This window comes from Mesorhizobium sp. M0292, assembly GCF_040321695.1.
In the GTDB taxonomy this organism is placed as follows: domain Bacteria; phylum Pseudomonadota; class Alphaproteobacteria; order Rhizobiales; family Rhizobiaceae; genus Mesorhizobium.
The window spans coordinates 162152-217661 of sequence record NZ_JAMYSB010000007.1; the positions used below are offsets into that span (position 1 = coordinate 162152).

The window sequence follows — 55510 nt, forward strand, 5'->3', positions numbered from 1 at the left end:
GACGATGCCGCGCGATTGATCGAGGCGCTTGGCGCCGGACCGGCCTATGTGTTCGGCACCAGCGGCGGCGCCCAGATCGGGCTCAACCTCGCCGCCCGCCATCCCGGCCGGGTTCGTGCACTGGTGGCGCATGAGCCGCCCAGCATGATGCTGCTCCACGACCCGTCGCCGTCACTGGCCGGCATGCGCGACCTGCACGACACCTATCGCAGCCAGGGTGTCGAGGCGGCGATGCAGAAATTCTTCAGCGAGAACAGCCTGTCGGAAGGGCCGGGTCAGGATGAAGCCGGGCCGCAGGACGGACCGCCTTCGTTCGAACCGTCGCCCGAGGAGGCCGAGACCTTTGCCAGGGTCAGCGGCAATTTCGAATACTGGCTGGCGCATGGCGTCATGCCGCTGTCGCTCTACCGTCCTGATATCGAGGCGCTGCGCGGCCGCCCGGTCGTGGTCGGCATCGGCGAAGAGTCCATCGGCCAGCCGATCGACGGCATGGGCAAGGCGCTGGCCGACAGGCTCGGCAGCAAGCGCGCCGCCTTCCCCGGCGACCATATGGGCTTTGCGCCCTATCCCGATCGCTTCGCCGAGACCTTGCACCTGACGCTCAGAGGCGCGTGAGATCGTCAGTCCAATAGGAAAGGAGCGTCCGCATGCACAATGCCCTTCTCCCATGAAATTACCGGCTAAGATTGGTGTATCAGACGGCCTCCCAGCCTTCCTTGGCACCGGCGCGGAAGATGGCGTCGATGACCTTCTGGTTGAGTACGGACTCCTCCAGCGTGAAGATACGCTCCTTGCCGCCCTGTGCCGCCCTGGCAAACGTCTCGACCTCGCGCCGGTACTGTTGCGTGCCGGGAAAGCGGAACACCTGCGCCTCGGTGTGGTTCTGGTTGTGCAATTCGATGCGGTGATGGTCGTAGAGCCCGGCATTGAACGGCGAGAACACCTCGATGAAACCCTTCTCGCCGTGGAACACCATCACCTGCCGCGCCGCCATCTGCGTCGACAGATAGAAGGACAGTTCGAAATCGCCGAAATCGGCGCGGATCGAGGAATAGATGTCGGTGCCGAATTTCTTGTCGCGCTCGATCGTCGCCTGCACGCGCAGCGGCTCCTTGCCGCTCGAAAACCGCGTCGACACCGTCGGATAGACGCCGATATCAGGCAGCGCGCCGCCGCCGAGATCGAGCTGGTTGCGCATGTTGGTGGGATCGACATTGTAATAGGAGAAGGCGCCCTGCACATGGCGCAGCCGGCCGATGGCGCCATCGGCGATGAGATCGCGCACCTTGATCCATTGCGGGTGGTAGATGACCATGAAGGCCTCGCAGACCAGCACCTTCTTGCTGTCGCGCAGCTTGATCAGCGGCGCGATGTCCTTGGCGTCGAGCGCCAGCGGCTTCTCCACCAGCACATGTTTTCCCGCTTCGATGGCCTTGGCCGTCCATTCGACATGCTGCGAGGTCGGCAGCGGGATGTAGACGCCGTCGACGTCTTTCGAAGCGAGCAGCTCCTCATACGAACCAAAGGCATGCCTGGCGCCGAACCGCTCGCCCAGGGCCTCGGCCTTCGACAGGTCGCGGCTGGCGATCGCGGACAAAACGCCATTCTCGGCCTCGACGATTGCCGGCAACAATTGCTCGCGGCCGATCTTGGCTGTCGACAAAACACCCCATCGGAACATCAGGCTTCTCCTATCGATTTACAGGCGAAGAGGTTTGCCCGAAATTGCGGGAAAAGCCAATGCGGATCGCTGGTCCTGCTAGCCTCGCTTGCCCGTCAGCGTCATGTCGAAATCGACAATATTCGAATAGATCGGCGTGCCGACATCCATGCCGTAGCGGGAGCGCAGCACCTTGCCGGTGACGTGGAATTTAATGACGCCACCCTTCAGCCCGCCGAGCTCGGCAGTGAACTTTTCCGCAAACGTCTTGCCGCGCGCCGTCAGCCGGCCGCTGACCAGCGCCGTGGTGTCGCTGGTTCGGGTTACGCTGGTCGAGCGGAACTGGATTTCGGGGCTGTTGGCCACGTCGAACACCGCATCGGAGCGCAGGAAGGCGTCGATGCGGCCCTGGCCGGTGCCGACGCTTTCGGGATAGATGGTGAAGTTGACCGCGGAACGGCCGACATCGCTGTTGTCGATGCGGATAGAGCCCTTGAAGCGGCCAAAGGCGCCGTCGAGGCCGCCGCCACCGACCTTGCCGATGGAGAAGCGAATGCTGGAGCTGGCCGGGTTGACCGTGTAGCTGCCGGCGGCGTCGCCGAGGTCCACAGCGGCGGAGACAGGCATGGCAAGGCAAGCGGCAACAGCCGCCAATCCGAAGATGCGCGCATACATGGGTTTTGTCCTTCTGGGGCAAGCGAAGTGTTGCGCCCTCACCCCAATGAACGAATGCGCGGCGCGCCCTATTCCATGTCCTGATCTGACGAAGGCGTGATCATGCGCGTGAGCACGCTGTCGCGCAGCCAGAAATGATGCCGCAGCGCCGCCAGCGCATGCAGCGCGACCAAGGCAATGCCGGCATAGGCGAGATACCAGTGTGCTACCGCCCAGAAGTTTTCCGCCGCATCGGACACGCCGAGCGGCAGGTTCGGCATCACGAAAAGGTTGAACGGCATGCTGGGGATCTCCAGCATCGACACCGAAACCAGTGCCCAGCCGGACAGCGGCACCGCGAGCTGGAAGCCATAAAGTGCCAGATGCGCCAGCGGCGCCGTCCGACGCTCCAGCCCTCCGACCGAGGCCGGCAAGGCCGGGGCCGCATTGCCGAGCCGCCAGGCAATGCGCAGGATGAGGAGGCCGAGCAGCAGGAAGCCGAAGGATTTGTGCAGCTGGATCAGCTCGAAGGCGGTGCGCTGGCTGGTCAACCGCACCATGATGAAGCCGAGCATGAACTGGCCGATGAACAGGATGCCGATCAGCCAGTGGAGGACGATCGCCGCCCAGCCGTAGCGGGTTGAGTTGTTGGTGATGAATGCCGGCATGGTTGGTGAACGAATGGCAGCTGGGCTTTCTTCCACCCTCCCCCTTGTGGGGAGGGTCGGCGCGAAGCGACGGGGTGGGGGGTAGCGCCCTACGAAGATCCCACCCCGATCCGCTACGCGGATCGACCCTCCCCACAAGGGGGAGGTGGCTAAGCACCGACCTTGAAGAAATCCACAAACGCCCGCAGCGCCGGGCGCATCTGGCGGCGGCTGGGGTAGTAGACGAAGAAACCGTCGAAGGGCGGACACCAGTCTTCCAGCACGCGGATCAAGCGACCGTCGGCGAGCGGCGCGCGCACATAATCGTCGAAGACGAAGGCGAGCCCAGCGCCGTCGACCGCCGCCTGGGCGATCAGATGGTCTTCGTCGAGGATCAGCGGCCCTTGCGCCGCGATCTCGATCTCTTCGCCATCCTTCTCGAATTCCCAGCGGTAAAGAATGCCGCTGGAAAAACGGAAGCGGATGCAGCGGTGGTCGGCAAGATCGCGCGGATGGCGGGGTCTTGGCATGGTCGCGAAATAGCATGGCGCGCCGACCACGGCGCCGCGAAGGTCCGGTCCGATGCGCACCGCGATCATGTCGCGCTGCAGGCTCTCACCGAGCCGCACGCCGGCATCGAAGCCGCCTTCGACGACGTCGGTGAAGCGATCCTCGATGACGATTTCCAGCACGATGTCAGGATAGGCCGCGGCAAAGCCGCCGAGCCTGGGCGTCAATGCCAGGTGGGCCGCGGTGCGCGGCACGGTCAGCCGCAGGTTCCCGGCCGGCCGGTCGCGCGCCTCGATCGCCGTTTCCAGCGCCAGATCGATCTCGGACAGCGCCGGCCGCAGCCGTTCGAGCAACTGCGCGCCCTCTTCCGTTGGCGCTACGCTGCGGGTGCTGCGCGCCAAAAGCCGCACGCCGAGCCGCGCCTCCAGGCTGGACACGGCATGGCTCACTGCCGAGGGCGCTATGGCCAGTTCGCGCGCCGCGCCACGAAAACTGCCGCATTGGGCGACTGTTGCCAGTACAGCGAGTTGAGAAAGATGCGCTCGGTTCATTGCTCTATTTTATAGAACAGCCCGTGCGAATGACAGCCAATTATCGAACGTAAAGCCAAGCGCTATCTCTCTTTCATCGCAACAAGGAGACGCGCCATGAAAACCCGCAAACTTGGTACTGAACTCGAAGTCTTCCCCGTCGGCCTCGGCTGCATGGGCATGAGCTTCGCCTATGGCGGTCAGGCCGAGGCGGACGCAATCGCCACGCTGCGCCGCGCTGTCGAGATCGGCGTGACGTTTTTCGACACCGCCGAAGTCTATGGTCCCTTTGAGAACGAGATCCTTCTCGGCAAGGCGTTGAAGCCGGTGCGCGACAGGGTGACGATCGCCACCAAATTCGGCTTCAAGATTTCCGAGGAAGGCTCAGGCCTCGAACGTATGGTTGGCGTCGATAGCCGCCCGGAGCACGTCAAGGCAGTGGCGGAAGCCTCGCTGAAACGGCTCGATACCGATGTCATCGACCTCTACTACCAGCACCGCGTCGATCCCGGCGTGCCGATAGAGGACACGGTCGGCGCCATGGCGGAACTGGTGCGCGACGGCAAGGTGCGGGCGCTGGGCCTGTCGGAGGTCAGTGCCACCACCATCCGCCGGGCGCACGCCGTGCATCCGATCGCTGCCGTGCAGAGTGAATATTCGCTCTGGAGCCGCGACCCCGAAGACGAAGTGTTCGATGTCTGCCGCGAACTCGGCATCGGCTTCGTCCCCTACAGCCCGCTCGGTCGCGGCCTGCTCACCGGCACCATCGCCAAGCCCGAGGCCCTCAGCGACGACGACTGGCGCCGGACCTTGCCGCGTTTCCAGGCCGACGCCATGGCCGCTAATACCAAGGTCGTTGCGACGCTGGAAAAGCTGGCGGTGGAAAAAGGCGTCACCTCGGCCCAGCTGGCGCTGGCCTGGGTGCTGCACCAGGGCGACTTCATCGTGCCGATCCCCGGCGCAAGAAAGATACGCCATCTCGAGCAGAACACGGCGGCGGTCGGGATCGAGCTGAGCGCGGCTGAGGTCGCGGCGATCGGCGATGCGCTGTCGCCGGACAAGGTGGTTGGCAAGCGCTATACGGAGGAGCTGTTGGCGCTGGTGAATGGGTGAGTGCCTTTACCCTCCCCCTTGTGGGGAGGGTCGATCCGCGAAGCGGATCGGGGTGGGGGTCCTCGTGAGGCGCACCCCCACCCCGTCTCTCTGTCTCCGCCTCGCTGCGACAGCGAGCCGACCCTCCCCACAACGGGGAGGGTAAGTCTCACCACGGCACCACCGTAATCTCCGGCCAGCACGCCTTCGCCCTCGCCCCCTTGGCCTCATGCGTGCGCCTGTTATCCATCAGCCGGTTGGGCGTGATGCGAAACGCGAAGAGGTCATCCAGCCCGAACGGCGCCACGACCTCAAGCTGCCCATGGGCATCGTATCGCACCCCGACCGCATGCGTCTTCGAAGCAAAATAGCTCACCGACTCGCTGGAACTCGTATAGCGCGGGCAGGGCTGGCCGAATTTCTGCGGATACCACAGATGCACCCGTGCCTGGTTGCGCACCTCGGCCGGCAGAGCCAGCCCCTCGAAATGCTGCGCGGCTCGACGGATGACCGCGTCCTCGGCCTCGTAGGACAGGTCGCTGTCATCGAAGTAGAAGAGATCGACATCCTTGATGCCGTAGCCCGGCGCCTTGCCGGTCAGGTGGTTCCAGACGCTGTTGTAGAGCGCCGGACACCACCAGCCAGTCCGGCAACGCCAGCGTGCGGGCCCGCTCCAGCGCGTCGCTGACGAGCGCATCCGCCAACACCATGGCGAGAAACGCTTCGCGCTGGGCTTCGAACGGCAGACCGGAATAGCGCAGATGGTCCATCGCCCTTTGGAGAGCGATTCGCAACTGCCGGCAATCCTCAGAAGCAATTCCAGGAAAAGTGTGTAGCGGTTTTACTGGGAAAGCGCGCCGCGCTTTCCCTAAGACGCGCTTTCCCTAAGAATTGCGTGAAGTCGAAATACGTAGGGCGGCGTTAGCCGCTCTACGTTCTCAGCATGCCGCCCGTTTGCTTGCCAACATTGTCGACGATGCGCTTGGCAAGCGCCTCGAAATCCTCGTCGGTGAGCGTCTTTTCAACCGGCTGGATAGATACTTCGATGGCAATCGACTTCTTGGCGGTCCCGAGAGATGCCCCCTCGAACACATCGAACACCGAAACGCCGGTGACCAGCTTCTTGTCGGCGGCGAGCGCCGCGCGCACCAGCGCGCCGGCCTCCACCGTCTTGTCGACGACGAAAGCAAAGTCGCGCTTCACCGCCTGGAAGGCGGACAGCTCCAGCTTTGGCTTGGTTTTCGTCGGCTTGGCCTTCGGCTCGGGCACGGCGTCGATATAGACCTCGAAACCGCAGATCGGTCCGGAAACGTCCAACCCCTCCAGCGTCTTCGGGTGGAACTCGCCGAAGGTGCCGAGCACTGTCTTCGGGCCGAGCTTGATCGTGCCGGAGCGGCCGGGATGATACCAGGCCGGACCGCCTGGCTCGATCTGCAGCCTGTCGACCGGCGCGCCGCAGGCTTCCAGCGCTGCAATCGCGTCGGCTTTGGCGTCGAACACGCCGACCGGACCGGAATTGCCGGCCCAACTGCGGCCGGAACCGTCGAGCTTGGCGGTGCCGCGGCGCACACCGGCGGCAACGCGCCGCTGCTGGTCGGGGCCGTCGCCCTCATAGGTACCGGAGACCTCGAACAGCGCGACATCGCCGATGCCCTTGTCGGCATTGCGCTGCGCGGCGACGATCAGGCCGGGCAACAACGAGGGCCGCATATCGGACATGTCGGCTGCAATCGGATTAGCGAGCTTCAGCGCCGTCTGGCCGCCGCCGAACAGTTCGGCGTGTTTGGCCGGGATGAACGACCAGGTGAGAACCTCCAGCATGCCCCGCACGGCGAGCGAGCGCTTGGCAGTGCGGGTGCGAACCTGCAGCGTCGTCAGTATCTTGGAGTTGACCGCGTCATGCGCGCCGAGCGGCTGCGGCGCGATGTTGTCGACGCCGTGGATGCGCATCACTTCCTCGACCAGGTCGGCCTTGCCGTCGACGTCAGGACGCCAGGACGGCACAGCGACATCGACGACGTCGCCCGAGCCTGACGGCTTGAAGCCGAGGCGGGTCAGGATGTCGAGGCTTTCCGCCTTCGGCACCTCGATGCCGGTCAGCCGCTTCACTTCCGAGATCGGGAAGGAAACGATCTTCGGCTTGTAGCCGGCATAGCCGACCACCTCCGTCTCGGTCGGCTCTCCGCCGCAGAACTCCAGCACCAGCTTTGTCGCCAGCTCGACGCCGGGCACAATGAATTCCGGGTCGACGCCACGCTCGAAACGGTAACGGGCATCGGTGATGATGCCGAGCGTACGGCCGGTGCGGGCCGTGGTGATCGGATCCCAAAGAGCGGATTCGATCAGCACGTCCGTGGTGTTCTCGTCGCAGCCGGAATGCTCGCCGCCCATGACACCGGCGATCGATTCGACGCCATTGTCGTCGGCGATCACGCACATCTGCGGCGTCAGCGTGTATTCGCGCCCGTCAAGCGCCAGCACCTTCTCGCCGTCGCGTGCGCGGCGCACGACGAGATTGCCGGCGACCTTCTTGGCATCGAACACATGCAGCGGCCGGCCACGGTCGAAGGTGACGTAGTTGGTGATGTCGACCAGCGCGCTGATCGGGCGCAAGCCGATGGCGATCAGCCTTTGCTGCAGCCATTTCGGCGACGGCCCGTTCTTCACGCCTTTCACCAGGCGCAGCGCGAAACCGGGGCAGAGCTCCGGCGCCTCGATGGTCACCTTGACCGGCGTTTCACCTTTGCCAAGGACCGCTTCGACCGGCGCGGTCTTGAGCCGGCCAAGCCCGCTTGCCGCCAGGTCCCGGGCGACGCCGTAAATGCTGGTCGCATCCGGCCGGTTCGGCGTCAGATTGATCTCGATCACCGGATCGTCGAGATGCGCGTAAGCCGCGAAGCTGGTGCCGACAGGCGCATCGGCCGGCAGGTCGATAATGCCATTGTGCTCATCCGACAGCTCCAGCTCGCGCTCGGAACACATCATGCCATGGCTCTCGACGCCCCGGATCTTGCCGACGGTCAGCGTCACGTCGATACCGGGCACATAGGCGCCGGGCGCGGCGAAGGCGCCGATCAAGCCGGCGCGGGCATTCGGCGCACCGCACACCACCTGGACAGGGGCTGCGCCATTGCCGGTGTCGACGGTCAGCACCCGCAGCCGGTCGGCGTCGGGATGCTGCACCGCCGTCAGCACCTTGGCGATGACGAACGGCTTCAGGCCGGCCTTGTCGTCGACATGCTCAACTTCGAGGCCGATCGAGGTCAGCCTCTCGACGATCTCGTCGAGCGTGGCGTCGGTGTCGAGATGATCCTTGAGCCAGGAAAGGGTGAGTTTCATCACTATGTTCCGTTTTGTCTGTACCCGCCCGGACCTTGTCCATCGGGTCTGGGTACGCTTGTCTTCAAATGGCGCGGCAAGTCGTCGGGCATATGCACGAAGGGCAGCTGCTCGCGCACATAGGCATGGTGCGTCGGCCGGAAATAGGCCGGCATGTCCATGGCGCCCAGCATGAAATAGATGTGGTCTTCCAGCCGCTCGTCGACATAGGCGATAGGCGAGCCGCAAATGCCGCAGAACGAGCGCGTCACCGGCCCGTTCTCGTACATCTTCAGCGCCTTGCCGGTGAAAGCCACCTGCTCGGTCAGGAAGCCGACAAAGGCCGACACCGGCGCGCCGCTGGCGCGCCGGCAATCGCCGCAATGGCAATAGCTGATATGGTGCGGTTCGACTGATGCCTCGAACCGTACCGCGCCGCAGCGGCAGCCACCCGTGTGCGGCGCCGTCATGCGGAAAGACCTCCGAACAGCGTCGGCATGTCGAGCGGCCTGAAACCGTAATGCGACAGCCAGCGCACATCGGCGTCGAAGAAGGCGCGCAGGTCCGGCATGCCGTATTTCAGCATGGCGATGCGGTCGATGCCCATGCCCCAGGCAAAGCCCTGATATTCGTCGGGATCGAGCCCGCCGGCGCGCAGCACATTGGGGTGGACCATGCCGCAGCCGAGGATCTCCATCCAGTCGGAGCCTTCGCCGAATCGCACTTCGCCGGGCCGCGAGCGGTCGCACTGGATGTCGACCTCGAGGCTGGGCTCGGTGAACGGGAAAAAGGACGGCCGGAAGCGCATCTTGACCTGCGGCACCTCGAAGAAAGCCTTGCAGAATTCTTCCAGCACCCACTTCATGTTGGCGACATTGGCCGATTTGTCGATCACCAGCCCCTCGACCTGATGGAACATCGGCGAGTGGGTAGCGTCGGAATCCTGCCGGTAGGTCTTGCCGGGAATGACGATGCGGATCGGCGGCTTCTGCTTCTCCATGGTGCGGATCTGTACCGGCGAGGTGTGCGTGCGCAACAGCTTGCGCTCGCCCTTTTCGTCCGGCTGGAAAAAGAAGGTATCGTGCATCTCGCGCGCCGGATGCCCTTCGGGGAAATTCAGCGCGGTGAAATTGTAATAGTCGCTCTCGACATCGGGACCTTCTGCGATGGCAAAGCCGAGATCGCCGAAGATCGCCGCGATCTCGTCGATGACCTGGCTGATCGGATGGATGCGGCCGCGCTCGGCCGGCGATTGCCGCACCGGCAGCGTCACGTCGACCGTCTCGGCGGCAAGGCGCGCCGTGACCGCCACATCCTTCAGCTCGACCTTGCGTGTCGTCAGCGCTTCGGTGACGCGGTTCTTCAGGCCGTTGATCGCGGGGCCCTTGACCTGGCGCTCCTCGGCGCTCATCGCGCCCAGTGTCTTCAGCAATTCCGAGATCGACCCCTTTTTGCCGAGAGCCGCGACGCGCACGGCTTCGATAGCAGCCTCATCGGCGGCCGACGCGACGTCGGCCATCAGGGAGTTTTCGAGAGTATCCAAGCCGGTAGCTATGTCGTTCACGGTCAAACTCGCTGTGTTGGGAGTCAACTTTGAGGTGAAAGTCACTTTCAAGTTGAAAGTTCAGCCATAAGAAAAACCCGCGCCAGCCGTGCCAGCGCGGGTTCCCCAATCAGAATTGCGAATGCTGGGAAGCGCTGGGCTCGGAGCCCGATCCCGAAAAGTTGCAGACTTTTCGGAAAGATCGCGCTCCTCGCTAAATTTCCCTGAGCATGATGTTGTCCAAAAAGTCAGCAACTTTTTGGCATCATGCTCTAGGCGACAGCGCTTTCAAAAGCATTCGGGGTGGTGTTCTTCAGATATTCGAGCGCGACCTTGGCCTTGGCCACGAGTGCGGCGAACGCCTGCGGTTCATGGATGGCCATGTCGGACAGGATCTTGCGATCGATCTCGATACCGGACTTGTTGAGGCCGTCGATGAAGCGGCCATAGGTCAGGCCATGCTCGTGCGTCGCGGCGTTGATGCGCTGGATCCACAGCGCGCGGAACGAGCGCTTGCGGTTCTTGCGGTCGCGATACGCATACTGCATCGACTTTTCGACCGCCTGCTTGGCGATGCGAATGGTGTTCTTGCGGCGGCCGTAGAAGCCTTTCGCGGCTTTCAGGACCTTCTTGTGCTTGGCGTGCGAGGTGACGCCTCTTTTTACGCGTGCCATGTCATGATCTCCTTAAACGCTGTTCCTGAAACCGAATGCTCAGAGGCCGTTCGGCAGAAAATTCTTGATGACCTTCTTGCCATCCGGTTCAGCCAGAACCATCGTGCCGCGGGCATTTCGAATGAACTTGTTGGAACGCTTGATCATGCCGTGACGCTTGCCGGCCGCAGCCGACAGGACTTTACCCGTACCTGTGATCTTGAACCGCTTCTTGGCGGCCGATTTGGTCTTCATCTTGGGCATTTTGCTACTCCGTATTGGTGGCGCACAATCGCGCTTCTTGTTCGCTTCGGGCGGACCAAAAGCCCGAAAAGCAAATGAAACCGCCACGGCATGCCCTGCCGGGCGGTTTTCTTGGAACGGCGGTCCTATACTTCAAAGCGGGCTGGCGCGCAACACCCGAGCGGCTGCGACGCTCTGTCCGCGATCAGGGCAGCCTGAACAGCACCGGCAGAATGCCCGATTGCTGGGCGCCATCGATGGTCTCGAACACCGGCAACGCCACCAGAAACACCAGCCCGTCGAGCAAGGTGGTCAGCAAGAGGCGCGGCTTGAAGCTGCCGGTGTCGCCTTCCTGGTAGAGCGACAGCTTGGGGAAGAAACGCGGCACCCGCGCCAGATAGGCTGTGTAGGGCGCGCCGAGAACCTCCTTGAGATACCGTTCCTCGCGCAGGATGACGATGTGGAAGGCGCCGGCGCACAAAAGCGCAAACAGGACGATGCCGGAGAACGAGCCGATCTGCGCCCCGACGCCGGCGGCGGCAACGGTCGAGAACACGTAGAGAGGATTGCGGGTGATCGAATAGGGTCCGCCGGTGACCACTTCGGAGGATTTGCGCCCCCCGATATAGAGTGTCGACCACAAGCGGCCGACGACGCCAAGGAAGATCAGCAGCACGCCGACCATCTCGATCGTTTCATGCACCGGGGTATCGGGCGGGAAGGTCGACTGGCCGAACAGCAGTGCCGCAAACAGCACCACCACCAGCACCGCAAGCACCATCCGGCGCATGTGCTGGTAGCCGCCCAGCTCCTTGATGGGCGCAGGGTTGATTTCATTGGCCATGTCGGGAATCCGATCGTCGAGAAGCTTTGCCGGCGATCGCGGCGTCTGGACAGGAGAATCGGCGTCCCGCCGATCGCCGGGACGCCATGAGACAGGATTCAGGCGGATTTAGAGCGCAACGCCCGAACTGATCTAGCGCGGGGCCAGCACCATCATCATCTGGCGGCCTTCCAGCTTCGGCTCGGCTTCGACCTTGGCGATGGTAGCCGTCTCCTCGCGCACCTTGTTCAGGAGCTGCATGCCGAGTTCCATATGCGCCATCTCGCGGCCGCGGAAGCGCAGCGTCAGCTTGACCTTGTCACCTTCCTCGAAGAAGCGCCGCACGGCCTTCATCTTGGTTTCGTAGTCATGGCTGTCGATGTTCGGGCGCATCTTGATCTCCTTGATCTCGATGACCTTCTGGTTCTTGCGCGCCTCGGCCGCCTTCTTCTGGTTGGCGTATTTCAATTTGCCGAGATCGAGAATTTTGACGACAGGCGGCACCGCATTGGGCGAGATCTCGACCAGATCGAGCCCTGCCTCTTCGGCGAGCAGCAATGCGTCGTTGATGGAAATATCGCCGCGGTTCTGGCCATCGGCGTCGATCAGCTGGACCCGGGGAACCCGGATATCACGGTTGGAGCGCGGGCCATCTTTGGTGGGCGCCGCTGCTTTGAAAGGTCTGCGAATGGTCGTGGTCTCCTTGGCCGTTTCGTTCAGGGTTTCAATCTAGAAATGTTCAGGACGCGCCAATGTGGTGAGCGCGCGGGCGGAGTCAATAGCACAGCGCTGACAGAAAATCACCCTGATCGCAGGCCTGCACCAAACAAAGGATGTCGCGAGCACTTTCCGCCTCGCCTGTGCCTGTGTCAAAAGACCGGCGAGTAAAAATCAGGCTCCCACAATCAGGCCCCCAGAACCAGGATTGATCCACAGCCATGACCGCGACCGCCCTAACCCTGCTGGATGTCGACGGCATCGATATCGCGGTTCGCCATTCCTCGGGCGCAACGCCCGGCGTCGTCTGGCTCGGCGGCTACAAATCCGACATGCTGGGCACGAAGGCGCAGACGCTGTCGGATTGGGCGGCCAGGGAAGGCCGCGCATATCTGCGCCACGACTATTCCGGCCATGGCGAATCCGGCGGCGCCTTTGCCGACGGTACCATTTCGAAATGGCTTGGCGAGAGCCTCGCCGCCTTCCGGCATTTCACCGAGGGCAAGCAAATCCTGGTCGGCTCGTCGATGGGCGCCTGGATCGCGCTGCGCATGGTGCAGGAGCTGCGTAAGACGGGCGACAGCAATGTGGTTGGCCTGGTGCTGCTCGCGCCGGCGCCGGATTTCACCGCCGAGCTGGTCGAGCCGGCTCTGACGGAGGAACAGAGGCGCGACCTCCGGGAGAAAGGCTTTTTCGAAGAACCTTCGGACTATTCCGCCGAGCCTTACATCTACACAAGCGCGCTGATCGAGGACGGCAGGGCGAACCGGGTCATGACCGGGCCGATCGATACCCATTGCCCCGTCCACATCCTGCAGGGTCTGGCCGACGCCGACGTGCCGGCAAGCCATGCGCTGAAGCTGGTCTCGCTGCTGCCGGCCGACGACGTCACCTTGTCGCTCATTCCCGACGGCGACCACCGCCTGTCGCGGCCGCAGGATCTCGACATGCTGCTGAGGGCGGTGGGCGACATGGTTCAGCGGGCGGGGTAGGCGAGAATGCGCATTTCCATCCCGATATCCGCCTTTGTCGCGGCAATCGTCGGCTTCGGCGGCACGCTGGCCGTCGTCATTGCCGCCGCCAAGGCGGTTGGCGCCACGCAAGCCGAGACCGCGAGCTGGGTGACGGCAGTGTGCGTGGCGATGGCGATCGAATGCTTGTGGCTGTCCTGGCGCACGAAAATACCCATCATCACCGCCTGGTCGACACCGGGCCTGGCGCTGATGGCGGCATCGAGCGGGTTTACCATGGCTGATGCGGTCGGCGCCTTCATCGTCACCAGCTTGATGTTGATCGCCACCGGCCTGTTCAAGCCGCTGACCCAGCTGATATCAAGGATACCGGCGTCAGTCGCGTCCGGCATGCTGGCGGGCATCGTCGTCACCTTCGCGCTCAATGCCGTCAAGACCATTCCGGTCGACCCCTGGCTGATCCTGCCGCTGATCGCGGCCTTCTTCGTCATTCGCCTGTTCAACCCGGCGCTGTCGGTGCTGGCGGTGCTGATCGGCGGCGGCATCGCCGCATTCCTGACAGGCCGTGTCGGCGGACTGCCGGCGCCGGAACTGTCGACGCTGACGCTGATTGCCCCGCATTTCAGCGCCGCAGCTGTCATCGGCCTGGCGCTGCCGCTCTACCTCGTCACCATGGCGTCGCAGAACCTGTCGGGTCTCGCCGTCTTGCGCGCCGCCGGCTATCACCCCGAACCCGGCCCGCTGATCGGCGTCACCGGCCTGTTCTCGCTGCTGTCGGCGCCGTTTGGCGGCTCGACCACCAATCTGGCCGCGATCTCTGCGGCGATCTGCACCGGGCCGGACGTCCATCCCGACCCGGCCGAGCGCTGGAAGACCGGACCCTTCTATGCACTTGCCTATCTGATTTTCGCGGTTTTCGGCGCCTCGCTGGTGGCGATCTTCGCAGTGCTGCCGCAGAGCCTGATCGTTCTGGTCGCCGGCCTGGCGCTGATGGGATCGCTCGCCAACGCGCTGTCGATCGCGCTCAAGGACGAGGACCAGCGCATGGCGGCTACTGTCACCTTCGTTGTCACCGCGTCGGGGCTGACTTTGTTCGGCGTTGGCGCCGCCTTCTGGGGCCTGGTCGCCGGCCTCCTTGTGCTTTTCCTCGAAGCGCTCAAAAAGCGATAATCATTTCAGGCTGTTGTCCGGTTTTGGCGGGCGTTGTCTTGAATCGCCGTTTTTCTCATCCCATTTCGAATCCACGCAGCCGCTCTTGGCTGTCTCCAACCGAAGGAATGGGAGAAAATGAACACATCCGCATTGATCCGCCCGGCCTGGACGCCGGCGACCATCGCGTTGATGGTGATCGGCTTCATGGTGTTCTGGCCGCTTGGCTTCGCCATGCTCGTCTACATCATCTGGGGCGACCGGCTTGACGGCTTCAAGCGCGACGTCAACCGCGCCACGGACGGCATCTTCGCCGGCTGCCGCCGCGGTTCCGACAAGGCCGCGCGCTGGGGCCACGGTTCGGCCCGCACCGGCAATGTCGCTTTCGACGACTGGCGCGAGAAGGAACTCGAACGCCTCGCCGAAGAGCGTCGCAAGCTCGACGAGATGCTGAGCGAGTTCGACGAGTACGCCCGCGAATTGCGCCGCGCCAAGGACCAGGACGAGTTCGACCGCTTCATGGCCAACCGCAACAAGTCGACAGCGCCTGCGAAGACAGGCTCGGCCGAAACGGCCAAGCCCGCGACGCCCAAGCGCAAGGGCCCGAACCTGCTTGACGACTGAGGCTGCGCGCATGACCCCGAAAATCGAAACCGATTTTCGGAAAGGTTCATGCGCCGAATTAGAGTGCTACAGCGTCCTTTGCGCGTCAGAGACGCGCGGCGCTCTAAGACAGGCCTTGGCATGATGGACGGCGTCGCGCGAGCGGCGCCGTTTCTTTTTTGTTCTGGTCGTTTTCCTCGAATCGCGTATCGTTCAGCCATGTCCTTCGGCTTTTTCCGCAACCTGACCAAACCAAAACCCTCGCCTGTCGAAGAGCGAGAGCACGTCGTTGCCGGCCGCACACTGCCGCTCAGGATCGTCGAGAGCGCCCGCGCACGGCGGCTGACGCTGCGCATCGATTCGGGCGGCCAGGGGCTGCGCATCACCGTGCCGCCGGGCCTGCGCCGCGGCGAGGTGGAGAAATTCCTTCACCGCCATCAGGGCTGGCTGGAGCAGCGTCTGGCCAAGGTACCGACACGGCCGCAAGTGCGCCCCGGCATCAAGATCCCGATACGCGGCGTCGCGCATCGCATCGTCCACGAACCGTCGAAACGCGGCACCGTCACCGTGTCGCGCGACGAGCGCGGTCCGCTGCTGATCGTCCATGGCGAGCGCATACATTTGCCGCGCCGCATCGCCGATTTCCTCAGGCGCGAGGCCAAGAAGGACATCGAGAAGCTGGTGGTCAAGCATACCGAGGCCATCGGCAAGCGCGCCAAGGCTATCCGCTTCAAGGACACGTCGAGCCGCTGGGGCTCCTGCACTTCCGACGGCAATTTGTCCTTCTCATGGCGCATCATGATGGCGCCGACGCCGGTGATAAACTACTTGGTCGCGCATGAGGTGGCGCATCTCAAGGAGATGAACCACGGCCCGAAATTCTGGAAACTGTGCGAGCAGCTCTGCCCCGACACCGACCGCTGCAAGGACTGGCTGAAGCGGAATGGTGGGGCATTGCAGGCGATTGTGTTCGATTAGCCTTCGCCGGCGGCGCGCTCAATCATCATTGGCCGCATTAAGCTCTTCAGGCCGCAGCCCTTCGTCGCCATGGCGCGGCCATGGCAGGAAATTCTGCTCGAACGCATCGCTGCCGAAATAATCCAGGACCCGGTGCGCTTCCGCCCCGTCGAAGGCGGCCTTTTGCATCAGATGGGCGATGACGTCGCGCGCTTGCGCGATCTTCTGCCTGAGTTCGGCTATGCTCTGGTCGGCCATTCGTCTGCTCCGCCTTGCTTCTCCCATCAATAGGTAGCGCCTTTGGCGTTGCCGGCAAACAGCATGCTTTTTCTCGACTCTTGGCCGGTTTCGTGCCAAGCCCCGCGCCATGGCGCTCGATATCAAGATCTGTGGATTGAAGACCGATGAGGCAATGGCCGCGGCCCTGGCCGGCGGCGCCAGCCATGTCGGCTTCATCTTCTTTGCTAAAAGCCCGCGCTATGTCGAGCCTGCGGCAGCCGGCCGCCTGCGCGAGGCGGCAATCGGCAAGGCCAGGGCGGTCGCCGTGACGGTCGATGCCGATGACGCGTTCCTGGATGAGATCGTCGCAAAGATGCGCCCCGACATGCTGCAGTTGCACGGCACGGAGACGCCCGAGCGGGTGGCCGAGGTGAAAGCTCGCTACGGCCTGCCTGTCATGAAGGTGTTCTCCGTCAGTGAGGTAGCCGATCTCGAGCGGCTAAAGCCGTTCATCGGCGTTGCCGATCGCTTCATGTTCGATGCCAAGCCACCAAAGGGCTCGCAACTTCCGGGCGGCAATGGCGTCGCCTTTGACTGGCGCATCCTGGCCGGCCTTGACGCCGGGCTCGATTACATGCTTTCCGGTGGGCTCAACGCCGCCAATATCGGCGACGCCCTGATATCAGCCAATCCGCCCGCGATAGACATTTCGTCGGGGGTGGAAAGCGGCCCGGGCGTCAAGGATCCGGCGCTGATCGAGCAGTTCTTCCGGGCCGTCAGGGCCGCGCGCGACGACCGCGCTGCCTGAGGCACTTCTTTCGAACCCGAGCATGTTCCGGAGAAGTGGGAACCGGTTTTCCGATAAGACATGCTCAGAACCAAGACCAGGAGATCGGCGATGAACAAGCCGGCGACACCCAATTCCTTCCGCACGGGACCCGACGAACAGGGCATGTTCGGCATCTTCGGGGGCCGCTTCGTGGCCGAGACGCTGATGCCGCTGATCCTCGACCTCGAACGGCACTGGAACGAGGTCAAGAACGATCCGGACTTCAAGGCCGAACTGACCGACCTGTCGACCCATTATGCCGGTCGGCCATCAAAGCTGTATTTCGCCGAAGGGCTCACAAAACACCTTCGTGAGGTTTCCTCGGCGAAGGGCCTCGGGGGCGGCGCCAAAGTCTACTTCAAGCGCGAGGATTTGAACCACACCGGTTCGCACAAGATCAACAACTGCCTCGGCCAGATCCTGCTGGCCAAGCGCATGGGCAAGAAGCGCATCATCGCCGAGACGGGCGCTGGTCAGCACGGCGTTGCCGCGGCCACGGTCGCGGCGCGCTTCGGCTTTCCCTGCGTCGTTTATATGGGCGCCACCGATGTCGCCCGCCAAAGCCCCAACGTCTTCCGCATGAAGCTGCTCGGCGCCGAAGTGCGGCCGGTGACCGCCGGTCACGGCACGCTGAAGGACGCCATGAACGAAGCGTTGCGCGACTGGGTCACCAATGTCGAGGACACTTATTACCTGATCGGCACTGCCGCCGGCCCGCATCCCTATCCGGAGCTGGTGCGCGACTTCCAGTCGGTGATCGGCATCGAGGCGCGCGCCCAGATCCTCGAACAGGAAGGCCGGCTACCCGACACCATCATCGCGGCTGTCGGCGGCGGCTCGAACGCCATCGGCCTGTTCCATCCGTTCCTGGATGACAAAGAAGTCCGCATCATCGGCATCGAAGCCGGCGGCCGCGGCCTTGACGGCATCGAGCATTGCGCCTCGATGAATGCCGGCGCGCCCGGCGTGCTGCACGGCAACCGCACCTATCTCTTGCAGAACGCCGACGGCCAGATCCTCGACGGCCATTCGATCTCAGCCGGCCTCGACTATCCCGGCGTCGGCCCCGAACATTCCTGGCTGCGCGATTCCGGCCGCGTCGAATATGTGCCGATCCTCGACGACGAGGCGCTGGAAGCCTTCAAGCTGACGACGCGCGTCGAAGGCATCATCCCGGCGCTGGAATCCGCCCACGCCATCGCGCATGCGGTGAAGATCGTGCCTGATATGGACAAGGACCAGATCGTCATCGTCAACCTGTCGGGACGCGGCGACAAGGATGTGCACACAGTGGCCTCGATGCTGGGCATGGAGATCTGATCATGGTGACCCGCATCGACCGCCGCATGGCAAAACTGAAAGCCGAGGGCCGCCCGGCGCTCGTCACCTATTTCATGAGCGGCGACCCCGACTATGACACCGCTTTGTCGATCATGAAGGCGCTGCCCAAGGCCGGCGCCGACATCATTGAAATGGGCATGCCGTTTTCCGATCCGATGGCCGATGGACCGGCGATCCAGGCCGCTGGCCTGCGGGCGCTGAAAGGTGGCCAGACCCTGGTCAAGACGCTGAAGACGGCGGCTGATTTCCGCGCCACCGACAATGAAACGCCGATCGTGCTGATGGGCTACTACAACCCGATCTACATCTACGGTGTCGATCGCTTCCTCAAGGACGCCATCGCCAGCGGCATTGACGGGCTGATCGTCGTCGACCTGCCACCGGAGATGGACGAAGAACTCTGCATTCCGGCGCTGAAGGCCGGCATCAACTTCATCCGCTTGGCAACGCCGACCACCGACGACAAGCGCCTGCCCAAGGTGCTGCAGAATACGTCGGGCTTCGTCTATTACGTGTCGATGACCGGCATCACCGGCTCGGCTTTGGCCGACACCGGCAAGGTTGCCGCCGCGGTCAAGCGCATCAAGGGCCACACCAATCTGCCGGTCTGCGTCGGCTTCGGCGTCAAGACCGCCGAGCAGGCGCGCATTATCGGCGCCAATGCCGATGGCGTCGTCGTCGGCACCGCGATCGTCAACGCGGTCGCCAATGTGTTGGGACCGAAGGGCGAGAAGACCGCCGACCCGGCCGAGGCCGTCGCCACCCTGGTCAGCGGACTGTCTCAGGGCGTGCGTTCGGCCCGCCTTGCTGCTGCCGAATAGTTTCCCTACTTAGGCCTTGTGCAAGTCGTTATCCCAAAACCGGTTCCCACTTTTGGGCGACATGCACGAGCCAACTCTTCGTCAGGACAGGAGCCGAAGCGATGAACTGGATCACCAATTACGTTCGCCCGAGGATCAATTCGATGCTCGGTCGGCGCACCGACATGCCCGAGAATCTCTGGATCAAGGATCCCGAGACCGGCGAGATGGTGTTTCACAAGGACCTGGAATCCAACCAGTTCGTCATCCCGTCATCGGGCCATCACATGAAGATTTCGGCCAAGGAACGGCTGAAATTCTTCCTCGACGACGGCAAATACGAGCAGCTTGAGAACCCCAAGGTCATGCAGGACCCGCTCAAGTTCCGCGACGAGAAGCGCTACACGGACCGGCTGAAGGACGCCAAGGCCAAGACCGGCCTGGAAGACGCCATCATCAACGCGCTGGGCACGGTCAAAGGCCTGCCGGTTGTGGTGACGGTGCAGGATTTCGCCTTCATGGGCGGCTCGCTCGGCATGGCCGCGGGTGACGCCATTGTGCACGGTTTCGAGGTCGCCTTGCAGCGCAAGCGGCCGCTGATCCTGTTTGCCGCCTCCGGTGGCGCGCGCATGCAGGAAGGCATTCTGTCCCTGATGCAGTTACCGCGCACCACGATCGGCGTCGACCGGCTGAAGGAAGCCGGCCTGCCATACATCGTCGTCTTGACCAACCCGACCACCGGCGGCGTTACCGCCTCCTACGCCATGCTGGGAGACGTCCACATTGCCGAGCCCGGCGCGCTGATCGGCTTTGCCGGCCCGCGCGTCATCGAGCAGACCATCCGGGAGAAACTGCCGGACGGTTTCCAGCGCTCCGAATATCTGATGGAGCACGGCATGGTCGATATGGTGGTGTCGCGGCTGGAACTGCGCGAGACGATTTCACGGCTGTTGAAAATCCTGCTCAAACTGCCGCAGGAGCAAAAGCCGCTGGAGCCGGAAATCCTGCCGCCGTCGGTCATCCCGACGGAAGCCCGCCCGCAAGCCTGACGCGACATTTCTGGCCGCAAACCGCGATTGCGTGCACCTGCGCGCATGCGTAGGATTCGCTCATGACAACGCTTGCCGCAGATCGTGAAATCGAAGCCCTGATGGCGCTGCATCCGAAAGGCTTCGACCTTTCGCTCGACCGCATCACAAGGCTGCTCGAACGCCTCGGCAATCCGCAGGAGCGGCTGCCGCCGGTCATCCATATCGCCGGCACCAACGGTAAGGGCTCGTGCGCGGCCTTTTCGCGCGCGCTGCTCGAAGCCGGCGGCCACCTTGTCCATGTCCACACTTCGCCGCATCTGGTGAACTGGGCCGAGCGCTACCGGCTGGCGGCCGAGGGCGGCGGCCGGCTGGTCGACGACGAGACCTTCGCCGAGGCCATCGCCCGCGTCGCCCGGGCCAATGCCGGCCAGAAGATCACCGTCTTCGAAATCCTAACCGCCGTCACCTTCATCCTGTTTTCCGAGCATCCGGCTGCCGCCGCCATCATCGAGGTCGGCCTTGGCGGCCGCTTCGACGCCACCAATGTCGTTGCCCGGCCGGCGGTGTCGGTGATCATGCCGGTGTCGATGGATCACGAAGCCTATCTCGGCGACCGGGTCGAACTGATCGCCGCCGAAAAGGCCGGCATCATGAAGCGCGGCTGCCCGGTGGTCATCGGCGCGCAGGAGAGCGAGACGGCGCTGCAAGTGCTGATCGAAACCGCCGAGCGGCTGGATTGCCCGACCTTCGTCTACGGCCAGGATTTTCTCGCCTTCGAGGAAAACGGCCGCATGGTCTATCAGGATGAGGACGGGCTGATGGACCTGCCGCCACCGCGCCTGCCCGGGCGCCACCAGTTCGCCAATGCGGCGGCAGCGATTGCCGCCGTCAAGGCCACCGGTTTCGAAATCAGTCATCGCGCCACTGAGAAGGCGATGGCGAGCGTCGCATGGCCGGGCCGCATGCAGAAACTGGTACAGGGCCGGCTGATGGAGCTGGCGCCCAAGGGCGCCGACATCTGGCTCGACGGCGGCCACAATCCGGGCGCCGGCATGGTCATTGCCGAGGCGCTGGCCGAGCAGGAGGAAAAGAACCCGCGGCCGCTGTTTCTGATCTCCGGCATGATCAACACCAAGGACCAGAGCGGCTACTTCCACGCCTTCAAGGGCCTGGCTCGGCACGTCTACACCGTGCCGGTGAGCATGAGCGATGCCGGCGTGCCGAATGACGAGCTGGCGGTGCGGGCGACCGAAGCCGGCCTCACGGCCGAACCGGTCAGTTCCGTCGCCAGTGCGCTGATGCTGCTGCGCGACACCTGGGACGGCCCGGCGCCGCGCATCCTGATCGGTGGTTCGCTGTATCTCGCCGGTGCGGTGCTGGCCGAAAACGGCACGCCACCGACCTGAATCCACACTTTCGCGAGGGAGCCGGTGATGATCAAGGTGAAGCAACTCGCCCATGTCTGCATCTTCGCGCATGATCTGGAAGCGACGCGGGCCTTCTACCGCGACGTGCTCGGCCTCGACACGCAGTTCAACTTCCTGCGCGACGGCAAGATCTTCGGCTTCTACCTCAATTGCGGCGATCGCAGCCATGTCGAGGTGTTCCAGAAGGACGGCACCAGCCATAGCGAGCTCAACCAGATCAACCATTTCTGCCTTGAGGTGGAAAACATTGATGCGGCGATCGCCCACATCAAGTCGAAAGGCATTGATATCACGGCCAAGAAGCATGCCTGCGACGACACGTTTCAGGCCTGGATCCGCGACCCCAACGGCGTGAAGATCGAGCTGTTCGAATACACCGCAAAAAGCGCGCAATTCACCGGCGGGGATCGCATCGCCGACTGGTAGTATTTTGGCCCGGGGAATCTATCGGGCGGTTGCCCCTCGGGCAGAAGCCCCGATATGCTTGGCCAAGCATGGAGGCAAGCTCGAATGGTTGTGAAGTGTCTTGTTACCGTCGACAACGACCCGCCGGAGGAGCTGATATTTGAATATGCTCCGCGGGTCGGCGATCATGTGATGTTACCGGGAGCCATCGAGCCACCGCACCCAATTGTTCGAGTGGCCCACAGACCGACGCGCCCCAATGATGCATCCGGCCAGCCCAGTGTCGCGTATTTCGTAAGCCGAGAGACGTTTCTCTATCGTGTGTATACGGGCGCTATAGAGGGATATGGGCAGGTCCTGAAGCCCGCGACCGGACGGAAGCCCGGCAAGCCTAGGCAGGCCAAAAAAACCGTGGCTCAAACTAAATAGACATCGGCGGCCGCGGCACCAGCCTGAGGCCTATTTCAGCTCGATCTCGATGAAGGCGTATTCGCCGTCATTGGCGCTGATGACGTCGTGCTCGACGCCTTCCTTGCGGAAGTAGGGCGCGCCCTTCTTCATTTCAGCAAAACTCTCGCCGTCCTTGGTCACCAGCTTCACCTTGCCGTCCATCAGCGGCACCACGACGTAGTCATGGCCATGCCGGTGCCAGCCGGTGTTGTCGCCGGGCTGGAAGCGGTATTCGGTGACGATGACGCGCTCATTGTCGATGAAGACGGTGGCCTTGGCGGATCCGGTCATTCTGTTTCTCCTGTCCAGCCTCAGCAGAAGACATGGAGGCTTCAGGCGCGAGTGCCAGAGAGGTCAGGCGATAACGCCAAAGAAAAGCCCGGCGCGAGGGCCGGGCTTAACGTCTGAAATTTCTACAGGATCAGGCGAGGCTGCCATTGATCCAATGCGACAGCGCGGTCTTCGGGGCGGCGCCGACCTTCATGTCGGCGACTTCGCCGCCCTTGAAGATCATCAGCGTCGGGATCGAGCGCACGCCGAACTGGGCGGCAAGCTCGGGGTTCTCGTCGATGTTCAGCTTGGCGATCTTGATCTTGTCGCCGAGTTCGTTGGCGATCTCTTCCAGCGACGGACCGATCATCTTGCAGGGGCCGCACCATTCGGCCCAGAAATCCACGACGACGGGCTGCGAGGCGTTGAGCACATCGGCCTGGAAATTGCTCTTGTCGACCTTGACGGTGGCCATGCGAAATCCTTTCGAAATTTATCTCGCACCAAATGTGGTGGTTGAGCAGCCCTTCTTCAAGCAGAACTTGTGTCACGCTCCCGTGAGTCGGGCAAGGGCGTCATCCATCGCCTGCGCCGGCAGTTCGATAAGCCTCGGTGCCTCGGTGAACAGCAGTGCTGCCGTCACCGCGCGGCCGGGGTAAAGCGGCTGGAGCAGCGCGCGGTAGAGCGCCAGCTGCAGTATATAGGCCGGCGGCACCTGGGCCAGGCCTGCGGGCGCCGGCCGGTTGGTCTTGTAGTCGACGATCGATACGCGCCCGGGCGTCACCGCCAGCCGGTCGATCTTGCCGGAGATCGAGCGCAGCCTGCCCTTGACCTCGATACTGCCCATGACGGCCACTTCGGCGCGGGACGACGGCGAAAACAGCCCGGCAAAACGCGAATCTCTGAGGATCGCCATCACCGAAGCCAGCGCCTTGTTGCGCTCGGCCTCCGGCCAGTCGGCGCCGGCTCGAATGAGATACTGCGCCGCCGCGCCTTGCCGTTCGTCTTCGGCAAAACCGGGCAGCATCTGCAGCAGCTTGTGCAGCGCCAGCCCGCGCATCACGGCAAAACCGGGCTCCGCTTCGCTGTCCAGCACCGGCGAACGCGTATCGACGACCGCCTCCTTGCCCTCGTCGATCAGCGCCGAAGCGCCGGAAGGCGATAGCGGGCGCGGCAGTTCTTCATAAGGCGGCAAAGGGCGAAACAGGTTTGCCGGCAAGAACGGCAAAAGCGGTTGCGGCAGCCGCGCCTCGTCGGCGGCTGCCAGCGCCACCGGCGGCAGCTTGGTGATGACGAAGCGATGCACCGGCTCGCCGCTGGCGGGATGATGGCGCTCCGTGCTTTCCGGCGCTGCCAGCAGCGCGCGGCTGACGATCGAATGCCAGGTGCCGGTGCTGGGCTGACGCTTGCCGTGATAGCCGCAGACGATCAGCCGGTCCTCGGCGCGTGTCATGCCGACATAGAGCAGCCGGCGGTATTCGTCGTCGGCAAGCTCCCGCGCCCTGGCCGAGGCTGCCTTTGAGAAGCCGTTGGCGACATCGGCGGCTGAGCGCCAGAGATAGCCCTTGCCGTCGAAATTGCGGCCCGAAGCGTCGAACGGCATGAGCCGCGGCAGATGCTGGTCGCTGAACGGCGCCGAACCGCCATCGACCAGGAAGACAACAGGCGCTTCCAGGCCCTTGGCGGCATGCACGGTCATGACGCGGACCTCGTCGCGCAACTGGTCCATCTCGCGCTTGATCTCCGGACCGGTGTTCTCCAGCGTCGCCAGAAAGGCTTCCAGCCCCGGCAGGCCAGTGCGTTCTTCGGCCAGGCAGAAGCTCAGGAATTCGTCGAGGATGTCGCCGGCTTCCGGTCCAAGCCGGGCGATCATCTTCTTGCGCAGGCCGTCGCGCGCCAGCACCCCGGCGTAGAATTCGAACACCGGCCGGAACGCCGCCTCGTTGGCCCAGCCGTCGAGCCGGGCAACGACATCGGTCAGCGCGGTATTGTCGCCAGCATGCTGGCGTAGTGAGGCGATCAGCGATGTTCCGGCTGGCCGTCCGGCGCCAAGCGTAAAAAGCGTCTCCTCCGACACGTCGAAAACCGGGCTGCGCAGCACGGCGGCGAGCGACAGGTCATCCTGCGGCTGGATGAGGAAATGGCCGAGTGCGATCAGGTCCTTGACCGCGATGTGGCCGGGCAGGCTCAGCCGGTCGGCGCCGGCGACGGGAATATCGCGGTCCTTCAGCGCGCGCGACAGCGCATGGACGAAGCGGTCGCGCTTGCGCACCAGCACAAGAATGTCGCCGGCCCTCAGCCTGCGTCCCTTGCCCTCGATGATCTCGCGGTCCTTGAGCCAGGTCTGGATGGTCGCAGCCACATGCTCGGCCACCCGCACAGCCGGCGCGCTGGCATGATTGACCGGCAACGTCCAGTCGTCGGGCTCCTCGACGGCGTCAGCGCCGAGCGACGGCCAGACCTCGACATAGCCAGGCGCGTCGTTGCGGATCGCCTTGTGGTCGAGCGGATCGGGGTCATGGCTGATGCCGCGCCGCACGCCCGGATCGGCAAAGACGCGGTCGACGGCGGCAAGCACGTCGTCGGCCGACCGGAACGACCAGGTCAGTTTCAGGTCGGCAAACGAAGCATTGGCGGCGTTCACGCGTCCGGAAAACAAGAGCCGGCTGTCGGCGAAGGAATCCGGCGCGGCACCCTGAAAGGAATAGATCGACTGCTTTTCGTCGCCGACGGCGAACACCGTGCGATTGGTCGTGCCGCGCTGGCCGTGGCCGGCAAAGAACTCCTCCGCCAGCCGCTTCACCACCTCCCATTGGTCGGGGCTGGTGTCCTGCGCCTCGTCCAGCAGGATGTGGTCGATACCCTGGTCGAGCTTGTACTGCACCCAGGGTCCGGCATCCGGCCGCGCCAGAAGGTTGACGGTGCGGGTGATGAGGTCGTTGAAGTCGAGAAAGCCGCGGCTGCGCTTCAGGCGCTCGTACCGCACGATCAGCCAGTCGGCTATGGTCAACGCCGCGACCGTGCCTTCCAGCATCCGGAACAGCGCCAGCCGGTCGGAGACCTCTGTTATCGCCTTGACGGCCGCCAGATAGCGCTCGGGAAGGTCGGGCAGCCGGCCGAGCAGCGCCTTCTTGAACAACTTTGAGGGATCATAGGGGTCGCCATCGGCCTTGAGAAAGGCTTTGCCGAGCATCTGCAGCCGGCGGGTCGGGTCCGTCTCGGCAAAGGCCAAGCGGGCATAGGGCAAGAGATTGTTGAGCACGGTGCGGGCGTCGGTGGCCTCGGCGGCACTGGCGAACACTGCAAAGAAGTCCGGCAGGAAACCCGGCAGCGGCCATACCGATGCCGCTATGTCTTCGGCGCTCTGCTCGGGGCGAAAATGGAATTCGTCGAACAGGGCCTGAAAGCCGCCGCCGTCGCGCCGGACCGCATCGATGAAGCCGCGTAAGCCGTCGCGCTTGCGCACGATTTCGGCGAGCAGCGCATCGAGTCCGTGTTCGCCGCCGCGCTCCAGCACGGTGGCAAAGGCCTCGGCCAGTCCGGCGTCTCCGGCTGACGTGCCCGAAATCATGTCGCGGCGGGCGCCGGCAAACAGCGAGGCCTCCATCTGCGGATCGAGCATTTCGAAATGCGCCGGGATGTTGGCCTCCAGCGGGAACTGGTGCAGCACCGATTCGCAGAAGGCGTGGATGGTCTGGATTTTCAGCCCGCCCGGCGTTTCCAGCGCTTCGGCAAACAGCCGGCGCGCCCGCCGCATCGTGTCGCGGTCGGGCCGGCGGCCGTCCACCGCCTCAATCTTTGTGGCAAGCTCGGCATCGCCGAGCGCCGTCCATTCCGACAGGGTCGAGAACACGCGGTTCGACATGTTGGCGGCGGCCGCCCGCGTATAGGTCAGGCACAGGATCTTCGACGGATCGGTGCCGTTGAGCAGCAGCCGGATGACGCGCTGGGCCAGCACATGCGTCTTGCCCGAGCCGGCATTGGCGGACACCCAGGCCGAGTTCTTCGGGTCGGAGGCGCGCGCCTGGCTGGCGGCGGTTTCGCTGGGGATGGGATAGGCTTTTTTCATGCCTCCCCCGCCTCGTCATCGCTGTCGCCGCCGGCCGACCATTCGAGCACGCGCGCCAGATGGTCGTAATCGCCATCGCTCTCGCCCTCGCGAAAAGGCAGCGCCCGCGACAGATAGCCGGTCGTCGGATCGGCATAGTGGACCAGCAGCTTTTCCAACCGCGCCCAAGCCTCCTCGGCGAGGTCTTCGGCGGTCCGAGGCTGGCGGTTGTAGTCGAGGATGGATTCCTCGAACACTTCGCCATTCGGCTTCAGCCGCACGAATGCGAGCTGGGAGGGCTCGCGCGCGCCAAGCCCCTTGAAGGCGCCGCGCCGGAGCAGCGCCCCTTCGAGCGCCAGCTGTGGCGCCAGCAGCGTGTGGGCCTGCGCCTTGGACGGGGACGAGCCGGTCTTGTAGTCGAGAATGTCGGCCATGCCACCGGCCAAAAGGTCGACGCGGTCGGCATAGCCGGACAGCGTCACGCCGGTGCGGCCGACAGCGGTCTTTTCGGCGCGCTCCTCGGCATGCCGCCGGGCGACGGCGGGAGCGCGGCCGCGCTCCCATTCGATGATGTTGGCGGCAAGCTTTTCGAAGCGCGGCCACCACACAGCCTCGACGTCGGCGGGCAGGGCGATCTCGGCAAAGCAGGTCCGGCCGGCAGCGATGAGGCGTTCCAGAGCTTCGGGCGCGCGGGGATCCGCCACCTCTGTCGAGAACAGATGCAGGATGTCATGAAACAGCGTGCCGCGCTCGGCCGCACCGGGATCGCGGATCACCGGCTCGAGCGGCAGAAGGCTCAGAATACGCTTGGCATAGACCGCATAGGGGTCGCGGCGCAGCGTCTCGATCTCGGTCACCGAGAAGTGGGTGGGCCGCATGCTCAGCGGCGGTTTCGGCTGCGGTCGCGGCGCGAAATGCTGCCGCTCGCCGGCATCGAGCGCGCGCGCCCAGGCAAGCAATTCGTCGCCGCGCCCGCGCAATGCGGCCGCCGGATCCTTGCCGATGAAGGTGAGGATGCGCTGCAGCCAGCGCGACGGCACCGCCGGTGCGTCGCCGGCTCGGGCGGAGCGCGTCAGCACCACCTTTTTCGCCCCCATCGCCATCTGGAAGTCGTGGGCGGCAAGGCCGATACGGCGCTCCGGCGGCTCGAGATCGATGCCGGTCTTCATCAACCGCGACATGAAGCGATCGCTTTCCGGCTTGCGTGGCCACACGCCCTCGTTCAGCCCGCCAATGACCAGCGTGTCGACATTCTGCAGCCGCGCTTCCAGCGCCCCCCAAATGGCGATGTTGCGGTCGGTGCCTTGCCCGGGCTTGACCGTTTCCGGTGCTACCAGCGCGTCCATCACATCAGGCCATTCGTCGGCCGGGAAGTCGAACGAGGCCGAGGCCGCGACCACACCGCGCAGCAGCTCGGCGAGTTTCTCGCCGGCGTCGCCGGCATAAAATTCAGCCAGGCTGCGCTCCGCCGTGCGGCCGAGATTTTCCAGCGCGGCGACGCTCGCTCTGGTCAACGCGACAAGATCGGCATTCTCTTCACCGCGAAAGGCGGTCAGCGGCGCCAGTGCCGTCACAAGCCGGCTCAGCATATCGCGGGCATCGTCGATGCCGCGCACGCTCAGGCGCGAAAACCAGAAGGGCTGGCGCTTGTCCCCGCTCAGCCCGGCGAGACGCTCCTCGAACAGTGCTGGCAAGGCGGCGATGTCGGGGCGTCCGGTGCCGCCGCGCAGCGCCACGAGTTCGATGAGCTCGGCGGCATGGCGCACGCCGGTGCGCTCAAGTCCGAGCCCGAGCAGCGGATGCTTGAGCAGCGACAAAAGGCCGACGGGATCGCCGGGCCGGAATACCGCTTGAAGTGTGAGCCGCAGCAGGCTGGCGGCAGGCGTGTTGGCGAGCGGCGTGCCGCCGGAATCGTCAGCGATCACACCGAAGCGCAACAGCTCGGCCGAGACGCGCCGCGCCAGCCCGCGGTCGCCGGTAACGAGCGCTGCCCTGTGCCCCGGCTGTTCCACGGCGGTTTTCAGCGCGATGGCGATCGCCGCCGCCTCGTCGCGTTCGCTGGCGGCTTCGACCAGCGTCACATCGGCGAAGGCCTCGGCGATATCCAGGGCGTTGAAGCGTATGCGGGTCTCGGCCCATAGTTCCGTGGTCTCGGCCGGACGCAGCGCCTCGCCGACAAGGGCCGCGCGGAGCACCAGTGCGGGCTCGGCGGCGACCACTTCCTCGACATCGCCACGCAGCACGCCAACCTTGCCGATCAGCTTGGCCATGCCGTATTGTGGGTGGCCGAGCAGTGCCGGCCGCGCACCGGGCGCCGCAATCGCGGCAAAAGACGGTTCGTCCAGCATCCCATCGAGCCCGGGCAGCACCACGGCGCCGTTAGGCAGGCTGGCGACCGTGGCAAGCAGTTCAGCCGTGGCCGGAATAGAGCCCGTCGAGCCGGCGGCGATCACCGGGCCTTTGGGCGGGTTGCGTTCCAGCCGCTTCGCCTCGCGCCGGATCAGCGCATTGCGGTGCGCGGCCGGGTTGGAGCGGTCGCGCTCCTCCAGCAATTTCGGCCAGGCCTCGGTGACGATACGGAGGAAATCGAGCGTCACCAGCCACCAACCGGCAAGATTGCCGGTGACCAGATCGGCAAGCCTGGTCCAGTCCGTGCCTTCGGTTTCGATTTCGTCCATGAGCCGGGCGAGGTCGCGCGCCAGCCAGATCGCATCGGCGGCGGAGGCCGGCACGACAATCTCTTCGTTGAACATATCAAGGACATGCGCTGGCAGGGTGCGCTTCCAGGCCTGCACCAGCGGCGCCAGCAGCAGCAGGCGTTCGATGGCTGCGATCGGCGGCGCCATTTCAAGCTCGGTCGGCGTGCCGGCGTCGAAGGCGGCTTCGTCCTGGTCGAACTCTCCGAGCGGGCGGATGACCGGCAGGATCGCCGAACGGCGGCTCCCTCCCGGTCCCGAAAGCGCGTCGACAAAAGCGCCGCGCAGCGCACGGGCCGCGCGCCGTGTCGGCACATAGATGGTGACATCAGCCAGCGCCAGCGGATCGCCGTCGAACCGGAAGCCGGGCACCAGCCGTCCGGCCAGCAAGGCCTCGGCCAGAGTCGGCAGGAATGGCGCTCCGGGCGGGATCGAAAGAACGCGGCGCGCGCCGCTCATACCACCTTCGCGAGAGCGTCGGCGACCGCCGCTTCCGCCTGCGGAATGGCGTCGGGAGTGCCGACGGTGATCCAGCTTCCGCGCATCTGCATGCCGAACAGACGGCCAGAGGCGATTGCCTTGTCGAAATAGGTGTTGAGCGAATGCGCCCCGGCCGGCGCATCCCTGAAGATGGCGGGATTGACGATTGCCGCTCCGGCATAGATCAACCCGGCCGGATCGCCTTTCGAGCGCCGCAGGCCGCCATCCGGCGCCATCAGGAAATCCGTGCCGACACCGTGTCCGGTGGCCGAGTCGAGATCGGTAAGCATCAGCAGAATATCCATTTTCGCGCCGTCCCATGCAAGGGCAAGGCGCTCGAGGCTGGGCTGGCCGCTGTCGATCCAGAACGTATCGGCGTTGATGATGTAGAAGGGTTCGGCACCCAGCAGCGGCAATGCCTTGACGATGCCACCCGCCGAATTCTGCAGCGCGTCGCGCTCGTCGGAAATGACGATCTTTGGCGCCCGCCTGTGGGCGATATGGGCGACGATCTGGTCCGGCAGATAGTGCACGTTGACGATGGCTTTCTCGACGCCGGCCGCTTCGAGACTGTCCAGCCCCCAGTCGAGCAAGGTCCTGCCGGCGATCCGCACCAGCGGCTTCGGCATGGTGTCGGTGATCGGCCGCATGCGCTTGCCAAGACCAGCCGCCAGCACCATCGCTGTGGTCAAGGTCACGGGAGCCGTTCCTCCAGCAGGCCATGTGCCATGTAAAACTCCTTCAACTGAGCCAGCGCCGGGTGCGCCAGCGCCCGCCTGAGATAATCGCGGATGCGCGGCAGGTGTCGGAGATAATAGGGCTTGCCGTCGCGCTTTTCGAGCCGCACGAAAATGCCGAGGATCTTCGAATTGCGCTGCGCCGCCATGATCGCATAGGCCGCGCGGAAGGCGTCCTCATCGAAGCCGACGGCGGCGTGGCGCGCAGCGACATAGGCGTCCACGGTCCGCTGCTCGATATCGGGCGAAACGGTGACGCGGGCATCCATGGCCAGCGACGCAACGTCATAGGCCGCAGGACCCATCAGCGCGTCCTGGACGTCGACGATGCCGAGGCGGTCGTGGCCTTTGCGGTCACCGCGCCAGATGATGTTGGGCGAATGGAAGTCGCGCAGCATCAGCGTGTATTCCTGTGTGTCCAGCCGATCGAGAACCGCGTTCCATTCCCTGTGATAGCCGGCGCGTAAAGCCTCGCTTGCCGGGCTGCCGGTCACCATCGGCACATACCAATCGACCAAGAGATCGGCTTCGATCAGCATGGCGTCGCGATCGAACGGCGGCACCTCGTGGAAGACGCCCGGCACGGCCTCCATGCGCTGCGGCCAGGTCTTCCCATGCATCATCGCCAGCAATTCGGCCGCTGCCGCGTAGCGCTCGGCCACCGGCTCATCATTGCCGTCGAGAAAACCTTCCGAGCCCAGATGCTCCAGCAGCAGAAAGCCCCGTTCGAGATCCTCGGCATGGATTTTTGGGACACTGACACCTTGCGACAGCAGCGCCTTGTCGATGGCGACGAAAGCGGTGACCGACTGCGCCGTGTGGGCGATCACGGCATAGGGCTTGCCGTCGCGCACCGGCGGCCCTAGCACCAGCCTTGGCGAATTCATCAGCACGCGCGGCGCAAGGCCGGCGAGCGAAACAATCTCGTAAGAGCGCGCCGAGGCGTCGCCGACGAAATGACGCCGCGCGGCGTCGCCCCAACCGGCCGTTTTGAGGAAATCGCGCATCGCCAGCGATCGCGCCACGCGTTCGAAGGCAACGCCTTGGCCCGATAGTTTCGCCAATCGTCCTTCGTCCTGATGGACGAGTTCGATCCAGATCGACGTTCTCGGAAGAGCGGCCTCCGCCCGTTCCGGCCACTCGACAAGGGCAGCGCCCTGCAGCAGCGCCTCGTCGAAACCCAGCTCGTCCATCTCGCCGGCCGAGGACAGGCGATAGAGATCGAAATGGTGCACGGGGATGCGCGTGTCGTAGCTTTGCACCAAGGTGAAGGTAGGGCTCGGCACATCGAGGCCGGCATCATCGGCCAGCGCCCTGATCAGGGCCCGCGCCAGCGTCGACTTGCCGGCGCCGAGATCGCCCTTGAGCGCCAGCACGTCGCCCGGCCGTAGCGCCATGGCCAGGTCTTCGCCGAGTCTTGCGGTCGCAGCCTCGTCGGCGAGAAAACGCTCCAGCACAACAACAGTCATCGAGCGCGCTACTCGGCCGCGGCGCGGATGCCCGACGGTGCATCGGGGAAGGTGCAGATGACGGTGGTGCCCTTGTCCTTGCCGGTCTCGATGCGCACGCTGCCGCCGTGCAGCTCGACAAAGCTCTTGACGATCGACAGGCCTAAGCCCGCACCGCGCCGGCGCCCGCCATTGGTGCGCGGCTCGAAGCGGCGGAACACCGAATCGAGCAGGTCCGGCGGCATGCCGGGGCCGTTGTCATGGACGGAGAATTCCACACCTTGCTCCAAATGCCGGCAGGCAAGCGTGATTGTGCTCGCCTCCGGCGCGTAATTGGCGGCGTTGCTGAGCAGATTGTAGAGGATCTGGCGAACCCGGGTCTCGTCGCCGTGAAAACTCTTCGGCGCCGCAGCGGCGTCGATCCGGAGCTTGATCGAATGCTCTTGCAGCCGGTCGGCGACCAGTTCGGCCGCGGCCTCGATGGTGCGCTCGACGCTTACTTCCGAAATGTCGAGCTGCATGATGCCGGCGTCGACGGTGGCGAGGTCGAGTATGTCGTTGACGATGGTGAGCAGCACCGAGGATGACGAGCCGACATGCTCGACATATTCGCGCTGCTTTGGGCTGAGCGGCCCGGTCGCCGGCAGCGACAGAAGCTCGGTAAAGCCGATGATGTTGGTCAGCGGCGAGCGCAGCTCGTAGGAGACGTGCTGCACGAACTCGTTCTTCAGCTGGTCGGATTTCTGCAGCGCTTCGTTCTTGTCCTTCAGCGCGCGCTCGACATTGACGCTGTCGGTGACGTCCACAAAGGTCATCATCACCTGGCCGTTGGGCAGCGGGATGACGGCGTAGCTGAGCACTGTGCCGTTCTTCAGTTCGGTCTGGCCATGGCGGTCGCGGCGCTCGTCGTCGAAACCGGTGATGGCGGCGACGAACCCGCCCCACGGGCTGTCGACGGCGCGCTGGTCGCTGAGATCGCGGATCGCCGAGACATGGACGTTGGGCTTGATCACATCCTGGCTCAGTCCCCACAGCGCGACAAAGGCCGGGTTCGACAGGCGCAGCCGCCCATCGGGGCCGAACACCGCGACGCCTTCGGCCAGATTGTCGAGCGTTTCGCCCTGGACCCGCACCGCCGTCTGGTAGCGGCTTTCCAGGTCCATCTTCTCGGTCAGGTTCTCGAACACCCAGGTCACGCCGCCCTTCGGCTGCGGGTTGGCCACCACGCGGATGGTCTTGCCGTCGGGCAGATGCCACCAATGCTCTTGCGATTCCACCGCGCGGTAGGCGCCAAGCAGGCCTTCTTTCCAGCGCCGCCATTCCGGCTGCTCGGCGATCTTGCCTTCGCTGCGCAGCCGGTCGAGCAGCAGGGCATTGTCGGGCGCGCTGTGCAGGAAGCCCGGGTCCAGCCCCCACAGTTTCTGGAACGCCTGGTTGAAGAAGCGCAACTTCTCGTTGGCATCGAAGATCGCCACCGCCGTGTTGAGCTGGTCGAGCGTGTCGGCATGGCTGCGCACCGTGCGCTCATATTCGCCGCGAATGGTTTCGGTGGCGCTGGTGTCGCAGGCAAGGCCGGCCGAGCCGTCGGCACCGGCGAAGTCGGTGACGGCGAACACGCGGCGGTCGCCCTCGATCACCGTCGACAGCGTCTGTTCGAAGATCGGGCGCGATTTGTGCTGCGCGGCGATCTGTTCGCGCGCTTGGGCGCCGAGGAATTCCTTGGCTTCGCGCACCGCGGTCTCGGCGTTCGGTGCCTCAACCGCTCCGGCATAGGCACGGTTGACCCATTTCAGCCGCCCGTCGGTGGCGCGCAGCCAGGCCGGCATCGGCAAGGCGTCGAGCAGGCCGATCATGGTCTCATAGTCGGCGGCCAGCCGCTGGTTCTCAATCTTCAGCCGGGCCTGGCTTCGCTGCGTCTCCGACAACGAGACGAAGCGCACCAGCACATGCGCGGCGCTCTTGCGGCCATGCACTTCAAGCGGCGCCCCGGCCTGCGATTCGATCACGAGATCAAAGGGTTTCGCTTTCTCGCGCAGACCAGCGACGGCATTTTCGAGCGCCGCCGCCGAGCGCGGCATCAGCCAGCGGCCGAAGGCGAGGAAGGCTGCACGGTCGTCCGGCGCACCGCTTTCCAGCGGCAGCGTGCCGATCAGCTCCGGCTTCTTGTTCTCGGACGCCCAGACGATGACGCGCTGGTCACGCAGATTGAGCAGCGCCTCGGAGCGCTGCAGCGCCGCATTGATGTCGGCAATGCGGGCTCTGAGTTCGACATTCTGCGCCGAGGTGCGGGCTCTTTCGCGGATCAGGAAGATGGCCGAGACCAGTGCCGCGCCCATGACGCCGACGAACATGGCGAGCTGGATGACTTCGACCGCGCTGACCGACAGTCCGGCCTTCTGCGCAATGGCCGGCTCGGCATGGGCTGCAAACGAGGTGAGCGGGCCGGCAAGAGCTGAGGTGGCAAGAAAGCCGGCGGTGCGGGCGCCGACGCGCCTCTTCAGGCCACCGCCTGTCGTGACGGAGCCAGTGCTATCGGAATCGTCATGGCCGCCGGAAACGGCCGATCCCGCGCGAGGCGGGTTTTCCCCCGGCATGTCTTGGTCCTCTTCGCCGCCTGAATGCAAGACCGCCCAGATCAGGATCACGTTTGGTAGAAACGCCCTTCTGACCTAACTCTCTCTTGAAGAGCATGATCTTTTCCGAAAACCGCTTCCCACTTTTCGCTGACGCGGTCCTTCGGTTCGAATCATGCTCTCGATGCGTTAGCCGGCCCTCGTCCCCGGCCCACGAATCAGCACAATAGCGCGTGCTGGAATCGGCGTGAAGAATCATCCGCGCAAAAAAGAAGCCGGGCGAAAAGTCAATCGCCCGGCTTCAATATCTAGTGATAAACGCCGCTTCTGTTAATAGCGGTAGTGTTCCGGCTTGAACGGACCCTGCGGGGTCACGCCGATATAGGCGGCCTGTTCGCCGGACAGTTCGGTCAGGCGGGCTCCGAGCTTGTCGAGATGCAGACGCGCCACCTTCTCGTCGAGGTGCTTGGGCAGCACATAGACCTGGTTCTGGTACTGGCCGGGCTTGGTGTAGAGTTCGATCTGCGCCAGCACCTGATTGGTGAACGAGGCCGACATCACGAAGCTCGGATGACCGGTCGCGTTGCCGAGGTTGAGCAGGCGCCCCTCGGACAGCAGGATCATCCGCTTGCCGTCCGGGAAGGTTATCATGTCGACCTGCGGCTTGACGTTGGTCCATTGCAGGTTGCGCAGCGACGCGACCTGGATCTCATTGTCGAAGTGGCCGATATTGCCGACGATCACCATGTCCTTCATCGAGCGCATGTGGTCGAGGGTGACGACATCCTTGTTGCCGGTGGTGGTGATGACGATGTCGGCGGTCGGTGCGGCATCTTCCAGCGTGACGACTTCAAAGCCGTCCATCGCCGCCTGCAGCGCGCAGATCGGATCGACTTCGGTGACCTTGACGCGGGCGCCGGCGCCCTTGAGCGAAGCCGACGAGCCCTTGCCGACGTCGCCATAGCCGCAGACGACCGCAACCTTGCCGGCCATCATGGTGTCGGTGCCGCGGCGGATGCCGTCGACCAGCGATTCCTTGCAGCCATATTTGTTGTCGAACTTCGACTTGGTGACCGAGTCGTTGACGTTGATCGCGGGGAACGGCAGCAGGCCCTTCTTCTGCAGCTGGTAGAGACGGTTGACGCCCGTCGTCGTCTCTTCGGTGACGCCGCGGATCGCTTCCTTCTGCTTGGTGAAGAAGCCGGGCGATGCCTTCAGGCGCTTCTTGACCTGGGCGTAGAAGTATTCCTCTTCCTCGCTCTGCGGGTTGGACAGCACGTCCTCGCCGGCCTCGGCGCGGGCGCCGATCAGAATGTACATGGTGGCGTCGCCGCCATCGTCGAGGATCATGTTGGAGAGGCCGCCATCGGCCCACTGGAAAATCTTGTCGGTGTAGTCCCAGTATTCCTCGAGTGACTCGCCCTTGACGGCGAACACCGGGATGCCGGCTTCGGCGATGGCCGCCGCGGCGTGGTCCTGGGTCGAGAAGATGTTGCACGAAGCCCAGCGGATGTCGGCGCCGAGCGCCTTCAGCGTCTCGATCAGCACCGCCGTCTGGATGGTCATGTGCAGTGAGCCGGTGATGCGCGCGCCCTTCAGCGGCTTCTTGTCGCCGAACTCCTCGCGGCAGGCCATCAGGCCCGGCATTTCGGTTTCGGCGATCTCGAGTTCCTTGCGGCCCCAGCCGGCAAGCGAAATGTCGGCGACCACATAATCCTTGCTACCCGTCATGGCAGTGCTCCGGTGTGATTTGTCATCAGATGCGCCTGCGCCACATGGCGCGTCGAAGGGCGCGGGAATGCCGGACTGACTAGCAGATCGCCGGCTGAACGACAATGGGATATAAAGAAATCTTTATGCGCGTATGTGTTTGCGAAGCATGATCCCGAAAAGTGGAAGCCGGTTTTCTCAGACAAAACGGGAACCGTTTTGTCCGGAGATCACGCTCAAACAAAAAAGAGCTTCAGCACTCTTCGCCGAAGCGCGAGGCAACCAGCTGCTCCAGCGCGTCCATCACCGCGACGGCCTCAGCGCCGCTGGCGGTGACGCGGATCGAATAGCCGGGGCTCGCCGCCAGCATCATCAGGCCCATGATCGAGGTGCCGCCAACCTTGAGGCCGTCCTTCTCGACATGCACGGTGGCGTCGAAGCCGCTGGCGACCTGGACGAACTTGGCCGAGGCGCGCGCATGCAGGCCACGCTGGTTGATGATCGGAAACTCCCTAGTGATCGAATCTTTGGCTATCTGGTCCTTTTCCGATGCCATGCTCATTTGCTGCTCAGGAGCTGGCTGGCGACATTGATGTATTTGCGCCCCGCGGCCTGCGCCTCGTCGAGTGCCGCCGCCATGTTGTCACCCTTGCGGATCGACGACAGCTTGATCAGCATCGGCAGGTTCATGCCGGCGATGACCTCGGTGCGGCCGGACTCCATCACCGAAATGGCAAGGTTGGACGGCGTGCCGCCGAACATGTCGGTCAGAACAATGACGCCGGTCCCGGTGTCGACGCGGCCGACAGCGTCGACGATGTCGCTCCGCCGCTGCTCCATATCGTCATCGGCGCCGATCGCCACGGTTTCGAAATTGTCTTGTGGCCCCACGACATGTTCCACGGCATGGCGGAACTCGGCGGCCAGTTGACCGTGCGTTACAAGCACGAGTCCGATCATTCTATAGTGGCTCCCGTCATCGCCGCTTCACAGGCGCTTTTTATGCTCGCCGGCCATCCCAGGCGGCGGGAGCGCTATCTTGTCGACGCGCGGCGCGTTGACAAGCCCAAAATTGCGCCTGCCATGGCCATTTTGACGCATTGCAGCAAAAAACCGGGGGCGCATCATACGAAAGGCGCAATCGCCAGCCGCGCCATCACCGCCGGCAAAGCGGTGGTGACACTGCGTCGAGCGAGGTCGATGCGCGGCACAGTGCAGCCGGCGATCATCTCGCTCAACTCTTCCTGGAAACGCGCCATTTCCTCCGTGGCAACCAGCCGGATCGCCAGGTCGATCACCGCGCCGGGTTCGAACAAAAGCGGCTTCGGACCAAGCCCGGGCACCTCCGAGAGGCCGGCGATGCTGGCCGGCGCATGGCAGACCAATCGGCCGAAATGCGCTGCGAAAAACAGCTGGTCGTCGCCGATCAGCCGCGCAAACAGCCCGCGCCGGCCGAAATGGTCGATCAGCGCCAGCGCCAGCGTCGTCTTGCCCGAGCCGGACGGACCGGTGATGAGAATGCCGCGCTCGCCGATCAGGATCGCGGTGGCGTGAATGTTTTCAGGTTTTACGGCAGGATCAGGCATACGCAGCCGCTGGTTGGAGCATGATCCTTTCCGAAAACCGGTTCCCACTTTTCGGGATCATGCTCTAATCAGCCTTCGGCCGGCAGCGTCACGACGAAGCGCGCACCCTTGATGTCGCCGGGCTTGGTGCCGGGGATATTCTCGGCCGTCAGCGTGCCGCCATGGGCTTCGACGATCTGCCTGGATATCGACAGGCCAAGCCCTGAATTCTGGCCGAACGCCTCGCCGGTCGGCCGGTCGGTGTAGAAGCGCTCGAAGATGCGGTCGATAGCGTCGGCGCGGATACCGGGGCCATTATCGTCGACGGTGACGATGTTGACCTTGCCCGAGCGTGCCAGGGAAATGGCGATATGGCCGTGGTCCTCCGGTACGAAGGAGCGGGCATTCTCGATCAGATTGGTGATGACCTGGCCGATCCTGAGGTCATGGCCGGTGACGAAATAGCCCTTGACGCCTTGCGGCAGCTTGGCGGCCTTGAACTCGATCTCGACGGCCTTCTTGTTGCGCGTCGCCTCGCGCGACACGGCGACTAGGTCGGTGATGAATTTCTTCAAGTCGACCGTGGCGGCATCCTCACGCGCGAGCTCCGCGTCGAGGCGCGAGGCATCGGAAATGTCGGTGATCAGCCGGTCCAGCCGCCGGACATCGTGCTGGATGATCTCCATCAGACGCGCACGTGAGTTATCATTCTTCGCCAGCGGCAGCGTCTCCACCGCGCTGCGCAGCGAGGTCAGCGGGTTCTTCAATTCGTGCGAAACGTCGGCGGCGAAGCTTTCGATCGCCTCGATGCGGGCATAGAGCGCATTGGTCATGTCTCGAATGGCGATCGACAGATTGCCGATCTCGTCCTGGCGGTCGGAAAAGTCGGGGATTTCCTCGCGGCTCTTGACGCCGCGCCGCACGCGCACCGCCGCCGCCGCCAGTCGGCGCAGCGGATTGGCGATGGTGGACGCCAGAAGCATCGACAGGATGGCGGTGACAAGTGCGGCAATGCCGAAGACGCGCAAGATCGCCTTGCGCTCGGCGGCGACGATCTTGTCGATGTCGCCGCCTTCCGTCGACAGCATCAGCACGCCGAGAACGGCGCGGAAACGCTGGATCGGCACCGCCACCGAGACGATCTGCTCGCCCTGTTCGCTCACCCGCACGATCGTCGACGGGCTGCCGGTCAGCGCCTTGACCACTTCCGGGAAGGCCGCACCGTTGCCGCCGGGCTGCTCGTGATAGACGGGCAGGTCCTTGTTGCGGAAGATGTCGAAGACGAATTTCTGCACCCGCTCCAGCATGTCCGGCTGCTCGTCCTCGACCGGCGGCAGGTCGTAGCGCAGGATCTGTCCGCGCGAGTAGAGATGACGCGAATCGAGCAGCAGATTGGCGTCGCGGTCGTAGATGCGGGCGCGCGTGCGCGTCGGCGAAATCAGCCGCCGCAGCACCGGCGCGACGCGCTCCGGATTGATCGGGAAATCCAGATTGTCGAGCTGGTCGGAGCCCGGCCCCAGGCTTTCGCCGGCCTGCAGTTCGAGCAGCTTTTCCGGATCGATGCTGATCGAATCGGTCTCGACCGTCGCCGACGCCGCGATTGCGCCTGCGATGATCTCGCCCTGCGTCATCAGGCTTTCGACGCGAGCATCGATCAGCCCGTCGCGGAAGGTGTTGAGGTAGAGAATGCCGGTGACCAGCACGGCGAGGCCGGCCAGGTTGAGGAACAGGATGCGCCGGGTCAGGCTGGAAAAGATGTGATGGCCGAGGAAGCGGCGCATCGGCACCGTGATCCTCGACAGGAATGCGGGCAGAATCCTGGACGGCCGCCTGCCGGCGCCCGCCCGTCTGCCTCGCTCTACGTCCACTGCCATCGAATAGCAGCTCCCGGCTAGTCTTTGGTTTGATGCATGTCGTTGTCCCAAAACCGGGACCACTTTTGGGCGACATGCATTAACTTAAGCTTCGCGGAACCGGTACCCGACTCCGTAAAGCGTTTCGATCATTTCGAAGTCATCGTCGACGGCCTTGAACTTCTTGCGCAGCCGCTTGATGTGGCTGTCGATGGTGCGGTCGTCGACATAGACCTGCTCATCATAGGCCGAATCCATCAGCGCATCACGGCTTTTTACCACGCCGGGGCGCTGCGCCAACGAGTGCAGGATGAGAAATTCGGTGACCGTCAACGTCACCGGCTCGCCCTTCCAGGTGCAGGTGTGGCGTTCCTGGTCCATGACCAACTGGCCGCGTTCGAGCGAACGGGCCTGCTGGCTGGGCGCCTTTGCCGCAGCCTCGCGGGCACTGGCACGGCGCAGCACGGCGCGCACGCGTTCGACCAGCAGGCGCTGCGAGAATGGTTTGCGGATGAAATCGTCGGCGCCCATCTTGAGGCCGAAAAGCTCATCGATCTCGTCGTCCTTCGAGGTCAGGAAGATCACCGGCAGATCGGACTTCTGCCGCATCCGGCGCAACAGCTCCATGCCGTCCATGCGTGGCATCTTGATGTCGAGGATGGCGAGATTCGGCGGACGCGCCGCCAGGCCTTCCAGCGCCGACGCCCCATCCGTGTAGGTTTCGACGCGATACCCCTCGGATTCCAAGGCGATTGAGACCGACGTCAGAATGTTGCGATCGTCATCGACAAGCGCGATTGTTGCCATTTCAAGCGGCTCCCTCATGAGCTGTCCCTCCTGTCTTAGAGAAGGGGCTTTTGCAGGACAAATTAGGTACAAAATGTGGCACAGGCTCCATCCGCTGTCGCGGACGGCTTGCCGGCGGCCCCAATCGCACCTCTATACGGGTTGGACGAACACTGTGTGCCAATCCTTTGGGCAACCACTGTGATTTTTTGCACATATAAACGATTTAAACAACTTTCAAATTTTTTAAATCGATTAATGATTTGATATCATTCGGGTTTTCTGGTTCTGACCGTCTTAGCCCAGCTCGCAGGCATGCCGGAAATGCGCCGGCAAACTGCGGCGAATCCAGAAGAAGGGACCCTTGATGTCGGAAGTCGGCAAACGCAATTCCGCCTGCGCGATTGATCGTATCGGCCTGAAAACCACCGGCACGGTGCATTATAATTTTGGTGCGGCCGCCCTCTACGAGGACGCGATCCGCCGTGGCGAGGCGAAGTTGACCGCCGGTGGCGCGCTGCTTGCCGAGACCGGCCAGCACACCGGCCGCTCGCCCAAGGACAAGTTTGTCGTGCGCGGCGGCACTACCGAACCCCATGTCTGGTGGGACAACAACAAGGCGATTTCGCCGGCTGAGTTCGAAACGCTGTTCGCCGATTTCCTTGTCCACGCCGCGGATAAGGACCTGTATGTGCAGGACCTCGTCGGCGGCGCCGATGCCGATCTGAAGCTGCCGACGCGGGTCATCACCGAATTTGCCTGGCACTCGTTGTTCATCCGCAACCTGCTCATTCGCCCCGATACGGCCGAGCTCGAACAGTTCGAGCCGGAGATGACGATCATCGACCTGCCGTCCTTCCGTGCCGATCCCGTCCGCCACGGCAGCCGCACCGAGACGGTGATCGCGGTCGATCTGACCCGCAAGATCGTGCTGATCGGCGGCACCTCCTATGCCGGCGAAATGAAGAAGTCCGTGTTCACCATGCTGAACTATCTGCTTCCGGAAAAGGGCGTCATGCCGATGCACTGCTCGGCCAATGAGGGGCCGGCCGGCGATGCGGCGATCTTCTTCGGGCTGTCCGGAACTGGCAAGACGACGCTGTCGGCCGATCCGTCGCGCACGCTCATCGGCGACGACGAGCATGGCTGGGGGCCGCACGGCATCTTCAATTTCGAAGGCGGCTGTTACGCCAAGACGATCAGGCTGTCGGCGGAAGCCGAGCCGGAGATTTTCGCCACCACGCAGCGTTTCGGCACGGTGCTGGAAAATGTCGTGCTCGACGCAAACCGCGTGCCGGACTTCAATGATGGCCGGCTCACCGAAAACACACGCTGCGCCTATCCGCTCGATTTCATCCCCAATGCCTCGAAGAGCGGACGCGCCAGCCATCCCAAGAACATCATCATGCTGACCGCCGATGCTTTCGGCGTCATGCCGCCGATCGCTCGGCTGACCCCGGCGCAGGCGATGTATCACTTCCTGTCCGGCTACACAGCCAAGGTGGCCGGCACTGAAAAGGGCGTGACCGAGCCGGAAGCGACGTTCTCGACCTGCTTCGGCGCCCCGTTCATGCCGCGCCATCCCAAGGAATACGGCAATCTGCTGCGCGAGTTGATCGCCCGCCACGACGCCGATTGCTGGCTGGTCAACACCGGCTGGACCGGCGGCGCTTATAGCACCGGCAAGCGCATGCCGATCAAGGCGACGCGTGCCTTGCTGGCCGCAGCTCTCGATGGTTCGTTGAAGGCCGCGGGCTTCCGCACCGATGCCAATTTCGGCTTCGAGGTGCCGGTGGCCGTGCCTGGCGTCGACAGCGCCATTCTCGACCCACGCTCGACCTGGGCCGACAAGGCCGCCTATGACCGCCAGGCGGCAAGGCTGGTCGGCATGTTCGCCGTCAACTTCGAGAAATTCGAGAGCCACGTCGATGCCGTCGTGCTCGGCGCCGCGCCCCGCCTGCAGGAGGCTGCGGAATAGTCGAGGCATCGTCCCATCCCTGAAAGGCCCGGTCTCGATCGGGTCTTTTCTTTTTCGGTCCGCCGCGCCATGACTGCGCCATGCCGATCGACGACATCATCATTGCCGACGAAGCCGTAATCCATCCGGGCGACCTGCACGAGGATTTCATCCGTTCGTCCGGCCCCGGCGGCCAGAACGTCAACAAGGTGGCGACCGCCGTGCAATTGCGCTTCGACGCGGCCAACGCAGCCGGGCTGTCGGAACGCGTGCGCGCGCGCACGATCAAGCTTGCCGGCCAGCGCGCCACCAAGGACGGCGTCATCGTCATCGAGGCCGGACGTTTCCGCACCCAGGAACAGAACCGCGCGGATGCAAGGGCAAGGCTGACGGCGCTGGTCGCCAAGGCCGCCGAACCGCCGCCGCCGCCGCGCAAGAAGACCAGGCCGTCGAAAGGCTCGGTCGAGCGGCGGCTGAAAAGCAAGGCCGGACGCGGCACGATCAAGAAGCTGCGCGGCCGGGTAGAGAACGATTAAGCACCTCACCAAAGCGGGCATAAAACGGCTTCCCATTGATGCCGCAGATGCAAGATTTCACCATTGCTGCAAACGACGGCTTTCGGGTCGCCGTTTTTGTTTGGCGATGGCATTGTCGGCCCGATCAACCAAGTGAGGCGCCAGCCCATGCTCGTCCTGCCCAAAGGCGTCCGCCATATGCCCGGCTATCTGTCCCGCGCCGCGCAGGAAGCGCTGGTCGAAGAGGTCAGGACCATAGTGCAGCAGGCGCCGCTGTTCGTGCCGGCCATGCCACGTACCGGCAAGGAAATGAGCGTACGCATGACCAATTGCGGCGCGCTCGGCTGGGTCACCGACAAAGAGCTAGGTTATCGCTACCAGCCGACGCACCCGCTGACCGGAGAGCCATGGCCGCCGATCCCAGACGCGCTGATGCAATTGTGGCGGGAGGTCTCCGCCTATCCAAATCCGCCGGAGGCCTGTCTGGTCAACTTCTATACCCAGGATGCCAAGATGGGCCTGCACCAGGATCGCGACGAGGCCGATTTCGCGGCGCCGGTGGTCTCGGTCTCCCTCGGCGATGATTGCCTGTTCAGGGTCGGCCAGACGACGCGCGACGGCGGCACCAAATCGTTCCGCTTGAAAAGCGGCGATGTCGTCGTACTCGGCGGCGAAGGCCGGCTCTGCTTCCACGGCGTCGACCGCATCTACCCGTCGACCTCAGCGCTGCTGAAGAATGGCGGCAGGATCAATCTGACGCTGCGGCGGGTGACGAAGGCTGGAGGCTAACCGATTCTACAGATTCTCCTTATAAAGTGCCCGAGCATTGCAACGTCGGCTCGGGGACAATGACAAAGAGCAGTGTGGTTTTCCGTCAGTTGTGGGTAGTCACCAGACAAGCGATCCCGCTGATTCGCCGGGATTCAGGCGTTTATCTGTTCATCGTCGTCTACACATTGGCCGGACTGGTTTTTCTGTATGCAATAGGCGCCGCCGACCGTAGCGCGTATTCGATATATTTCGGGCGGTGGATATTGTTGAACGGCCTGATGCTACCGACCTTCGCCATTATTGTCGACATAAGCCTGCTCATACATCGCTTCGACAGCAGGCGCCGTCTGGCGGCGAAATATGTGTTTTCGACATCGCGGCTGGCATATTCGCTCTCGGGTCTATGCCTGCTCATGGCGCTCATGATCTTTCAAGGCACATTCACCTCGGTGAAGAACGGAATGCCGGTCTGGCAGGACGGCTTTCCATTTGACGTGCTGCATGCCGACATCGATGCGTTCCTGCATTTCGGCGCCGATCCGTGGCGCTGGCTCTATCTGGTGGCCAAAAATGATTTCGTGCGGGCCGCCATCGAGTGGAATTACAACGTATTCTGGTTTGTCCTCAATTTTGGCGCCTTGTTCTTCGTCGCGACATCGCCCCGGACGGCGTCGGTTCGAACGCGCTATGTCATCTGCTTCATGGTGGTTTGGATCGTCGTCGGCAACATATTGGCTGGACTGTTCCTGTCGGCTGGTCCGGCGTTTTACGGGATGGCCACGGGCGACACGGCGCGGTTTGGCGAACAGCTCGCATTTCTGGCCCGCGGCGCCGAATCCTCCAATTCCGCTGTTTCCTACCAGCAATATTTGTGGAGGCTTCATGAGGCCAGGCAGACCGGTTTCGCGTCAGGCATTTCGGCCTTTCCCAGCGTGCATGTCGGCCTGGCGATGCTCAACGCACTTTTTGCATGGGAGTACAATCGCCGTCTCGGCGCTGTAGCGTTTGTCTATGTGGCCTTTGTTGCCGTCAGCTCGGTCTATCTGGCGTGGCACTATGCAATCGACGGCTATGCCGCAGCTGCTGTCTCGGTGATTGTCTATGTCGCGGCGCGCAAACTCATCCGGGCCGACCGGCGCTATCTCCGGCGACCGGCGCAGGATACGCAACCGGCCGATATCGCGACCAGCCCGGAGGCGGCCGTCACAGTTTCCTGAGCGCCACTTCCTCGACCAGGTGATTGGCGCCCTTGCGCAGGATGAGGTCGGCGCGCGCCCGTGTCGGCACGATGTTCTCGCGCAGGTTTTTCAGGTTGATATTGGCCCACAAGCCTTCCGCAATGGCGCGCGCGGCGTCTTCCGAAAGCTGCGAATAGCGGTGGAAGAAGGAATCCGGATTGCGGAAGGCCGTCTCGCGCAGCCGCATGAAGCGGGCGATATACCAGTGATGGATCAGCTTTTCGTCTGCATCGATATAGATGGCGAAGTCGAAGAAATCCGACAGGAACGGCACGATCTTGCCGTCCTTCGGCAGTTTGCCGGGTTGCAGCACGTTGATGCCTTCGAAGATCAGAATGTCGGGCCGGTCGATGGTGACGAACTCGCCGGGGATGACGTCATAGGTCAAATGCGAATAGACCGGTGCGCGGACATTGCGCTGCGCCGACTTGATGCCCGACAGGAACCGCAGCAGCGCGCCGACATCATAACTGTCGGGAAAGCCCTTGCGCTCCATCAGATTGTCGCGCCGCAACACCTCGTTGGGCAGCAGGAACCCGTCGGTGGTGATGAGGTCGACCTTGGGGCTCGACGGCCAGCGCGCCAGAAGCTCCTTCAGCACGCGCGCCGTGGTCGATTTGCCGACAGCGACCGAACCGGCAATGCCGATGATGAACGGTGTCTTGACCACATCCAGCGCGTTGAAGAAGGCCTGGCGCTGGCGAAACAGCAGTTGGCTGGCCTCGACATGCGCCGAAAGCAGCCGCGACAGCGACAGATAGATGCGCTTGACCTCTTCGAGGTCGACCGGGTCGTTGAGCGAACGCAGGCGGTTGATCTCATCTTCGCCCAGCGTCAGTGGCGTGTCGGCGCGGAATTGCGACCACTGCTCGGCCGAGAAGAAGCGAAAGGGTGAATATTTCTCGGTGGGAGCAAGCTGGTCCATCGCGTTTCCTGCCCTCCTCGCGGTCAGCCCTTCGGCCGGGATGCCTTTTCGGCGACGCCCGAGCGGCCCGAGCGGCCCTCAAGCTCCTTCAACACCTCGTCCAGCGGAACGCCGGCGATGCGCAGCACGACAAGCCAATGATATAGAAGATCGGCACTTTCCGAAACGAGGGCTTTCTTGTCGCCCTTCACGGCCGCGATCACCGTCTCGACCGCCTCTTCGCCGAGCTTCTGCGCGGCCTTGTCCATGCCCTTGGCGAACAGTTTTGCCGTCCACGAGTCCGGATCGCCGGACTGGGCGCGGTGGGCGATGATTGTCTCCAGGTCGGAGAGCGAGAATTCAGCCATGGCGCGGTCGCAAGCCTTTCTTAGCCGGGAACGCTCTAGGGCCGATCGACGGATGAGTCCAGCCGCATCGGCAGTCCGGCCTTGGCCATATGCGCCTTGGCTTCGGCAATCGTGTACGTGCCGAAATGGAAGATCGATGCGGCGAGCACGGCACCCGCATGGCCGTCGCGAATGCCCTCGACCAGATGATCGAGCGTGCCGACGCCGCCGGACGCGATGACCGGCGCGCGCACCGCGTCCGCAATCGCGCGGGTCAGCGCGATGTCGTAGCCGGCCTTGGTGCCGTCGCGATCCATCGAGGTCAACAGGATCTCGCCGGCGCCGCGATCGACCATTTTTCGCGCGAACTCGACCGCATCGATGCCGGTCTTTTCGCGGCCGCCATGGGTAAAGATCTCCCAGCGGTCGGCCTCATTGGCAGCAGAGACCTTCTTGGCGTCGATGGCCACGACGATGCACTGGTTGCCGAACTTGTCGGCGGCTTCAGCGACGAAATCCGGGTTCTTCACCGCCGCAGTGTTGATCGACACCTTGTCGGCGCCGGCCAGCAGCAACTTGCGGATATCGGCGACCTGGCGCACGCCGCCACCGACGGTCAGCGGCATGAAGCACTGTTCAGCGGTGCGGGCGACGACGTCGAAGATGGTTTCGCGGTTGTCGGACGACGCGGTGATGTCGAGAAAGCAAAGCTCGTCGGCGCCGGCCGCATCATAGGCTTTTGCCGCCTCGACCGGGTCGCCGGCGTCGATCAGGTCGACGAAATTGACGCCCTTGACGACGCGGCCGTTCTTGACGTCGAGGCAAGGGATGACGCGGGCTTTCAGCATCAGCCCTTCTCCATCGTTGCCAGCAACTCGCTGAGCAGTTCGCCGACCAGCGGCGGAACCTCGGCCTGCGCGTCGAAGGCCGGATCGTAGGCCGAGATGGTGATGCCGGAAATCGGCAGCAGGCCGGCCATGCCGCAGACCGCCTGACGCAGCTGTTTCGGCTCCGGGCCGCCCGGCGTGGTGTAGCGGTTGGCCTGCAGCGCCTCGGGATCGTGCACGTCGAGATCGAGATGCAGATGGACCCGCTTTGCGTCGGGCGCCTTTAGCTTGCCGCAGGCCCTTGCCCAGTCCGGACATTCGGTGCGGATGACCGGCAACGTCTTCAACAGCTCTGTTTCCGCCGGATCGAGGTCGCGCGCATTGACCAGCACGCAGCGGGCCGGATCGATCGCCTTGAAGCCGGGGATGGCCGATGCCATCGGTTTCCAGCACAGTCCCAGAACGGTCGCCAACGCCATGCCGTCGAGGAAGCCGTAGACGGAGGTTTCGGGCGTGTTGAGATCGCCATGCTGGTCGGCCCAGATGATCGCATCGGCATCTTCGCCGGCGACCGCACCGGCTGATGTCAGGCAATTGCCGGCCAGCACGATCGGAAACCGGCCGCGGTCCAGAGCGATGCGGACCTCGCCGGAGACGGCGTTGCAGACCGCAAAGCCCGTTGCGATCTCGCGCTCCTGCTCGTCGCCTACCCTGCCGATATCGGTGACGGCAACGTCATGCCCAGCCAACGTCAGCGCGTCGACGAGGCCGCCCGATATCAGCGCGTCCGGTCCCTGTCCCATGCCGCCGTGATAGTGGCCGCTGTCATAGGAGGCCAGGATGATGGAGATTTTCACGATGGGGTCTCCATTGCCTTGCCCTGCAGCACCGCCAGCGCCTCGGCCGGATCGATGCGCCCGTCATAGAGCGCACGGCCGGAAATGGCGCCTTCGAGCTTTTTGGCATCGGGCATGGTCATGCGCACGATGTCGGCGATAGAGGCGAGGCCGCCCGAGGCGATGACCGGGATCGACACGGCGTCGGCGAGGTCGATGGTGGCATCCCAGTTGATGCCGGTCAGAACGCCGTCGCGGTCGATGTCGGTGTAGATGATGGCGGCAACGCCGGCGCCCTCGAATTTCTGCGCCAGTTCGATGACGCCGAGGCTGGAGGCCTTGGCCCAGCCCTCGACCGCCACCTTGCCGCCCTTGGCGTCGATGCCGACGGCCACCTTGCCGGGGAATTCCTTGCAGGCTTCCCTGACCAGGTCGGGATCGCGCACCGCAGCCGTACCGAGGATGACGCGCGCCAGCCCGCGGTCGAGCCAATCCTCGATCTGCGCCAGCGTGCGGATGCCGCCGCCGAGCTGCACTGGGTTCTTTGTCGCCTTGAGGATCGCGCCGACCGCCGCGCTGTTGACGCTCTGGCCCTTGAAGGCGCCGTTGAGGTCGACGACATGCAGCCACTCGAAGCCCTGGTCCTCGAAGGCGCGCGCCTGCGCGGCCGGATCGTCATTGTAGATTGTCGCGGTCGCCATATCGCCGTGCTTCAACCGCACGCATTTACCGTCCTTGAGGTCGATGGCCGGAAACAAGATCATCTAGACACCCTCCACGATGGCGAAATGGCCGCTTGAAGCTGCCCGCCGATGCCTGAGCGCCGCCTGATAGACCTCCGACCGATAGCAGTTCAGCGCCGTTTCATAGCTATCGAACTCGACCACTACATGTCTGCCAAACTCCGAACCTTCAGGGTTTGTCACCTGTCCACCGCGCGCAAGATAGCGGCCTCCGAAACTTGAAATGGCATCGCCAATGGCGTCACGATAGCGCTGATAGCCCTCCGGATCGGTCACCGTAAGCATGACCAACCAGTAGCCCTTCTTGTTCATGGTTTTCAGGGCCTCCAGCGCAGGAAATTGGTGATCAATGCCAAGCCGAGCGCCTGGCTTTTTTCGGGGTGGAACTGCGTGCCGGCCAAGTTGCCCCGTGCGACTGCGGCAGTCACCGGGCCGCCATAGTCGGCGACGGCCAGCACTTCGTCCGGCTTGGTCGCGTCAAGATGATAGGAATGAACGAAATAAGCGTGCAAGCCCTTGGGCCCGGTCGGAATGCCGGAAAACAGCGGATGCTTGCGGTTGAGGTCGATCGTGTTCCAGCCGATCTGCGGGATTTTCAGCGCCGGGTCGGCGGGTGTGATCTCCTTGACGTCGCCGGCAATCCAGCCGAAGCCCTTGGTCACAGTCTTTTCCAGGCCGCGCTCCGACATCAGCTGCATGCCGACGCAGATGCCGAGGAACGGCCGCGCCTTGGCAATCGCCACCTCCTCGACCGCTTCCCACATGCCGGCAACGCCGCGCAGACCCGCCGCGCAGTCGGCATAGGCGCCGACGCCTGGAAGCACGATGCGGTCGGCGCTGCGCACCCGCTCGGCATCGGCGGTGAGTTCGATGGCAGCGGCAATACCGGCCTCATGCGCGGCGCGCTCGAATGCCTTGGTGGCCGAGCGCAGATTGCCCGACCCGTAATCGATGATCGCAACCCGCATGTCAGCCTTTTCCCGGCGTATGGGTCAGCCCGAGCGTCAGGCCGGTCTGCGCCGGCCGGGCAAGACTGGCATCGGGCACGATGCGTGGCAGCGGCGCCTGTTCCTCCGCCTGCGCCTCCGCGTCCAGCGCCTGGCGGATGTCGGCAGCGTCAGGATTGTCGGCTTCGATCACGCCCCATTCATGCCAGCCCCGGCGCCGAAGGGCCGCGATGCGCAGCCCCTGGCCCTCCAGGCCGATATAGAGCGAGACCAGCAGTGACAGCGCCGAGCCTGCCCAATCCAGTCCCAGCCTTTGGCCGAGCAGCGAGATGAGGCCCATGGCGACGAAGGCGAGCGCGGCCTCGACCCACAGCCGGTGCCAGGCGAGCCACAGCGGCGCCACCAGGAAAGCCAGCCAGGAAAACCCGTCGCGGACAAAAATGGTTGCGTCGGCCGCCTCGGTGCGGCCCGGCGGTTCCATCACGACATAGATGGCCATCAGCCTACCCTTTCAGAGATCCCTTGGTGGAGGGAACCGCGTCCGGCTGGCGCGGGTCGCGCTCCAATGCGAAACGCAGCGCGCGCGCCACGGCCTTGAAGCAGGTTTCGGCAATGTGGTGGTTGTTGGCGCCATAATGATTGGTGACATGAAGCGTGATGCCGGCATTCTGCGCCAGCGCCTGGAAGAATTCGCGCACCAGTTCGGTGTCGAACGTGCCGATCTTCGGCGACGAGAAGGCGACGTTCCAGACCAGGAACGGCCGGCCCGACACGTCGATGGCGGCACGCGTCAGCGTCTCGTCCATGGCAAGGTCGACCGAGGCATAGCGCATGATGCCGCGCCGCTCGCCCAGCGCCTTGGCCAGCGCCTGGCCGATCGCAATGCCGGTGTCCTCGACCGTGTGGTGGTCGTCAATGTGCAGGTCGCCCTTGGCCTTGACCGTGATGTCGATCAGCGAATGGCGCGACAGCTGGTCGAGCATATGATCGAAGAAGCCGACGCCCGTCGACATATCGGATTTTCCGGTGCCGTCGACATGAACCGACACGGCGATGTCGGTTTCCTTGGTCTTGCGGCTGACTTCGGCGGAACGGGGCGGCATCACCTTGTCCTTGTCTTTGGGCATACGACTGGGGGCAAAACGGAAAGACAATGCCTCCAAGCGCTCATTTGCTTGAAAGCGAAAGCCTTCTATCAGCATGATCCCGCGATGGCCAGTTGCGATGCAGACCGCTATCGGCCATGCCGGAGGCGGTTTGCAATCACTCGCCCCATGCATACATATGGCCGATCGAAATCCCGCGCCAATCGCCTTATCGGGATCGCGCGAATCGGAGCAGCAAATGTCGAATGAATTGACCATGCACGCCACGACCATCGTGACGGTGCGCAAGGGCAACAAGGTGGTGATCGCCGGCGACGGCCAGGTCAGCCTTGGCCAGACCATCATGAAGGGCAACGCAAAAAAGGTGCGCCGCATCGGCAAGGGCGGCAATGTCATTGCCGGTTTCGCCGGCGCCACGGCGGACGCCTTCACGCTTCTGGAGCGGCTCGAAGCCAAGCTGGAACAATATCCCGACCAGCTGACTCGCGCCTGTGTAGAGCTCGCCAAGGACTGGCGCACCGACCGCTATCTGCGCCGCCTGGAAGCGATGATGCTGGTGGCCGACAAGTCGGTCTCGCTGGCATTGACCGGCACCGGCGACGTGCTCGAGCCCGAATTTGGCGTCATGGCCATCGGCTCCGGCGGCAATTACGCGCTGGCCGCGGCGCGCGCGCTGATGGACAGCGACAAGGACGCCGAGGAGATCGCCCGCAAGGCGATGCAGATCGCCTCCGACATCTGCGTCTACACCAACAACAATTTCGTCATCGAAACGCTCGATGCCGCCTGAGCCGCCGGTGCTCTACGATTTTCGGCCGGTTGTGGAAAAAGACCTGCCGATGATCGCGGCATGGCTGGCCGAGCCGCACGTGGCTGAATGGTGGGACGATCCGGAGACGGAAATCGCCGGTATCAGCGAGCATATCGACTCGATTTCGGTCGAGCCGCTGATCGTCGAGCTCGACGGCAGACCGATCGCCTATCTGCAGAGCTACGATCCGCATCTGGAGGACGGCCATCCCTATGCCGATCAACCTTTCGGCACGCTGGGCATCGACCTGTCGATCGGCGTACCGGACCTTATCGGCAAGGGTCATGGCTCGGCCATTGTCCGGCAATTCGCGGAGCAACTGTTCGAGGAAGGCGCGCCGCGCGTCATCATCGATCCGCATCCCGACAATGGTCGCGCCATCCGCGCCTATGAAAAGGCGGGCTTCAGGGCTATCGATCGCAGGCACTCTAGATATGGGGACGTCGTGCTGATGGCTGTCGGTGCCAAAGAGAGCGACGCGGAAGAAGGGGAATGAGTTGATGGCGACACCGGGCACTGCCAAAAATTACTCGGCCTACGAAGACAGCTGGCGCATGGGGCTTCTGCTCGTGCTCGCTCTGCTCATCTTCCAGGCCGGCGCGCTTTACGGCATGGGCCGCACGCCGATCTGCACCTGCGGTTACGTCAAACTCTGGCACGGTGTGGTGAACAGTTCGGAGAATTCCCAGCATATTTCCGACTGGTACACGTTCTCGCACATCATCCACGGCTTCCTGTTCTACGCCTTGGCCTGGTTCCTCTTCCCGCGCTCGCCAATCGGTCTGCGCCTGGCTTTCGCCGTTGTCATCGAGGGCGGCTGGGAACTCCTGGAAAACAGCCCGTTCATCATCGAGCGCTACCGCGCCGGCACCATTTCGCTGGATTACTATGGCGACTCGATCATCAATTCGGTGTCCGACACGCTGGCCATGGTGCTGGGGTTTGTGATGGCCAGAAAGCTACCTATATGGGTGGTCGTCGGCCTCGCCCTCATCTTCGAACTGGGTGTCGGCTACCTCATCCGGGACAATCTGACGCTCAACGTGATCATGCTGCTGCATCCGTTCGAGTCCATCAAGCAGTGGCAAAGTGGAATCTAGTGATATGACCACCTTCTCTCCCCGTGAAATCGTTTCGGAACTCGACCGCTTCATCATCGGCCAGAAGGACGCCAAGCGCGCCGTGGCCATTGCCTTGCGCAATCGCTGGCGCCGCCAGCAGCTGGAAGGCCAGATGCGCGAAGAGGTGATGCCGAAGAACATCCTGATGATCGGCCCGACCGGCGTCGGCAAGACCGAGATCTCGCGCCGCCTGGCGCGACTCGCCGGTGCGCCTTTCGTCAAGGTCGAGGCCACCAAGTTCACCGAAGTCGGCTATGTCGGCCGCGATGTCGAGCAGATCATCCGCGATCTGGTCGAGATCGCCATCGGCCTGGTGCGCGAGAAGATGCGCGAGGACGTCAAGGCCCGCGCCCATCTCAACGCCGAGGAGCGCGTGCTGGAAGCCCTGGTCGGCAAGACGGCTAGCCCGGCGACCCGCGATAGTTTCCGCAAGAAGCTGCGCGACGGCGAGCTCGACGACAAGGAGATCGAGATCGAGGTTGCCGACACCGGCACCGGCGGCATGCCCGGCTTCGAGATCCCCGGCATGCCGGGCGCTAATATCGGCGTGCTCAACATCAACGACATGCTGTCGAAGGCGATGGGTGGCAAGAAGACCAAGGCGCGCAAGACGACGGTCAAGGAGTCCTACGCGCTGTTGGTCAACGACGAGTCCGACAAGCTGCTCGACCAAGACGAGGTGGTGCGCCGGGCGCTCGACGCGACCGAAAATGACGGCATCGTCTTCCTCGACGAGATCGACAAGATCGCCTCGCGCGAAGGCGGCATGGGCGCCGGCGTCTCGCGCGAAGGCGTGCAGCGCGACCTGCTGCCGCTGATCGAAGGCACGACGGTGGCGACCAAATACGGACCGTTGAAGACCGACCACATACTGTTCATCGCCTCGGGCGCCTTCCATGTCTCCAAGCCGTCCGACCTGTTGCCGGAATTGCAGGGCCGCCTGCCGATCCGTGTCGAGTTGCGGGCGCTGGAGAAGGACGATTTCATTCGCATCCTCACCGAGACCGAGGCCAGCCTCATCAAGCAGTATATCGCGCTGATGAAGACCGAAGGCGTCGACCTCACCTTCACCGACGATGCCATCGATTCGCTGGCCGGCATCGCTGTCGACCTCAACGCTAGCGTCGAAAACATCGGAGCGAGACGCCTGCAGACGGTGATGGAGCGCGTGCTGGACGAGATCTCCTACGACGCGCCCGACCGCAACAGCACCAGCGTCGCCATCGATGCCGCCTATGTGGAAAAGCATGTCGGCGACCTCTCGCGAAACACAGATTTGTCGCGATTCATCCTTTAAACGAGGGCGCCGGTTCATCCGGCGCCGGTATTAGAGCGCCGCGCGTCCTTTGGACGCGCAAAGGTCGCTCTAGCAGTATTGAATCGACGTATCGGACTTTCCAAAAATCGGTTTCGATCTTTGGGCCGATGCTTAGGCAACAATCCGGCTAACAGGTTGATGTGTGGCCGGATGGTATCATCGGACCACCTTTCGTCTTGCCGGCTGCAGGGGCGCTCTCGACTCGACCGGGAGCTTTACCTAGTTTGCGCGGCAATTCTCTAGGCGGCGGCGCATGAAAAAACTGATCCTGCTCATTCTCGGCTTGACGCTGGCGGCGACGCTGTTCGCGGCTGACGCGGCGACATTGGTGCCGGCGGGCAACCGCAATGCCGTGCAACCTGACATACCGGGCGCCTCGAGCCGCCGCACCCAGGCGACCAACACCACTTTCCAAGCCAAATACCGCAAGGTCTACGCCTTGCTTCAGAACGACGCCGAACTGCGCGCCAAGATCAGGAAGGCCGCCGCTGCCTACGGCATCAATCCTTTGCACATCGTCGGCGCCATCGTCGGCGAGCACACCTACAATGTCGACGCCTACGACCGGCTGCAGACCTACTACGTCAAGGCGATCTCCTACCTCTCCAGCAAGCTGTCCTTCGCCTATGACGGCGAGGACATCACCGATTTCGTGCAGCGGCCGGAATTCAAGAAATGCACGATGTCGGACAGCTACGACCTGTGGGAATGCCGCGAGCAGGTGTGGAACCGATCCTTCCGCGGCAAGACGGTCGGCGGCACAAGCTTTCCCAACGACCGCTTCGGCGCCACCTTCTTCCAGCCCTATTATGCCGGCCAGACCTTTGGCCTCGGCCAGCTCAACCCGCTGACCGCGCTGCAGATGAGCGATCTCGTGCACAAGGTGTCGGGGCTGCCCGAACTCGATGTCGGCGATCCCAATGGGGTCTACAAGACCATCATGGATCCGGATCTGACATTGCCCTACGTCGCAGCGACGATCAGGAAGTCGATCGACGCCTACAAAAACATTGCCGGCTTCGACATCTCAGGCAATCCGGGGCTGACCGCCACGCTCTACAATGTCGGCAATCCCGAGCAGCGCGCCTATGCGCTGAAAGCAGAGAACGACAAGCGCCGCGCCGCGGGTGAGACGGTCAAACTGCCCGAGGAGAATTATTACGGCTGGCTGGTCAACGACAAGCTGGACGAGCTGAAGGCGCTGTTTTAGCGGGCTTAGCTCAGCCGTCTACCTCCCCCTTTGTGGGGAGGTCGGACCGCAGGTCCGGGTGGGGGCCGGTGCCGCACCCCCGCCCCGCTGCTTCGCAGCGACCCTCCCCACAAGGGGAAAG

55 protein-coding genes and 1 pseudogene (1 of these 56 only partly in view) are annotated in these 55510 nt (G+C 63.7%); 21 read left to right on the forward strand and 35 right to left on the reverse strand.

Annotated features, from left to right (window positions below):
* Positions 1 to 615, forward strand: the 3' portion of a protein-coding gene (locus tag NKI96_RS13890; RefSeq protein ID WP_352789021.1) for an alpha/beta hydrolase. Its footprint begins 234 nt before the window's first position; only the last 615 of its 849 coding nucleotides appear in the window; its start codon lies off the left edge, out of view; its stop codon occupies positions 613 to 615.
* Between the two features lie 79 nt (positions 616 to 694).
* On the opposite strand, the gene NKI96_RS13895 is transcribed toward NKI96_RS13890, so the two are convergent.
* The 4 genes from NKI96_RS13895 to NKI96_RS13910 all read right to left on the reverse strand — a co-directional run bounded on the left by NKI96_RS13895 (position 695) and on the right by NKI96_RS13910 (position 4022).
* Positions 695 to 1681, reverse strand: a complete 987-nt coding sequence (locus NKI96_RS13895; protein ID WP_023819907.1) for a Gfo/Idh/MocA family protein — start codon at positions 1679 to 1681, stop codon at positions 695 to 697.
* A 78-nt stretch (positions 1682 to 1759) separates the two neighbouring features.
* Positions 1760 to 2335 (reverse strand): YceI family protein, encoded by a 576-nt coding sequence (locus NKI96_RS13900; RefSeq protein ID WP_023672273.1) that lies wholly within the window; start codon positions 2333 to 2335, stop codon positions 1760 to 1762.
* 68 nt (positions 2336 to 2403) lie between these two features.
* Positions 2404 to 2982, reverse strand: a complete 579-nt coding sequence (locus tag NKI96_RS13905) for a cytochrome b (RefSeq protein WP_023687445.1) — start codon at positions 2980 to 2982, stop codon at positions 2404 to 2406.
* Positions 2983 to 3131: 149 nt separating this feature from the next.
* Entirely contained in the window at positions 3132 to 4022 is an 891-nt protein-coding gene (locus NKI96_RS13910) for a LysR family transcriptional regulator (RefSeq protein ID WP_023752338.1), read from the reverse strand.
* A gap of 96 nt (positions 4023 to 4118) precedes the next feature.
* Here NKI96_RS13910 and NKI96_RS13915 point away from each other — a divergent pair, with 96 nt between their 5' ends.
* Entirely contained in the window at positions 4119 to 5114 is a 996-nt protein-coding gene (locus tag NKI96_RS13915; protein ID WP_352804815.1) for an aldo/keto reductase, read from the forward strand.
* A gap of 148 nt (positions 5115 to 5262) precedes the next feature.
* On the opposite strand, the pseudogene NKI96_RS13920 reads toward NKI96_RS13915, so the two are convergent.
* From NKI96_RS13920 to infC, 8 genes and pseudogenes are all read right to left on the reverse strand, one after another.
* A pseudogene (locus NKI96_RS13920) lies at positions 5263 to 5863 on the reverse strand (nucleotidyltransferase family protein).
* A 160-nt stretch (positions 5864 to 6023) separates the two neighbouring features.
* Complete coding sequence (gene pheT, locus NKI96_RS13925) at positions 6024 to 8432, reverse strand: phenylalanine--tRNA ligase subunit beta (protein ID WP_023703775.1); 2409 nt, start codon at positions 8430 to 8432, stop codon at positions 6024 to 6026.
* Positions 8433 to 8434: 2 nt separating this feature from the next.
* Positions 8435 to 8881 (reverse strand): GFA family protein, encoded by a 447-nt coding sequence (locus tag NKI96_RS13930; protein WP_023696009.1) that lies wholly within the window; start codon positions 8879 to 8881, stop codon positions 8435 to 8437.
* Complete coding sequence (gene pheS / locus NKI96_RS13935; protein WP_032885996.1) at positions 8878 to 9930, reverse strand: phenylalanine--tRNA ligase subunit alpha; 1053 nt, start codon at positions 9928 to 9930, stop codon at positions 8878 to 8880. The genes NKI96_RS13930 and pheS overlap by 4 nt, the downstream gene beginning before the upstream one ends.
* Before the next feature lie 296 nt (positions 9931 to 10226).
* Positions 10227 to 10628 carry a 50S ribosomal protein L20 gene (gene rplT / locus NKI96_RS13940; protein WP_023672281.1) on the reverse strand — a complete coding sequence of 134 codons (402 nt, stop codon included), beginning with the start codon at positions 10626 to 10628 and terminating at the stop codon, positions 10227 to 10229.
* A 39-nt stretch (positions 10629 to 10667) separates the two neighbouring features.
* A complete protein-coding gene (gene rpmI / locus NKI96_RS13945; protein WP_006201248.1) occupies positions 10668 to 10871 on the reverse strand; it encodes a 50S ribosomal protein L35 in 204 nt (67 codons plus the stop codon).
* A 184-nt stretch (positions 10872 to 11055) separates the two neighbouring features.
* The gene (locus NKI96_RS13950; protein WP_023755491.1) at positions 11056 to 11694 is read right to left on the reverse strand and encodes a methyltransferase family protein; all 639 of its coding nucleotides are present in this window, start codon (positions 11692 to 11694) and stop codon (positions 11056 to 11058) included.
* A gap of 132 nt (positions 11695 to 11826) precedes the next feature.
* Positions 11827 to 12363 carry a translation initiation factor IF-3 gene (gene infC, locus NKI96_RS13955; RefSeq protein WP_023744911.1) on the reverse strand — a complete coding sequence of 179 codons (537 nt, stop codon included), beginning with the start codon at positions 12361 to 12363 and terminating at the stop codon, positions 11827 to 11829.
* Between the two features lie 248 nt (positions 12364 to 12611).
* On the opposite strand from infC, the gene NKI96_RS13960 reads away from it, so the two are divergent.
* From NKI96_RS13960 to NKI96_RS13975, 4 genes are all read left to right on the forward strand, one after another.
* Positions 12612 to 13382 carry an alpha/beta hydrolase gene (locus tag NKI96_RS13960; protein ID WP_352741942.1) on the forward strand — a complete coding sequence of 257 codons (771 nt, stop codon included), beginning with the start codon at positions 12612 to 12614 and terminating at the stop codon, positions 13380 to 13382.
* Positions 13383 to 13388: 6 nt separating this feature from the next.
* The gene (locus tag NKI96_RS13965) at positions 13389 to 14531 is read left to right on the forward strand and encodes a benzoate/H(+) symporter BenE family transporter (RefSeq protein ID WP_023693063.1); all 1143 of its coding nucleotides are present in this window, start codon (positions 13389 to 13391) and stop codon (positions 14529 to 14531) included.
* A 117-nt stretch (positions 14532 to 14648) separates the two neighbouring features.
* On the forward strand, positions 14649 to 15134 hold the full coding sequence (locus NKI96_RS13970; protein WP_352804819.1) for a DUF2852 domain-containing protein: 486 nt from the start codon (positions 14649 to 14651) through the stop codon (positions 15132 to 15134).
* A 198-nt stretch (positions 15135 to 15332) separates the two neighbouring features.
* Entirely contained in the window at positions 15333 to 16091 is a 759-nt protein-coding gene (locus NKI96_RS13975; protein ID WP_023681391.1) for a M48 family metallopeptidase, read from the forward strand.
* Between the two features lie 18 nt (positions 16092 to 16109).
* On the opposite strand, the gene NKI96_RS13980 is transcribed toward NKI96_RS13975, so the two are convergent.
* Complete coding sequence (locus NKI96_RS13980; RefSeq protein WP_023672288.1) at positions 16110 to 16328, reverse strand: hypothetical protein; 219 nt, start codon at positions 16326 to 16328, stop codon at positions 16110 to 16112.
* A gap of 109 nt (positions 16329 to 16437) precedes the next feature.
* On the opposite strand from NKI96_RS13980, the gene NKI96_RS13985 reads away from it, so the two are divergent.
* The 6 genes from NKI96_RS13985 to NKI96_RS14010 all read left to right on the forward strand — a co-directional run bounded on the left by NKI96_RS13985 (position 16438) and on the right by NKI96_RS14010 (position 22143).
* Positions 16438 to 17097, forward strand: coding sequence for a phosphoribosylanthranilate isomerase (locus NKI96_RS13985; RefSeq protein WP_023681392.1), 660 nt, complete (start codon positions 16438 to 16440; stop codon positions 17095 to 17097).
* 90 nt (positions 17098 to 17187) lie between these two features.
* Entirely contained in the window at positions 17188 to 18438 is a 1251-nt protein-coding gene (gene trpB / locus NKI96_RS13990; protein ID WP_023681393.1) for a tryptophan synthase subunit beta, read from the forward strand.
* A gap of 2 nt (positions 18439 to 18440) precedes the next feature.
* Complete coding sequence (trpA, locus tag NKI96_RS13995; RefSeq protein WP_023693067.1) at positions 18441 to 19280, forward strand: tryptophan synthase subunit alpha; 840 nt, start codon at positions 18441 to 18443, stop codon at positions 19278 to 19280.
* 101 nt (positions 19281 to 19381) lie between these two features.
* Complete coding sequence (gene accD, locus NKI96_RS14000; protein WP_023672292.1) at positions 19382 to 20308, forward strand: acetyl-CoA carboxylase, carboxyltransferase subunit beta; 927 nt, start codon at positions 19382 to 19384, stop codon at positions 20306 to 20308.
* A gap of 62 nt (positions 20309 to 20370) precedes the next feature.
* A complete protein-coding gene (locus tag NKI96_RS14005; RefSeq protein WP_023672293.1) occupies positions 20371 to 21696 on the forward strand; it encodes a bifunctional folylpolyglutamate synthase/dihydrofolate synthase in 1326 nt (441 codons plus the stop codon).
* A gap of 27 nt (positions 21697 to 21723) precedes the next feature.
* The gene (locus NKI96_RS14010) at positions 21724 to 22143 is read left to right on the forward strand and encodes a VOC family protein (RefSeq protein WP_023693068.1); all 420 of its coding nucleotides are present in this window, start codon (positions 21724 to 21726) and stop codon (positions 22141 to 22143) included.
* Positions 22144 to 22581: 438 nt separating this feature from the next.
* Here NKI96_RS14010 and NKI96_RS14015 read toward each other — a convergent pair whose 3' ends face one another.
* The 13 genes from NKI96_RS14015 to NKI96_RS14075 form a co-directional block, all read right to left on the reverse strand.
* Positions 22582 to 22863 (reverse strand): cupin domain-containing protein, encoded by a 282-nt coding sequence (locus NKI96_RS14015; protein ID WP_023681396.1) that lies wholly within the window; start codon positions 22861 to 22863, stop codon positions 22582 to 22584.
* A 130-nt stretch (positions 22864 to 22993) separates the two neighbouring features.
* Positions 22994 to 23317, reverse strand: a complete 324-nt coding sequence (gene trxA / locus NKI96_RS14020; protein ID WP_023672297.1) for a thioredoxin — start codon at positions 23315 to 23317, stop codon at positions 22994 to 22996.
* A 72-nt stretch (positions 23318 to 23389) separates the two neighbouring features.
* Positions 23390 to 26911: a double-strand break repair helicase AddA gene (gene addA, locus NKI96_RS14025; protein ID WP_352804822.1), complete on the reverse strand. Its 3522-nt coding sequence runs from the start codon at positions 26909 to 26911 to the stop codon at positions 23390 to 23392.
* Positions 26908 to 30045: a double-strand break repair protein AddB gene (addB, locus tag NKI96_RS14030; protein ID WP_352625064.1), complete on the reverse strand. Its 3138-nt coding sequence runs from the start codon at positions 30043 to 30045 to the stop codon at positions 26908 to 26910. Before addB ends, addA begins: the two co-directional genes overlap by 4 nt.
* Positions 30042 to 30746 carry a nucleotidyltransferase family protein gene (locus NKI96_RS14035; RefSeq protein ID WP_352804895.1) on the reverse strand — a complete coding sequence of 235 codons (705 nt, stop codon included), beginning with the start codon at positions 30744 to 30746 and terminating at the stop codon, positions 30042 to 30044. The genes addB and NKI96_RS14035 overlap by 4 nt, the downstream gene beginning before the upstream one ends.
* A 14-nt stretch (positions 30747 to 30760) precedes the next feature.
* Positions 30761 to 32272, reverse strand: a complete 1512-nt coding sequence (gene tsaE / locus NKI96_RS14040) for a tRNA (adenosine(37)-N6)-threonylcarbamoyltransferase complex ATPase subunit type 1 TsaE (protein ID WP_352804824.1) — start codon at positions 32270 to 32272, stop codon at positions 30761 to 30763.
* A gap of 8 nt (positions 32273 to 32280) precedes the next feature.
* Positions 32281 to 34845 carry a sensor histidine kinase gene (locus NKI96_RS14045; RefSeq protein ID WP_023687430.1) on the reverse strand — a complete coding sequence of 855 codons (2565 nt, stop codon included), beginning with the start codon at positions 34843 to 34845 and terminating at the stop codon, positions 32281 to 32283.
* Positions 34846 to 35154: 309 nt separating this feature from the next.
* Positions 35155 to 36555, reverse strand: a complete 1401-nt coding sequence (gene ahcY / locus NKI96_RS14050; protein ID WP_352804826.1) for an adenosylhomocysteinase — start codon at positions 36553 to 36555, stop codon at positions 35155 to 35157.
* A 232-nt stretch (positions 36556 to 36787) separates the two neighbouring features.
* The gene (locus NKI96_RS14055) at positions 36788 to 37090 is read right to left on the reverse strand and encodes an HPr family phosphocarrier protein (RefSeq protein WP_434221253.1); all 303 of its coding nucleotides are present in this window, start codon (positions 37088 to 37090) and stop codon (positions 36788 to 36790) included.
* A 2-nt stretch (positions 37091 to 37092) separates the two neighbouring features.
* The gene (locus tag NKI96_RS14060; protein WP_112559892.1) at positions 37093 to 37494 is read right to left on the reverse strand and encodes a PTS sugar transporter subunit IIA; all 402 of its coding nucleotides are present in this window, start codon (positions 37492 to 37494) and stop codon (positions 37093 to 37095) included.
* 164 nt (positions 37495 to 37658) lie between these two features.
* A complete protein-coding gene (locus NKI96_RS14065) occupies positions 37659 to 38120 on the reverse strand; it encodes an HPr kinase/phosphorylase (RefSeq protein WP_352804831.1) in 462 nt (153 codons plus the stop codon).
* Positions 38121 to 38188: 68 nt separating this feature from the next.
* Positions 38189 to 39973, reverse strand: coding sequence for a sensor histidine kinase (locus NKI96_RS14070; protein ID WP_352804833.1), 1785 nt, complete (start codon positions 39971 to 39973; stop codon positions 38189 to 38191).
* A gap of 84 nt (positions 39974 to 40057) precedes the next feature.
* Positions 40058 to 40759, reverse strand: coding sequence for a response regulator transcription factor (locus NKI96_RS14075; protein WP_010912942.1), 702 nt, complete (start codon positions 40757 to 40759; stop codon positions 40058 to 40060).
* A 346-nt stretch (positions 40760 to 41105) separates the two neighbouring features.
* Here NKI96_RS14075 and NKI96_RS14080 point away from each other — a divergent pair, with 346 nt between their 5' ends.
* The 4 genes from NKI96_RS14080 (at position 41106) to NKI96_RS14095 (ending at position 45198) form a co-directional block, all read left to right on the forward strand.
* Entirely contained in the window at positions 41106 to 42716 is a 1611-nt protein-coding gene (locus NKI96_RS14080) for a phosphoenolpyruvate carboxykinase (RefSeq protein WP_352804836.1), read from the forward strand.
* Between the two features lie 80 nt (positions 42717 to 42796).
* Entirely contained in the window at positions 42797 to 43231 is a 435-nt protein-coding gene (arfB, locus tag NKI96_RS14085; RefSeq protein ID WP_352804838.1) for an alternative ribosome rescue aminoacyl-tRNA hydrolase ArfB, read from the forward strand.
* A 147-nt stretch (positions 43232 to 43378) separates the two neighbouring features.
* Positions 43379 to 43999, forward strand: coding sequence for an alpha-ketoglutarate-dependent dioxygenase AlkB family protein (locus tag NKI96_RS14090; protein WP_352804841.1), 621 nt, complete (start codon positions 43379 to 43381; stop codon positions 43997 to 43999).
* A gap of 59 nt (positions 44000 to 44058) precedes the next feature.
* On the forward strand, positions 44059 to 45198 hold the full coding sequence (locus tag NKI96_RS14095; protein ID WP_352804844.1) for a phosphatase PAP2 family protein: 1140 nt from the start codon (positions 44059 to 44061) through the stop codon (positions 45196 to 45198).
* On the opposite strand, the gene coaA is transcribed toward NKI96_RS14095, so the two are convergent.
* Genes coaA through hisB form a run of 9 tightly spaced genes read right to left on the reverse strand, consistent with a single transcriptional unit; the run spans position 45185 to position 50926 of the window.
* Positions 45185 to 46144, reverse strand: a complete 960-nt coding sequence (coaA, locus tag NKI96_RS14100) for a type I pantothenate kinase (RefSeq protein WP_352804846.1) — start codon at positions 46142 to 46144, stop codon at positions 45185 to 45187. The genes NKI96_RS14095 and coaA overlap by 14 nt on opposite strands.
* Positions 46145 to 46167: 23 nt before the next feature.
* Positions 46168 to 46491 (reverse strand): phosphoribosyl-ATP diphosphatase, encoded by a 324-nt coding sequence (locus NKI96_RS14105; RefSeq protein WP_352804848.1) that lies wholly within the window; start codon positions 46489 to 46491, stop codon positions 46168 to 46170.
* 35 nt (positions 46492 to 46526) lie between these two features.
* Positions 46527 to 47321 carry an imidazole glycerol phosphate synthase subunit HisF gene (gene hisF / locus NKI96_RS14110; RefSeq protein WP_352804897.1) on the reverse strand — a complete coding sequence of 265 codons (795 nt, stop codon included), beginning with the start codon at positions 47319 to 47321 and terminating at the stop codon, positions 46527 to 46529.
* Positions 47318 to 48154: an arginase family protein gene (locus tag NKI96_RS14115; protein ID WP_352804850.1), complete on the reverse strand. Its 837-nt coding sequence runs from the start codon at positions 48152 to 48154 to the stop codon at positions 47318 to 47320. Before NKI96_RS14115 ends, hisF begins: the two co-directional genes overlap by 4 nt.
* Positions 48151 to 48897, reverse strand: coding sequence for a 1-(5-phosphoribosyl)-5-[(5-phosphoribosylamino)methylideneamino]imidazole-4-carboxamide isomerase (gene hisA / locus NKI96_RS14120; protein ID WP_352804853.1), 747 nt, complete (start codon positions 48895 to 48897; stop codon positions 48151 to 48153). The genes NKI96_RS14115 and hisA overlap by 4 nt, the downstream gene beginning before the upstream one ends.
* Complete coding sequence (locus NKI96_RS14125; RefSeq protein WP_352804855.1) at positions 48898 to 49188, reverse strand: DUF1330 domain-containing protein; 291 nt, start codon at positions 49186 to 49188, stop codon at positions 48898 to 48900. It lies immediately after the preceding gene.
* Between the two features lie 5 nt (positions 49189 to 49193).
* Positions 49194 to 49844, reverse strand: coding sequence for an imidazole glycerol phosphate synthase subunit HisH (hisH, locus tag NKI96_RS14130; protein ID WP_352804858.1), 651 nt, complete (start codon positions 49842 to 49844; stop codon positions 49194 to 49196).
* Between the two features lies 1 nt (position 49845).
* A complete protein-coding gene (locus tag NKI96_RS14135) occupies positions 49846 to 50322 on the reverse strand; it encodes a DUF2628 domain-containing protein (protein ID WP_352804861.1) in 477 nt (158 codons plus the stop codon).
* Between the two features lie 4 nt (positions 50323 to 50326).
* Entirely contained in the window at positions 50327 to 50926 is a 600-nt protein-coding gene (hisB, locus tag NKI96_RS14140; protein WP_352804864.1) for an imidazoleglycerol-phosphate dehydratase HisB, read from the reverse strand.
* A 241-nt stretch (positions 50927 to 51167) separates the two neighbouring features.
* Here hisB and hslV point away from each other — a divergent pair, with 241 nt between their 5' ends.
* From hslV to NKI96_RS14165, 5 genes are all read left to right on the forward strand, one after another.
* On the forward strand, positions 51168 to 51719 hold the full coding sequence (gene hslV / locus NKI96_RS14145) for an ATP-dependent protease subunit HslV (RefSeq protein ID WP_128302721.1): 552 nt from the start codon (positions 51168 to 51170) through the stop codon (positions 51717 to 51719).
* The gene (locus NKI96_RS14150; RefSeq protein ID WP_352804868.1) at positions 51709 to 52236 is read left to right on the forward strand and encodes a GNAT family N-acetyltransferase; all 528 of its coding nucleotides are present in this window, start codon (positions 51709 to 51711) and stop codon (positions 52234 to 52236) included. The genes hslV and NKI96_RS14150 overlap by 11 nt, the downstream gene beginning before the upstream one ends.
* A gap of 4 nt (positions 52237 to 52240) precedes the next feature.
* A complete protein-coding gene (locus NKI96_RS14155; RefSeq protein ID WP_023694626.1) occupies positions 52241 to 52840 on the forward strand; it encodes a DUF2585 domain-containing protein in 600 nt (199 codons plus the stop codon).
* 4 nt (positions 52841 to 52844) lie between these two features.
* Positions 52845 to 54158, forward strand: a complete 1314-nt coding sequence (hslU, locus tag NKI96_RS14160; protein ID WP_352804871.1) for an ATP-dependent protease ATPase subunit HslU — start codon at positions 52845 to 52847, stop codon at positions 54156 to 54158.
* Positions 54159 to 54432: 274 nt separating this feature from the next.
* Positions 54433 to 55389, forward strand: a complete 957-nt coding sequence (locus tag NKI96_RS14165) for a DUF1402 family protein (protein WP_023694629.1) — start codon at positions 54433 to 54435, stop codon at positions 55387 to 55389.
* The last annotated feature ends 121 nt before the right edge of the window (positions 55390 to 55510 follow it).

What these genes read in the sequence shown, in the direction of transcription:
- NKI96_RS13895 (WP_023819907.1), bottom strand. Translation starts at nt 1,681, where the DNA reads ATGTTCCGATGGGGTGTTTTGTCGACAGCCAAGATCGGCCGCGAGCAA.
- NKI96_RS13900 (WP_023672273.1), bottom strand. Translation starts at nt 2,335, where the DNA reads ATGTATGCGCGCATCTTCGGATTGGCGGCTGTTGCCGCTTGCCTTGCC.
- NKI96_RS13905 (WP_023687445.1), bottom strand. Translation starts at nt 2,982, where the DNA reads ATGCCGGCATTCATCACCAACAACTCAACCCGCTACGGCTGGGCGGCG.
- NKI96_RS13910 (WP_023752338.1), bottom strand. Translation starts at nt 4,022, where the DNA reads ATGAACCGAGCGCATCTTTCTCAACTCGCTGTACTGGCAACAGTCGCC.
- NKI96_RS13915 (WP_352804815.1), top strand. Translation starts at nt 4,119, where the DNA reads ATGAAAACCCGCAAACTTGGTACTGAACTCGAAGTCTTCCCCGTCGGC.
- pheT (WP_023703775.1), bottom strand. Translation starts at nt 8,432, where the DNA reads ATGAAACTCACCCTTTCCTGGCTCAAGGATCATCTCGACACCGACGCC.
- NKI96_RS13930 (WP_023696009.1), bottom strand. Translation starts at nt 8,881, where the DNA reads ATGACGGCGCCGCACACGGGTGGCTGCCGCTGCGGCGCGGTACGGTTC.
- pheS (WP_032885996.1), bottom strand. Translation starts at nt 9,930, where the DNA reads ATGGCCGACGTCGCGTCGGCCGCCGATGAGGCTGCTATCGAAGCCGTG.
- rplT (WP_023672281.1), bottom strand. Translation starts at nt 10,628, where the DNA reads ATGGCACGCGTAAAAAGAGGCGTCACCTCGCACGCCAAGCACAAGAAG.
- rpmI (WP_006201248.1), bottom strand. Translation starts at nt 10,871, where the DNA reads ATGCCCAAGATGAAGACCAAATCGGCCGCCAAGAAGCGGTTCAAGATC.
- NKI96_RS13950 (WP_023755491.1), bottom strand. Translation starts at nt 11,694, where the DNA reads ATGGCCAATGAAATCAACCCTGCGCCCATCAAGGAGCTGGGCGGCTAC.
- NKI96_RS13960 (WP_352741942.1), top strand. Translation starts at nt 12,612, where the DNA reads ATGACCGCGACCGCCCTAACCCTGCTGGATGTCGACGGCATCGATATC.
- NKI96_RS13965 (WP_023693063.1), top strand. Translation starts at nt 13,389, where the DNA reads ATGCGCATTTCCATCCCGATATCCGCCTTTGTCGCGGCAATCGTCGGC.
- NKI96_RS13970 (WP_352804819.1), top strand. Translation starts at nt 14,649, where the DNA reads ATGAACACATCCGCATTGATCCGCCCGGCCTGGACGCCGGCGACCATC.
- NKI96_RS13975 (WP_023681391.1), top strand. Translation starts at nt 15,333, where the DNA reads ATGTCCTTCGGCTTTTTCCGCAACCTGACCAAACCAAAACCCTCGCCT.
- NKI96_RS13980 (WP_023672288.1), bottom strand. Translation starts at nt 16,328, where the DNA reads ATGGCCGACCAGAGCATAGCCGAACTCAGGCAGAAGATCGCGCAAGCG.
- NKI96_RS13985 (WP_023681392.1), top strand. Translation starts at nt 16,438, where the DNA reads ATGGCGCTCGATATCAAGATCTGTGGATTGAAGACCGATGAGGCAATG.
- trpB (WP_023681393.1), top strand. Translation starts at nt 17,188, where the DNA reads ATGAACAAGCCGGCGACACCCAATTCCTTCCGCACGGGACCCGACGAA.
- trpA (WP_023693067.1), top strand. Translation starts at nt 18,441, where the DNA reads ATGGTGACCCGCATCGACCGCCGCATGGCAAAACTGAAAGCCGAGGGC.
- accD (WP_023672292.1), top strand. Translation starts at nt 19,382, where the DNA reads ATGAACTGGATCACCAATTACGTTCGCCCGAGGATCAATTCGATGCTC.
- NKI96_RS14005 (WP_023672293.1), top strand. Translation starts at nt 20,371, where the DNA reads ATGACAACGCTTGCCGCAGATCGTGAAATCGAAGCCCTGATGGCGCTG.
- NKI96_RS14010 (WP_023693068.1), top strand. Translation starts at nt 21,724, where the DNA reads ATGATCAAGGTGAAGCAACTCGCCCATGTCTGCATCTTCGCGCATGAT.
- NKI96_RS14015 (WP_023681396.1), bottom strand. Translation starts at nt 22,863, where the DNA reads ATGACCGGATCCGCCAAGGCCACCGTCTTCATCGACAATGAGCGCGTC.
- trxA (WP_023672297.1), bottom strand. Translation starts at nt 23,317, where the DNA reads ATGGCCACCGTCAAGGTCGACAAGAGCAATTTCCAGGCCGATGTGCTC.
- addA (WP_352804822.1), bottom strand. Translation starts at nt 26,911, where the DNA reads ATGAAAAAAGCCTATCCCATCCCCAGCGAAACCGCCGCCAGCCAGGCG.
- addB (WP_352625064.1), bottom strand. Translation starts at nt 30,045, where the DNA reads ATGAGCGGCGCGCGCCGCGTTCTTTCGATCCCGCCCGGAGCGCCATTC.
- NKI96_RS14035 (WP_352804895.1), bottom strand. Translation starts at nt 30,746, where the DNA reads ATGGTGCTGGCGGCTGGTCTTGGCAAGCGCATGCGGCCGATCACCGAC.
- tsaE (WP_352804824.1), bottom strand. Translation starts at nt 32,272, where the DNA reads ATGACTGTTGTTGTGCTGGAGCGTTTTCTCGCCGACGAGGCTGCGACC.
- NKI96_RS14045 (WP_023687430.1), bottom strand. Translation starts at nt 34,845, where the DNA reads ATGCCGGGGGAAAACCCGCCTCGCGCGGGATCGGCCGTTTCCGGCGGC.
- ahcY (WP_352804826.1), bottom strand. Translation starts at nt 36,555, where the DNA reads ATGACGGGTAGCAAGGATTATGTGGTCGCCGACATTTCGCTTGCCGGC.
- NKI96_RS14055 (WP_434221253.1), bottom strand. Translation starts at nt 37,090, where the DNA reads ATGGCATCGGAAAAGGACCAGATAGCCAAAGATTCGATCACTAGGGAG.
- NKI96_RS14060 (WP_112559892.1), bottom strand. Translation starts at nt 37,494, where the DNA reads ATGATCGGACTCGTGCTTGTAACGCACGGTCAACTGGCCGCCGAGTTC.
- NKI96_RS14065 (WP_352804831.1), bottom strand. Translation starts at nt 38,120, where the DNA reads ATGCCTGATCCTGCCGTAAAACCTGAAAACATTCACGCCACCGCGATC.
- NKI96_RS14070 (WP_352804833.1), bottom strand. Translation starts at nt 39,973, where the DNA reads ATGGCAGTGGACGTAGAGCGAGGCAGACGGGCGGGCGCCGGCAGGCGG.
- NKI96_RS14075 (WP_010912942.1), bottom strand. Translation starts at nt 40,759, where the DNA reads ATGGCAACAATCGCGCTTGTCGATGACGATCGCAACATTCTGACGTCG.
- NKI96_RS14080 (WP_352804836.1), top strand. Translation starts at nt 41,106, where the DNA reads ATGTCGGAAGTCGGCAAACGCAATTCCGCCTGCGCGATTGATCGTATC.
- arfB (WP_352804838.1), top strand. Translation starts at nt 42,797, where the DNA reads ATGCCGATCGACGACATCATCATTGCCGACGAAGCCGTAATCCATCCG.
- NKI96_RS14090 (WP_352804841.1), top strand. Translation starts at nt 43,379, where the DNA reads ATGCTCGTCCTGCCCAAAGGCGTCCGCCATATGCCCGGCTATCTGTCC.
- NKI96_RS14095 (WP_352804844.1), top strand. Translation starts at nt 44,059, where the DNA reads ATGACAAAGAGCAGTGTGGTTTTCCGTCAGTTGTGGGTAGTCACCAGA.
- coaA (WP_352804846.1), bottom strand. Translation starts at nt 46,144, where the DNA reads ATGGACCAGCTTGCTCCCACCGAGAAATATTCACCCTTTCGCTTCTTC.
- NKI96_RS14105 (WP_352804848.1), bottom strand. Translation starts at nt 46,491, where the DNA reads ATGGCTGAATTCTCGCTCTCCGACCTGGAGACAATCATCGCCCACCGC.
- hisA (WP_352804853.1), bottom strand. Translation starts at nt 48,897, where the DNA reads ATGATCTTGTTTCCGGCCATCGACCTCAAGGACGGTAAATGCGTGCGG.
- NKI96_RS14125 (WP_352804855.1), bottom strand. Translation starts at nt 49,188, where the DNA reads ATGAACAAGAAGGGCTACTGGTTGGTCATGCTTACGGTGACCGATCCG.
- hisH (WP_352804858.1), bottom strand. Translation starts at nt 49,844, where the DNA reads ATGCGGGTTGCGATCATCGATTACGGGTCGGGCAATCTGCGCTCGGCC.
- NKI96_RS14135 (WP_352804861.1), bottom strand. Translation starts at nt 50,322, where the DNA reads ATGGCCATCTATGTCGTGATGGAACCGCCGGGCCGCACCGAGGCGGCC.
- hisB (WP_352804864.1), bottom strand. Translation starts at nt 50,926, where the DNA reads ATGCCGCCCCGTTCCGCCGAAGTCAGCCGCAAGACCAAGGAAACCGAC.
- hslV (WP_128302721.1), top strand. Translation starts at nt 51,168, where the DNA reads ATGTCGAATGAATTGACCATGCACGCCACGACCATCGTGACGGTGCGC.
- NKI96_RS14150 (WP_352804868.1), top strand. Translation starts at nt 51,709, where the DNA reads ATGCCGCCTGAGCCGCCGGTGCTCTACGATTTTCGGCCGGTTGTGGAA.
- NKI96_RS14155 (WP_023694626.1), top strand. Translation starts at nt 52,241, where the DNA reads ATGGCGACACCGGGCACTGCCAAAAATTACTCGGCCTACGAAGACAGC.
- hslU (WP_352804871.1), top strand. Translation starts at nt 52,845, where the DNA reads ATGACCACCTTCTCTCCCCGTGAAATCGTTTCGGAACTCGACCGCTTC.
- NKI96_RS14165 (WP_023694629.1), top strand. Translation starts at nt 54,433, where the DNA reads ATGAAAAAACTGATCCTGCTCATTCTCGGCTTGACGCTGGCGGCGACG.